A 57671-nucleotide genomic window follows, 5' to 3' on the forward strand; every position below is an offset into this window, starting at 1 on the left:
TAGCTCTGGGATATAACTTTCCAAACTAGGGAACCTATTGCCCAGACCTTTTCTGATCCGCCGTCGTATTGCAATTTCAAGGCCATCAGGAGGACCTAGCGGGATCTTTAGCTCACTAAAAATCGGGGATTCGTGCTGTGTGCGTCGTTGGTAAAAATTTACACAAGCTTTTTGCTGTTGTTCAATCCAACACTGGTCTATGGCTTGAACCCAGGCATAGGCAAATTGGAGGTAAGGATCATCAGAAGCCTGGATGCTTTCGGCATTGGTAGGGGTTCCTGAGATTATCCGCTCTCTGTAGGCGTCCAACCCTTCATTGATTGCTTCGATTATCGTGTAGGGTTCAAATCCTGCTCGTCTTGCACTATCTACGATCGCAGCCCCCTGATTCGTCCGGTCAGTGAAGCAATGCAATCTTGCCGTATCGATAAAGTTAAGGGCTTTGGCTTCTAATACTGCAATAGTGGCAGGGCCAGTCAGAGGTTCAAAGCGGTATCTGCAGGCTTTTATTTCGCGATAGATCTGAACCGAAACACCAGCTTGTTTTGCTAGTGCCGCAGTGTCAGGGATTGGGGGGAGTGGATCGGGTTCTGAGACAAAGATCATCTCTGGATAATCCATGCGCAAGCTAGCCATAGTCCGCTGTCGTTCTACAGGATCGCTCCTGAGCTGGGCTTCCATTTCTTGCATTTCCCACTTATCGGCCAACCGGAGATCTGTAGCACTAGCACAGCCATAGTAAGACAGCGGTAGCCCTGGCAGGTGCCCGGTCGCCTGGTATATCGCCAAAAGTCGCTCAGGTGCAGAGAGATGGTTAATTTTTTTGGGGCTTTGCTCAAACATTTGCTTGGGGTCCTTACTGGGATTTTTGGAGTGGGGATGGCAATGCTATTTTCTCTGGTCAGAGGATTTTACTTGGCTTGGGTTCTTTTGGCCCTGGATCGAGTCCCTTTGGGAAGTTGCCGAGTCCAGGTTAGAAGGTTTAAGGGACTGCAAGCTCTGTGATTGTCCGAGAAAACATGCAGGACTCTGGCATAGTCCGATCGCTCTCGGTCAATCGAAAGTCTTCCGCCACAAACAGCGCAGTAGGCCCCTTGGTCATCCTCTAGGACTTTGGGCTGATACCGGGCTGACTGAGACTTGGAAGCTTTGGCTTGGGGGTTTGACATGGCTAACTGAGTTATTTTCTCTGGTCAGAGGATTTCACTAGGCTGCTTTGGCTAAGTGCCGGGACTTGCTTGCAACAGTTGAATCGGACCAGTCAGGTAAACGCCATTCTGGTACGTCTAGACCATCAGGGAAAGCAGCACAAGGGCCAATACCACGAGGTTGAGGGTTGCAAGTGTCGGGGTTAATTGCGTTGAACTTAAGCCCGTTACATTGATAAGAATGCAAGGTTTGCCATTGAAAAATCTTTTCGAGTAGAACAGGGATTTTCTGTAGCTGCGACTGAAAATAATTAGGCTGATTTTTTTTGAGCCAATACTCAAATTGCCCGCAAAAATCAAAATACAAAATAGTAATCAATCTGCTTTTGAATCTTGGGAATGCAATCGATTTGATTTTGAGTATCCAAAATTGTGCCAAGAACTACAAAATCATTTTCGTCTAAAAAGTGGTTCTGACCAAAGTAATCAAATTTTGGATTTCTGAGTTGGCATAAACGCCATTGTTCAAAAATCTTGTACTGACCGCTTTTGTCAGACCTTGCTATCGGGGAAAGGAAGAAATGACTATTAGAAAATCGCCCTGCATTTGGAACACTAAAGAAAATAGGTAAAGCCCCAAAGGTATAACTGCCCTGCTTTGAGCCGTTTTTTATTGTTATGGGTTGCGGCGTCAAACGCGAGGATAATTTTATTTTAGGTGAGTCAAATCCTGGAGCGAGTAGGGGGTACATTGCTTGAAGAAAAGTGCAATTACCCCCTAGTTTAGCTATGTTTAATTAAGGCCGCAAAGTTTTTTGTAGGGAACGCCCAATTGAATAGACAACCCTTGGAGGTGTAGCTCAAGAAAACCTAGCGATAAGTTGAACGTCTCCATAAAAATGGAAAAGTCCTCCCCTAAATACTCTTGTAAAAGGTCTTCTAGTTGATCCCGGCGTGCCTTTAAGCGGCAACCTAAAAGAACAATGTGGTTAGCTATCTGGTCTTCTGCGGAAAAGCTTGACTGGCTTTTCATGTCTGCTAGTATCTCGTCGTGGCACTCTACGCACTCGCGGCAATCGAGAAAAAAATTTGTCCAATCCTTGGTTAGGTGTTTCTTTTCCGTAGGGTCCATTGTGGTTTCACCTCCCCCCGCTTCTCTTGCTTGATCAGCGGCATACTCCCATTCTGCGGGAAGGATTTTACAAGTAAAGGGCGTTTCAACTAGTACAGCTAAATCTGTGGCTGAGGGAGGCATACCTTGTTTAATGTTCTTTAGTCTATCTAGCACTTGATCGCTCAGCGTGGAATCATCACGAGGTCCCATAGATGCATAGTGCCGTGTGTTTTTTGAGTGCTTTGCGGCTTTAAGCCCCTGACGGCGTTCTGCGAGTCTTTTCTTAGCGACAGATTTTGTTTTAGTTCTTCGTGCAGTTCGCTTTTGTCTTTTTGCTGCCTTGATCTTGGCATTCTTGCCCATGTCTTTAATGCTCCTCAGTTAATTGCTCAATCCAACATGCGTAGGCGCAATAAATACCCAACGAGTGAGGGTATTGCCTTTCCCGTAGTGCTGCCTTCTCCAATGCCCACGACGCCAATGAGGAGACTTACTTCTATCGCTGCCATCCGTGCTGTGACTGGAAGCAGATCGATACCCTTCTCCGATCATCAAAGGATGATAAGTTGTATGTCGCTTTCCTCTGCGGGCTATCCCAGTAGTAGAAGAACTTTTCCGTTTCCCGGTCCTATATTCTGGCGCGTTCTGTTCAGCCCAAAGAATCGTAGAAAGCAGAACAGACAGGGCCGTCTCTACCTCGCCTAGGTCGTTTGACTGGGATCCAGGGTTGAGATCAATCCCTTTGTCAACGCGCAAGAACCCGGATTCTTCCCTGAAGGTTACCAGTCCTCCAACTACGGATTTCCCCGTCTCTATCCCACCCCAAACCAAAGACCACGAATCTTGATCCTTCCGATCTCGGCTAAAAGCATATTCTGCTCTCCCTTCAGAAGACGTGCTTACTATTGAGGGGAGTTCCTTTGTGCCTGGCTCTACCAAAGAATAGACAAGACACACCATCTCTCCTGTTTTGCTAACGATACTGCTCCGAGGCAAGACAACTAGACCATATTTAGGCAATGTGAATCTGTTCGGGATTTCGGTTGGCAAATCCGTTTTCAAAAAATCAGAGAGCAGATCCTCGTCCAAAAAATAGTAAGGAAAATGGGGGCTGGCTGTTAGTGCAGCGGTAGCATGGTAAACATTGGCACGCACAGGGTCTCTAGCTACTGATTCCGCGTTTGAACCAGCGGACACCGACACCAAGGCATCAGCAACCATGCGGTTGGAGTAATGACTGCTCAGTCTAGGTGAGAATTTTCGTTCGTAGCTTTCCCGAAGGTCCTCACGAGATGGTGTCAACACCCCCGCACCTCTCATCATTTTTCTAAAAGTCTTAGGGTGCATCCCCGCTTTTTTCATCGATTTTTCCATGTCTTTGTAAATCTTCTGGGCATCTATCATTTAAGTTCTCCGTTAATCATTGGTTAATTAGGAATACGGTTTTAGATTAGGAGGATTCTCCAGAGCAGCCAAAACAGCCGTTACAGACCAACTCACCCCGGCCAACACTCCGCCTGCGCACCAGAGACCAACCCCGCTTATCGGGGGAGGTATTTCTTTATTTCTGTTGCCTCTTTGCTTGACCTTTGAGCTTGATTACTCAATCAATTTGTCGAGTTCCGCTATCTGATCTTCAATCGATCGTCTAAATTCGAGAAACCATTTGGGATAAGATCCACTGTTTCTATCTAAAGAGTCATTAGAGTTATAAAACAGTGGATCTGCAAGGCTTCGGGCGTCTACACAGTCTTTAGCGCAAGCGTCATCAATCTGCTTTTTGACGTATAGCACGGTGCCCCGAAGCAGTTGCTTGCGGATTTCATGAACGTCTTTGTTCACGATCGCAGCATATCTGCGCTGAGATCCCCCGTTACCCGTTCGAGCGACACAGGGCATCGGATCATAGCTCAGGCGCTTTACAAGCCGATTTATGACGGCTATAGGGCTGTCGTTGGCTGTTTGGAGCTGGAAAAGGTCCCATAACTCTTGCTGATGTTCAACGAGATAAGCCCAAAACTGGGACTCCCTAACCTCAGCTTCACTGATATTGTTGCCCCGGCCATGAGTGCGGTAAAAATCGGCTACCCCCGAATCATTAATAAAAATCTGTTCTCTCAGGGTTCCCCGTAGGACTCCATGCAAATGATCACCGTTGGCGGCATCTCGCTTAAATTTTTGACATTGATCTTTCGTAAAAAGATCGGAGTTCAGCAAATATCGGGCTAGCCGTGTGGCACATGATCTCAACTGTCCGTTCTTGTGGACGAGGGTGTAATAGATAAAGTCAGGATCGGACCATTGAGACTCTGGGTACTCCAATCTCAATAAGGCCAAGTCAGCCGCTCTCTGCTCTGCAACCGTGGAAGTAGGTGAATTTTTTATTCTCCGGGCTTCTGCCTCGCTTTGAATAAAATGACTTTCTTCTACGACTTGCAGATACTGATGAGTTCTCAGATTCTCAAGGATGCAGGCAACATCACCTTGACGTGATCTGATTTCGTCCGGTTCTCTGCCACCATCAAAAACAACTCTTCCTTGGCTGTTGTACTCTTTTAGATTTTCACGCTCAATAAAAGTGATGCCGTTCTCTGTGTAATCGGCATAATGATCAAGAAAGCACTCAGCAAAATGGTAAGTTTCGTATTTTAATTGGGCCATCCGTTGAGCATTTACTAGGGATAGAAATTGCCCCGTATTCTTTGAACTGGATAGGGCGTCAACAAAAGATGTACCTTCCTTGATCTCCCAGCCCTGCAGGTTCTTAGCAGACTGACTCCCTGTAACTTCCACATGTCGGGCAATTTGTTCCTGCTCAATAGCGCAGAACACAAAGAACTCGTAAACTCGATCTTCGCATTCGACAACGTTATCCAAAACGTCGAGATAATCCTCTGCAAACTTAGAACCGAACAACCACTCTAAGAAAACATCGTTGAAGAACTCCCCAAAAAAGGCTCTATCTTTGTGGAACCTTTCAAGCCAATTGTCGGCTAGTACAAGCGTACCACCCCCAGCACAAGCAAAAGCGCAGGCTCTACCCTGAGCAAATAGCTCAAGTGCGCGGTAGGTAAAGCCTTCCATACGTCCGTGGATTGCTTCAAAGCACGCGATCGCATCGTTAAGATTGAAACGATTACCTGTTTTCCCCAGTAACTTCAACTCAGCTCGATTCTTTCGGGACTGATTAGCATGATTGTCTTTCCACTCTTGGGTGATATCCAAAGCAACCCGATTATTTAAAACTCTTGGTGCATAAACAATAGTCTCTGGTCTCGATCTGTTCCGGGACAACGCCTGAGAGATATCCTCTAGGCTTCCCCAGGACGCCAATACCAGCGTTGCACTAATATCAAGTGCATCACCATAGAACGACAATCCTGTACCAATCAGCGGCGATCTCATAAGGTGCTGACCGTCTTTGGTCCCTTCGGCAATCACATTCTGCAATTCCTTCGTTTTCTTGCCAGATCTCATACAGTCACGGGTTGCGGCAAACAGGGGGAAAACCAGCTCCTTAGAATCTAGAAATGCCTCATGCATTAATCGGATCAAAGCCTTGGCTGACTCCCAGCTTAGCCCCATCCCTAACAGCTCTTGCCACGGTGCCCCATAGCGTTGCTGAGTGACAAATAGCTCCTTAGTCCATCCCTTATCTTGAGTCTCTAACCACTGCTCGACCTTCAGCTTTTGGTGATTCTTTTCGCCACCGATCCAGCCGTCATACTTTCCAACTGGCGAAAAGTCCCAATAAACCAGGTGCTGTGTAACCTCATTCCCTGCCGTATCTTTTTTGCTGGTAGACTTCACCAAGACATGCTGATCCGTAACCTCATCCACCCAAAATGGCTGCTGTAGTGCTTCAAGGAAACGCCATAGCTTCAGTGCCTCCGGGCTGAAGTCTATGGCCTTAATTTCAAAAAGAGGGGCCTTAGCGTACTTATCCCAATCTTCAGCCCCCAACTCTTTAAGCGCTTGCTTAGCCTTGGCATCCCTAAAAATATGCTTGAGATATCGTTGAGGTCGAGTAAACTCCTGAAACTTAAGGATGTCATTTGCACTTTGGCAGTGAATATCCAGCCGACGAACGCTTTTAGGCTGAGTGAACTGTAGTCTGCTATCCTTGCCAAACCCAAAAGCTTCATGGTCGCCCGTCAAATGAGCGCTGACTGCTCCTAGATAACTTTCCTGAGTCAACGTCAACCCGTCTTTGAATTGCTCCTTATATTGATTGACAAAGACGTTGGCCTCGACATCCATCCACCACTCGAAGAACCTAACCGCGATTTCACTCAGATTTTGCTGGGCAATGATCACGGGCCAATCATTCTCCTTGGCATGATCAAGAATCCTCTTGAGCTGATTGAGATTGGCCTGTCGTTGGGTGGCGTGGGTGCTGCCTAAAAGATCCAGGATTACCCGATCGGTCTCATCAATAAAGACCACAACCTTATCCGTAGCAAATTTCTCAAAACGACCAAAGTTAAAAAAGCCTTGCAAACATGCCGAGATGTCACCTAATCCTAGACCCTCATATTCCGCCGCTTGTTCGTCGTTCCTATCTGTTGCCAATGCAGCCCCGTTCTCAAGTGCCAAAATTTTCAAGGGTGCAGCATAAAACTTTTTGCACTCCAACAGCTCAAGCAATTGCTCTACTAACGTTGTCTTACCTGTTCCGGTGGGACCACTGAGGGCAAAAAGATTAGATTTAGACTCGTCCTGATGAATCTCAATGATCTTGTCAGCCAGCTTCACCCCGTCAATCAGACCCGCTGCCATATATCGGGCATTGAACACCCCGGACCCTGCTCGATCCTGCAACTTTGGCAATGTATGCTGATAAATCCGCTGATTAATCAACTTACTCAGATGACCTGTCAGCTCATTCAGGCTGGTGTATAGGTGCTTTTGGCTGTCTATCCTCACCAACACCTTGCAACCATTCCCTTCCAATGCAAACCAAGTCCGCATCAGATTGAACTTAAGCCGGGTCAACCCTTGGGCGTCGTTACCAAGTCCCTCAACATCCGCATGGAGCGCGATAGTTCGATCCTTTAGGACCTCTGTGTACTCAGGTCTTAGCTGCGAGTCGATGCATTTGGTTGAGATGCCCTTGAGGGTCAAAGATGTCAAGCGATCGAGTTGAATCGCCTGGAGTTTAACGTTATCAAGCTCAATCTCTGTATCTAGCTGACTGGCATCACTGGTTAACAGAGGTACAACCCCCTCACCTAATGAAGCCAAACCCTCGCTTATATTGGTTGCTTCCAATGCGTTAGCAGCATTCTTTGATTTAGCTACAAGGGTTCTAACTCGTTCTGAAGGCTTCCACGTCCCATCTACTTGGCCGTGAATATTCCTGATGATCGACGATAGACCGATTGAATAACAGGTACTGCCCAGCTCCTTAGCGACATAAGCCTCATCCAGACCAAAATTATCAACACCAAAATTTTCTGCTAATTCGTATCGCTCCTCCGCAGTTCCGCCGTCACTGTGATAAATGCCAAGCAGAATTGACCAGCGCTGGTGGCGATCACTAAGTTCAGTACCCTTTTGGTGATAGGTTAGCCCTTGATTGATTGGGTCGCTGACAACCTCCAAAATTTCTTCTGTAGTAAGACCGTGACCTGTAATCCCGGCTGCAATCCTCGCTTCTTGAGCCAGTCTTAAATTTTTATGCTCCTCCACGTTTTGAGTGGCAACAGCTTCCACAGGCGTCTTAGGAGCTTTGGCCTTCACTTTCTTGGCTTTGATACCTTTAGCCCGCTTCCCACCCAGTAAGGCGTCGTTCTCCTCGTCTGACTGTAGGAAAACATCAGTGACCTTACGGCCCGTTACGTCGATAGTGTTGTTACCTTTGGGGGCTTTAACAATCTGAAGTCCTAAGCTCTGGTAATACTTCCAATCTTTACCGCTTCGGTAGTCTTTCCCGTATTCCTGTCTAAAAAAGGATAAAAGCCCGTCATTCAGCTCACTGAACGATAGGTCCCTCGACCCCAATTGCATGATCGATTGATTAGTGATCACATTCTCATTGCCGACCCGCACCGCACGGAAAGCACCAGCCATGCGCAATGCCCTACCTGCAGAAGCAACCGCATAGTCACCCCCTGTCACAGAAATAGCGGTCTTCAAGACCTCGTAGTACTGATCCCTGCTTTCAGGATGATCGATTGTTGGGATATAAAAATGAATGGATTTTTTGCCAGACCACAACATCAGAAATTTGGTCCCAAGAAATTGTTGCAGCGTCACCAACCTGGCAAGCTGTTCATTCAAGCAACCGTCATCAATCTCTAGCCCTATGAAATCAGGCATTGTCCCAGGTAAACTGGTCGCTTTACGATCTTTGATCTGACCGTGGGGGAACCAAGTAACGGCTTTTCCTTCAGCCCTGGCTAAAAACTTCAGCAGTTTCACTGGGTACACGGCCCTCGACCCATCCTTGAGCCATCTTCGAGTCCCATCATCATTAATTCTTACTAGCTCCTCAACACCAGAGCTTCCTAGGAATCCTCTATATCCTGACCACTTGTCAACAGCGGCCAAAAAGCGCCCATGCTCACCAACCAGCTCATTAAAAAACAAGTTTGCTGCCTTGGCTCCCAGGAAGTCTGGATTGCTAGTGCAAACCAGATCCGAGGTCACTTGATCGTAGGGTTTACCCCAAGCAATCAATCCCAGCTCGTCTAACACCTCTGGACGGTTAGGCTGAGGATTCCTGACATCCACGGTATTCTTGCGGCGCAATGCCAAGTTCTCAGCAGAACTCAGTCCCTCAACAAGCTCAGGAACAATCAAATAAGGATTAACCTTGGCCTCTTTTTTTGCTCCACTCGCTGAAACGTTTGTACTACCTTTGAGGCCGTTAAATTCTAAGGATGCCGTTTTCTCGGCTGGAGAATCTAAGAAAGCTAGCCGTTCAGCATGAGTCATCCCCTCAGGCGCATACTTTGAAGGGTTGGCGCAGATATCCTTGGCTCGAAATGTTACAGAATCGTTACAATTTTCTACTTTTTTCTCGGTCTCTTTTGAAATATTTTTTGAATCGCTAGAAGCGTTGCCCTCTGTGGCTTTGGGGCTGACACCACTGGCGAGTGGTTCACTTGTACTTGCGTTTGTAGTGGTTGATTGATTACAATCGCATGTAACAAATTGTGCGATTTTTAAAGGTGCCGACATGGGAATTCTCTTGATTGCTTGCAATTAATTGGTTTTTGTGTCTTCGGTGGCACCGTTGGAAGTTGTGTCCGCCAAGATCTCGCTTCCTTCGGTGTTTTGACTAAGACCCGGCGGCCCTAGTGATTTAAGGAATCCTCGCTTTTTTGAGCGGGGGTTTTTGCTATCTGGGGTCTGTTGCAGTTGGCTGACCATGCCGTTAGTCTCCTTTTGGTTGGTTGTGGCGATCGGGGTGAAAGCTCGGGCGAAAGACATTTTGATTGGCTCCTTTAAGTGGTTGCTTAGGGTTATGGTTTGCCCGATTGGAATACTAGGCTTGCTCGAAAAAAGAGAGAACGTATCCCTAAAAATCAATTAGGGTGATTTCCAAACTTTTCCAAAAAACGGTTTTGACCGGGGCCAAAATTCCCAGTAATTAGGGGTACGGTTTCTGAAAAATCACCCCTGTTTCAGCAGACTCCAACCACTTGGAAGCCTGTCAAAGAAATTCTTAATAGCCCTTTGGTGTGTAACCTCGTCCTCCCAGTGGTGAAGCCGATCCAAAACCAAAGGCAAACACCAAAGTTTTTTTCGGCCAAGTCGCACGAAATGAACCCCCTGGACCCATTTACCTGCTTGAGTCTGCACGTACAGCGTTGGGGCTGGGATGCCAATCAGTTGCTGCAACTCAACCTGAGAGCAATAGATTTGCCCCCCTAACAACTCTGGAAGTGTGGTGATTTCTGGTTCTGGAAAATTTGTCATTTGTTGCGCTTCTGAGTATCCGAAGCCGATCGCAACCGTGATCCTCAGCCGCCACGCATAAGGAATCAGGCCCGATAGGTTCGGGTTAGTTCGTCTCGTTCAGCCGCTAACCAATTTCAGAAATTGCAAAACTTCCTACACAGTTTCCACGCCTGTGGTTTTTGGAGAGTTTGGTTGTGCCCCCGGCAAGTGGGGTTAGTTGCGATTCCTCTAAATTTGGTTTTGGCCTCGACCTGCTCAGAAATGGAATTGAAAACTTGTTGGATGAGGCTCTTTTAGCCTTTTTGACTGACCGACCGCTGAAACCCAGTGCCTGTCAGTGATTTAACAATAGCTCGACCCCTATAAAAAGCGCATCCGGGGCCTAAACTTTATTTTTCTTAACAATTAACGGTCTATACGCAGCAAGGCTTTCAGCCGTTTTTTTCGTAAACTTGCGTAAAGGTAAAAAATCGTTGGAGAATTTCGCACTTAAGAATAGTTCTTAGATAGGCACGGTGCCCTGAGAACGCCAAAAGCCTTAACTAGCAAGCCTCCCAAGCTTTTTCTTTGTTCTACCGTGTCGAGGATTGCAAGCATTAGCAATCTCGGAGTCTAGTCTTTGTTTAGTCCTGTAGTAGCGTTCTAGTAGGTTATCGAGGGTGTATTGATGTTGTATTGACTTTGGTAGTTTACCGAGCCAATTCAACAGCCACAGCCGCGAACCGTGTCTAAGGTTAGATAGTCGTTCTTCGTCAGATGCCAAGTGTTTAGTAGCCAAGGCGAGAAGTTTATCTGACAGCTCCACACTCCCCCCGGTTAGCTGGTGACTGATTAACTTCTTGAGCTTGCCCCTTTCGTTTGCTCGGTAGGACGCTAAAGATGTTTGACTTTTGCCTTTTAAGGCTTCACCTACGAATTCGGGACTGCACATCCACAGGTCGAAAGCAGCCTCTAAAGTGAGAATTGTCCGAATAAAATCACCTGGGTTGTCAATCTTTCGATCGATAATCCCTTCCAACGTTTTCAAAGGGGAGTCTTTTCTCGTAACAATCAGGGTCCAAGAATACTGTGCAAGGGCGCATAGGTCCTCTAGTTGCGTTACTTCCAACCTAAAAATTCTTTGTTTTTGGACAGATAGTCCCCGAGGAAGGATTACTTCTCCATATGTATTGAGGTCGGAGAGCGCATCAAAGATCTCTTTGTACTTCTTTTTTAGATGGTTGAACTTAATCTGTGATTCTTCGTTGATCCTTCTCTCGGCAATGTCATCCGGGGGCATCCCATCTACAGCATGCTTAGATAAGGCATTAATCCTCTCTTTTCTGGTTGATGTCGATTTCTTGCTTGATCGGGCTAACTGGTTCTTCTTTTTGCGCCCTGCCATTAGAAGTCCTCCAAAGCTGCCACCACCTTAACCTCTAAGTGAAATCCTCTGTTCAGATAAAAATCATCAGCTGATCTGGCTAACAATCTCTTTCCAGCTCATCCAAATAATCGGCCCAAGCCTGCATCATTTCCCGCCGTTCTTCAAGAAACTCGGTCCTATTATATGCACGCCCCAAAGGACCCCGAACTGCATGTGCAAGTTGATGCTCAATAAGCTCCGGTCGGTAGTGCAATTCTTCAGCAATTAGAGTCCTCGCCATAGCTCTGAACCCATGACCTGACATTTCATCTTTAGTAATGCCCATCGCCCGTAGTGCAGCCAGCACGGCGTTATTACTCATGTGCCGGGTCATGCTGTTAGCACTGGGAAAAACATATCGACTTGTGCCATTGCCCGTTATCAACTGCAGAGTCTGCAGTATCTCGATCGCTTGAGTAGCTAAGGGCACTATATGATCGGTCTCTGTTTTGGACACTTGAAACCGCCATTCTTTAGTATTCCAATTGATTTGTGACCATTGCATCGTCCGAAGCTCACCGGGTCTAACAAACGTTAAAGCCCCCATTCGCATAGCTGCCCGGACCACCATCGAACCCCGATAGTCAGCGATCATCCGCATCAGCTCACCAACTCTTTTAGGATCTGTGATAGCAGCTCTATGTTTTGCGTCCACCGGGGCCAGTGCGCCGCCCAAATCATTGACTACATTGCGATCACATCGACCTGTAGCCACGGCATAACCCAGCACCATCCTCACAATAGACAGACATTTATGAGCCAGTGCATTAGCTCCTCTAGCTTCAACAGCCCTAATAACCGCCAACACTTCAGGGGCTGTAATCTCTGTGACTGGCCTCGGCCCTAAGCTTGGATTTAAATCCCTATTCAACCGATTCCTTACTATTCCGCGATAACTCTCAGACCAACCAGCATTCTTTTGACTGAACCATTCATCAGCCACAAATTCAAATGTGTTGCCTTGGGCTAGCTGTAACGATAACTGCAATCTCTTGGCCTCAGTAGTAGGGTTAAGACCCTGAGCCACTAGCCGTCTAGCTTCTAGGTGCTTAGCTCGTGCCTCACCTAGCCCTAATTCTGGATAAGATCCAATGCTGAACGTGGATTCTTTTCCTTGGATTCTGTACCTGTACTTCCAGTGCTTCCCACCAGCCGGGGTGATTTGCAAAAACAAGCCACCACCATCAGACAGTCTATAAGAGCCAGTCTTGGGTTTAGCGTTTCGGACCTGTAGATCCGTTAGTCTATTAGTAGCCATAAAAATGTGGGCTAACTACAAGCCGCTCCTCTAAAACGACCCACAAATTAACCCACAGTTTTTTTAGATGCAGATAGATCACCTTGGCTAATGGTAGATTTTCAAGATACAAAAACAACGACATATCAATTGGTACAATTCTTTAGTTAGATCTCAGTGGACCCTAGCAGATCGAGCAACGATTTCTCAAGGAGGATTCCATGGTATTCCAGCGCTCTATCTCCGTATCTTTGGGAATGGTGCTTGCCCCCCTCATTAGCTTGTCCTGTGCAGATATAGGACAGGCTGCCGAGAGCATCATTGTTCGCTACAAGTCAGAAGAAGCAACGGTGACTCGAAAAGACCTCAACAGGTTTGCGGAGACGGGGGAGATGCCCGCTGATTTGCAAAAGTTGCTAGGGACAGATGCCCAAGTGCCCAATGGTGTTCAAACACTCTTAAGAGAAGAAATCAAAATTCCTAGGTTTGTCGAACGCTTCATCGAAGGATCCAATGGTGATTTTTTATTATTGAAACTGGATGATGCCATTAGTAGTGCTTCGGGCAGCACGGAAAGGGATTTAAATGCAATTCGAACGGCTGTATTAGATTCTATTGCTGACAACCGAGTATCCTTTATTGAACTGATTGCCAAGCATCCCCAAACTCAAATTCAGCTTGATCTGACCAGTTTAGAGGGGACTTACAAGGATGTACGCGGTTTTGTGGAGCGGGTACTGCCTGCCCTTGAAGTGGCTAAAGGGGTGTTGCAAGATTTAGTTTGCGACTGTGATACGGCGAAATCTGCGGTTGAACCGGCAGTAGATACGCCTGAAGGCAAGCAATACCAGTCTGCGAATACAGTGACCGACCGTCATTCCTCGCAGAATTGCAATCACCTTGAGCCGACTGAACAGGCTATCCCAATCGAGACCAAATAGCTTGCTTTCCCAGGACGCAAGTCTTTCCCTCATTAACCAGAAGTCAGCTCTCTCAATTTGGGACCGTACTATGGCATTAACATCGATGATAGGTCGCTCTCGCTTCCAAAGAATGCGACATAGGCTGATCTGGATGGGACTGGGGGCTATTTGTACCTTGTCTTGTCTAGGCCTTCACACCGAAACGGCCCTGGGGGCCACCAAGATTAAATTTACCTATGGGCCATTTGGTCAATCCCTCACGGTACAGGAACTCAAGACCTTTGCTGAAACCGGTAAAGCCTCTTCCAAACTCAAGTTTTTTATGAATGCTGCCGATCAAGATCCAAAGGTCGTCCGTCGATTTTTAACTCAAGATGTAAAAATTAGCCTCAGATTGGCCGATCGGTTGCTCTACTTATTGCCAGGTGAATATGCCTTGTTTCAAGCGGGCCAGATTTTTCAGACTCCAAGTCAAGGGGCCAATATCCAAGCCCTTCGCTCGGGGGTGATTCAGTCCTTGAGCGATGATAGTCAGATTTCCCTATTGGAGTTTCTGGAAAAGTATCCCCTGGCTGAAATGACAATTGATGGCGTCAAGTTGGCCCGAACCGCCGATCAGATTGATCGACTAGTGAGTCGGTTTGCACCTTCCGTGGAATCCGGTGCTGCGATCGCAACTGAACTTCTAGAAAGTTTGGTTTGTGATTGTGAGTCTGGTGCGATTCAACCAAAACCATCTGTTACTGCACCTAATCCCATCCCTGAACCAGCCCCTGACGCGACACCTCCCGGTTGAGAGTTGAAGGAGACTCAAATCTGATGATGGTCTGACTCTATTGGATTAGGGAAATCAAATCAGGAGCAGAATCATAGACCGAGTTTTGCTGTTCTCGTAAAAATGATCCGGTTCGATGTTTAACAACAGCCTGGATCTCTGACACTATCGCTAAGGCAATTTCACTAGGTGTTTCCGCGCCGATATCTAGGCCAATGGGGCCATGGAGCCGATTGAGTTGCTCCGGCGTAAGAGAGCCCCCATCCTGTAGACCTTGAATAAGCTGTTGAGTCCTTGCTTTTGTGCCAGGAACACCTAAGTAGCCTATGGCACTAGACCAAAGAAACTTTACGATTGCCAAATCCTGCTCAAAGTCTCCAGTCATCACAACAGCAGCTGAATATGATGAGAGCTGAATTTGTTGATGCAAGTCCTGAGGCTCGACTTGCAGAATATGATCTGCCTCTGGGAAATGGTTGAGTTTAATCTCTCGCGATGGATGCTCAACGATAACAACAGTCCACCCCAACTGTTTTGCGAGGAGTGTAATGGGGGAAGTGTAAGGTGTAATACCAAAGATATAGAGCTGGATGGGGGGAATAATGACTTCAATCAGGGCTTGGACATAACCGTCAATAAAGGGATAGCTCCTAGTCCGAGTTTGCCCCGCTGCCAATATTTTGACCGTATCTTGAAAAATAAGATTGGTGAGAAAATGGTCCCCAATTTGATTGGCCACTGAACCATCCATCTTGAGAAATAATCGGGAGGCGACTTGGGCAGGAATATCACCTTCTACAGTAAAGACAGTTGCGATTGCCCCGGATTGGTTCTCGTCATAACATTCAGCAATGAAATCAAACTGAGCTCTAGTGGATCGACTATTAAGAGGCTCCAGTAAAATTGTAGTTCCGCCTCGAGAGCTTGTCTTATCCAGTGTGTGAAGTTGATCGACATGATATCGATACACTTGGGGACAGCCATTAATCTGAACAAGCTGTTTAACTTGGTTAATAATTTTCTGATCAATATAATCCTCACAAATCGCCCGAATGGTTTGATCAGCTTTGGTCAATAGAATCCGAGTTCCAGACCTGCAGTAGCTTGATTCCTCCGCTTGCAACACAGTCGCTACAATAATTGACGGATCTTGATGATCGGCTTGAATAACAAAAGGAATGATTTCTTGTAGCTCTTTCATTCGAACGGGTAGCAAAACTGTAAAGTGATTGCTCTAAACGGAAAAAATCTATTTCCAAATTTAGTTAGAGGTATGCTTTTCTGCTCTAAAAGTCATCAATCCCCCCAATCATCTAGTAATTCTTTTTTACTGCGAGAATCCTCGTTAACTTCGAATAAAATCCTTCTAAAATATTTCGAGAAATATTTAATGGGAACGTTGGCTATTTCCCAAATCTTGAGTTTATACTGCTACCATTTCTTAAGTTAGCTATTAATTTATACTTTGCTATTTAATCCAGCTATAACCCTTTAGCAAGGCATTGGCTCATAAATATTAGTAATCTTTACAAAAAGCTGAGAAGTTTACTTGTTGGCACTTTGCTGTAAAAGATTTGTGATGAAATGTGAATTATTTAGATATTGAAGCAATTCAAAGTATGACTAAATAAATGAAAATATAGACAGGCACCAAAAGCGATTAATTTACTCTATTTCTGAAATTAGGACGAAATTCAATCTTTATGAATTCCCTTAGAACTCATCAACTCTTGATAAAGTGAGGCCACGTCTCACTGGTTTCAGATAAGGAGCAACAATAGTTGTGCGTAAGTACATTTTTCTACTGCTGTTGGGATTAATCTCTGTCCTGGGATGTGAATTGTCGACCCAAGCGAATCCTACTTTACAGCTAGGGCTACCCATTGATTGCACCTTAGGTAATGACTGCTTTGTTCTGCTTTATACGGATCGTGATCCTGGCCCAGAAGCGGTAGATTTTGGCTGTGGCCGGATGACATACGATGGCCACAAAGGGACCGACTTTGCTATCCCTGATGAGCAGGTAATGGCGGAGGGAGTCAAAGTAAAAGCCGCCGCCGCAGGGACAGTATTACGCACTCGGAACAACATTCGCGATCGCCGCATTCAGGATCAAACTCAAACCGACGCCGTTGAAGGAATGGAATGTGGTAACGGTGTTGTCATAGAACATGATGAAAACTGGCAGACTCAATATTGTCATCTTCGGAAAGGCAGTGTTCTAGTTCAACCAGGTGACAAAGTGAAAGAGGGGACGCCTCTAGGTTTAGTGGGTACTTCTGGAAAGGCTTCTTTTCCCCATGTTCACTTGAGTGTTCGCTACCAAGATCGGGTTGTGGATCCGTTTGTGGGACCGGAAGCCCCATCAGGGTGTCAGGGTAGCAAGAGTCCTTTATGGAAAACGGCCCTTCCCTATCAATCAACGGGATTGATCCGGGCTGGCTTTGCAACGCAACTTCCAGAGCTAGAACAATTATGGGATGGAGAATTTAAAGATCAAGTGCTTCCAGTGGATAGCCCTGCCCTGGTGTTTTGGGTCCACACCTATGGAATGCTCAAAGGAGATCAAGAACGCCTGCAGCTCCGAGATCCTCAGGGTAAGATTGTCGCTCAGTTTAATCGAACAGTATCGGAATCTCAGAAGGTATGGACCCGTTCATTAGGGAAGAAGGGCACTAAGCAACCCCTTATTCCAGGTCAGTGGTCTGGACGGTACCAGTTGATTAGAGACCAGAAAACGATCATTGATCATGAAGCAGATGTGCTTTTGCAATAGAGAAATAGGACAGATCCAAAGCTTCGGGGGGTATGATGTCTACTTTTTATAAAGTACATGGAAGCTATCTTCTGCATTTGGATCCAAGAGGTCAAGTTTATGATGGGCTAGGTCATGGATTGATACCGACGCTCTAGATCCTTAATCTGCAAAGAGAGGTTAGATAGTTGACTGATTAGGTCAACTGGCACTTCTTCGGCTAATTGGATAATAGGGATATTAATATCAATTAAGTTTTTTGTTAAGACATAACACTCAACCAATTCGCTGAGTCTGTAATATTTACTCTGAAAGTACTGGCGTTTTCTGGGCTTATCTGAAATTGATCTGATGTGAAAGGCTTCATCTTGGCTATATGGAAGTAGCCTTTTATTAGCTTGATGCAATTTTGTTAATTCTATTTCCAGTTGTTGGAGCTGTTCTCCCCAGGCATCACTTTGTTTAATGAGTCGTTGCTCCAACATCAAACGATTTTGTGTTTTGGAGTTGTGTTGCTTGCTTCGCAAGATTCTTGGCAAAATATTACCTACTAAAAGGCTACCGACAACCGCCACAATGATAATTGTAGCTACCCCTCCTCGAATCGATAAACCTAAGCAAAGAATAAATATACTGACCCCAATCACGGTATATCGTTGATATTTGAGAAATTGCCGTTGAGGATGGGGCAAGAAGTGAGACTGGTTGGTCTTGACATCTACTAATAAAATGGGCTGTAAGTGACCAACACCTTTTGCCGGCATCATCAAAATAATTGGAATATTTGCACCGATGAGTTGATCAATTTCTACTGTTTTAATAGACCCAGTTCTCATCTGAATTCTAGCTAGATAAATATTTTGGTGATTACGGGAAAACCCCAACCATGAGCCAATAACGACACCAGGCTCAGCTTGGTAGAGTGAATAGCAATGGGAACAAATGACTTGCCATTTTCTCAGAGACTGATAGTCTTCTGGTAAGTACAATGAACGTTTGCAAGTCGGACAAGTGCTTTTCATCTTCAGTTTAAATTGATAATTCCATGGCCTTATTTATCGTAATTTTCCAGATGAAAGATAATATTAGAGTGACATCTCTACTCGCCCATTAGATATCAAGGGACTATTTTTCTTGCTTGAACACTTTGGGAAAATCGACTATACTTCTTACCTATATTTTTACATATTTGAAATACAGTCTTTATCTTTTGAAATTATTATTATTTTATGTAGCCAGGAGTAAATTATTCTACTTGAATAGCCGTTTCAGATTGCGCAAACCTTAGGTCTGACACCCTAAGATCAATTGACTATTGATAGGTTGTTTAAATTCTATAAGTTCCAGAAAATAATTAGATAGATTAAAGGCCTTTCAGGATAAACACATTAAATTTTGGTCGTATACGGTTTAATGTTGAATGAGCTGAAATAATTGAGTGAAGTTTAAGCTAACAGAGGTGAGTCTAGAGGATTTCAAAAAGGTATCAGCGATCAACATATAAAGATGTAAATCTTCTAAGTTTTGTCCGTGAATTATGTCGTCATAGATGAATAGCATAAGAGGCTGTTTGAGAAGTCAGGGAAGCTCTCAAGAGAGTAATCTGTCACTGTAGAATTTCTGACAGGAACTTGAGAGCAATGTCTACAGCTTACGATAGCGACCTAACAGCAGAGCAATGGGAATTACTCGAACCTCTGATTCCCGCTGCTAAACCAGGAGGCAGACCACGAACCACTGATATGCTCAGTGTGGTTAATGCCATCTTTTATCTCGTTGTGACCGGCTGTCAGTGGCGACAGTTGCCTCATGATTTTCACTGCTGGTCAACGGTGTATAGCTATTTTCGAAAGTGGCGTGATGATGGTACTTGGAGGCAAATCAATGAACATCTACGGATGCAAGTCCGGGTGAGTGAAGACCGTCATCCGAGTCCCAGTGCAGCTATCTGTGATGCTCAATCGGTCAAAGTGGGCAATCCTCGGTGTCAATCCATTGGGTTTGATGGTGGCAAACTCATCAAGGGGCGTAAGCGTCATGTCCTCGTTGATACCTTGGGTCTAATCCTGATGGTGGTCGTCACTGCTGCGAATATCTCTGACCAACGGGGGGCCAAAATTCTGTTTTGGAAAGCTCGACGCCAAGGGGCGAGCCTGGGCCGTTTGGTTCGGATATGGGCAGATGCTGGCTATCAAGGAGAAGCCTTGATGCAGTGGGTCATGGACCGTTTTCGCTATATTTTGGAAGTCATCAAACGCTCTGATAATTTAGCTGGGTTCAAGGTTGTTCCCAAACGATGGATTGTAGAGCGGACGTTTGGATGGTTGTTGTGGTCTCGACGGCTCAACAAAGATTATGAAGTGCTGACCAGAACGGCTGAAGCCCTTGTTTATGTGGCGATGATTCGACTGATGGTTCGAAGGCTGGCGCAGGAATACTAAACTTTTCAAACAGCCTCTAAGATGTGGGACAAACGCATAATTAAATTTTGGCAGTAGCACTACAAACTCAACAGTGGAAGAGAATGAGATTAGTTTGAGATCGGATTTTCACCCTGCAAACATAATCTGGCCATTGGAATACCCCATTGTTGAACAATCATAATAAAATCCGGCAAATATTGGCGCGGGAAATTATGCCTCCCCATTAAGACATTGGATGGAGAGCTGTTGTGGAAACTACGCTCTACTGTCTGCAGTAAATATGGCCAAGGGAGATGTGAGTTATTTATGTTCCTAGGACCAGCTGAAACTAGGATTTATTACTGGCAAGTATGCTCATGTTTATGACGAAAAGGTTAGGATAATTAACCCTAGCCGTCTAATGATCTTTGCTATTTGCCATGACCCAGCTTAAATCGACAGGAAAAAAAGTGGGGTCTTATGGTGTTAAGCCCAATCCCTATGCTTTCATAGCGTTGCTTCTGGGGGCTATTGGTATTGCATTTGCTCCCATTTTTGTGCGCCTGAGTGAATTAGGGCCGAGTGCAACAGCATTCTATCGATTGGGATTTGCTGTCCCTCTATTGGGAGTTTGGTTATGGACCTCCCGACCTGCTACATCCTTCCCCGTGAATGAACAGCGTGTAACGGGGTTGCCTCTGATATCAGCAGGGTGTTTCTTTGCAGCAGATTTGGCGGTTTGGCATTGGTCTATTCAATTTACCTCTGTTGCCAATGCAACCTTGTTGGCTAACTTCGCCCCTATTTTTGTGGTGTTAGGGGGTTGGCTACTGTTTGGGGAAACTGTTTCACGATGGTTTTTGGTTGCCATTGCTCTAGTTCTCTTAGGGGCGACCCTATTAGTCAGTGCGAGTATCGATACTCAACATGTATTTGGGGATGCCTTAGGACTGCTTACGGCCATTTTCTACGCTGGATATATTCTGTCTGTGGCTCGGTTACGTTTGCATTTCCCGACAGCAACTATCGCCTTTGCCTGCAGCATCGTTGGAGCTACGATTTTGTTTTTTATCGCTTGGCTGTCGGGAGAAGGATTCTTACCTATGACGATGACTGGGTGGTTATCGTTAGTGGGATTAGCCTGTATTTCGCAGGTGATCGGCCAAAGTTTGATTATGTTTGCTTTGGCCCATTTGCCTTCCGCATTTGCTTCAGTCAGTTTGCTGCTACAACCGGTTACGGCGGCAATTTTAGCTTGGCGATTGTTTGGGGAGGCGCTGACCCTGCAGCAAGGCTTTGGGGGCGTTATTGTATTGGCAGGGATTGTTCTGGCTCGTTGGAGCGATCGCAAACCCGTATCATAGCTTCTGGCAGGATCCTTCGAAGAATCGTTTATGCAATGCTCTACGCAACAACTAATTGCTCAACCAATTACTCCAGAGACATTTCAACCCTACGGTCAGGTCATATTTGCTTCCGAAGATGGGGCCGTTTATGGTCCTGACAATGCTCAATTACATTTAGATCAGGGGATTCCCCGGTTCTATATTGTGCGACTAGAAAAATTGGGCCGACGGTTTTCTCGCATTACGCGGCATCTAAAATGTACCCAATGTTTAGGGTCTCTAGCTGGTAAACCTTGGCTGATGGCCGTTGCTCCCCCAGGAGATGCTGCTCAACCTGCCCTAGACCAGATCACGGCATTTCAAATTCCTGGAGACTGCTTTATCAAATTAGAAGTGGGGACCTGGCATGCGGGTCCTCACTTCGATACCGACTTTATCGATTTCTATAATTTAGAACTGTCTGACACCAATCAAGTTGATCACGATACATGTAACTTGATCAACCAATATAATGTTGAATTCATCATCACGCCCATGTGATTGCCCTTTCTATTCGTTCGCCAGTGAAGTCCCGTCGTCGTCAATCCCTCCGCCGAAAACTAGCCCAAAGTTTGCCTCAAAAGAGCTACTTGAAATTTCAAGACGGCAAATTTAGTATTTCTGGGCTGGGGGTTTGGTATACCTATTGGCGCGATCCTTATCATTTATTACTGACGATTCCTTGGCTGGGCTTTCTGCTAATTCTGGTCGGCGGCTATTTAGTCATTAATGTATTGTTTGCACTGGCCTATCTGGCTGGGGGAGATTGTATCGCCAATGCGACACCGGGCTCGTTTTGGGATGCCTTCTTCTTCAGTGTGCAAACTTTGGGGGCCATTGGTTATGGAGCCATGCACCCTACCACGGCTTATGCCAATTTTGTGGTTACGATTGAGGCCTTTACTAGCATCCTTAGTGTGGCCTTAATTACAGGTTTGGCGTTTGCGAGATTTTCTCGACCGACAACCCGAGTGTTGTTTAGCCATGTTGCCGTGATTACACCTTACAATGGCGTCCCAACCTTGATGTTCCGCACCGCCAACCAGCGTCGTAACCAGATTCTTGAAGCTGAAATTAATCTCTATTTTCTGCAAGATGAAATCAGCACTGAGGGAGACGCGATGCGGCATTTGTATAATCTCAATTTGCTTCGTCCTCGAACGCCTTCATTCACCCTGACTTGGACGGTTATGCATCCGATTGATGAATCTAGTCCACTCTATGGTGCTACTGCTGAATCCCTTGAACGTACAAAAGCAACCTTAATTGTGACATTGACTGGAATTGATGATACAGTGGCTCAATCTTTGCATGCTCGCCATACTTATGGAGCCCTGGATATTATTTGGGATCATAAGTTTATTGATATTTTCCATCAAACTCCAGATGGGCATCGGTATATTGACTATACCCACTTTCACGATGTCGCTCCCAAGTGATGAACTTACAGTCAATCGAATGTTTACACATCACTATTTATTAACTCAATTTAGGGTTTGAGATTGGGGCAAGTCTGGAATAATCTGAGCTAAAAAAGAACTACAACCTGCAAGCTAGAATCGATGTCCTCCTGCAGAAAGATTTAATGGTGGGTTTGCCCAGAATCTAAATGAGACTGCTGTTGGGTCAGTTTTCTTTGAAAAATTAAAGCCTCTTCAAAAGAGGGATCTGCCTGTAAAGCTTTTTGTAAATAGGTAGTCGTTTCTTCTAGTTGTTGCAAATGAAAGTGACACATACTGATGTTGTACAGTGTGGCAGGGTCAGTTCCAGTTAATTGGATAGATTTCTCAAAATAATCTATTGCATCTGCATATTCAGCTAATTGATACAGCACCATACCTAGATAAAAGGCTAGATCTTGATTCTCGCCAATTGGGTAATAATTAGTCCAAATCTGATGAATACCTTCAATCAAATCCAATCTTATCGCTGGTGTTGCTGTGTCTAACTGATCTAATAGAGAAGAGAAACAGTCCAAGAAAATCTGAGAATCCCAATGGTGAGAATGCAAATACCCTATTAGTTGGGATAAAGAAAGCGTCTCCATTCGCTCAGTCGTTATCTGTACTGAACCCTGCCAAGAGTCTGTCTCAGTTACTGTTGAATAAAACTGGTAACAGAGTTGTGTTTCTTGATATTGAGTGGGGTGCTTGCCAAAGAGGAGGGCTTGGGTATAGAAATCAGGCGTGTGGCGATGAGGTTGCAAAACCAGCCCGCCTTGCTGCACGGTATATGCTGCTAGGACATGGTAGTTGACAGGTAAAGATACACTTCCCTGTAGTTTAAACACGGGCTCACCATAGCCTTGCCAAGCGTTTTGATGGCAATAGCCAAAGTCGCTGGAAATGATCATAAGCCGGTCTTTAGACAGATGGCGGAAGTAATCTAAGCAGGATAGAGCAACGGTAGGGAATAAGAAATGAGTTGGATGGTTCGTTTCCGAATAGGTGTAGAGAATGTTATTTGCGATCGCATCTTCGTAATAGTCAGATTTATCTAATCCCACATCCGAAAATTGCAACGCTATTTGCCCAAGCGCTCGCCAATCTCGTAACTGATGTCCTGCAGGCGCAAACAGTCTTACCCGGCTTTCCGACAACTTTCCTGATTCAGTGCAGAATGCATCCTGGGGGAGTTTGCTGAGGACCTGGTTCGCTATCAGAATGATTGGGTTATTTAAGGTGTCTGGCGTCAAAGAATCACCAGATATTTGTAGAGTTAAATCAGTGGGATATTCAATATCAAAATAAGCAATGTCGAGTGTACCTTCTTTGAAAAAGGGTTGCAGAGAGGGATGCTGCTTCCAAAACTCAATATTTGCTGTTACAAAATCAGTCAACACATAACAAACTGATATTTTCTTCAAAGTGGGCTGTGATAAAAGAGGCAGTAAATGATGAAGAACCTGATATGCAAAGTGTCCTGAACCAGCACCTAACTCAATGAGATAAATCTTCTGGGATGCGTCAATGGCTTGATAATTCGCTTTATGTCTTCTATTAATGGCACAATAATCTCTTAAGCATGAAAAGATAAGCTGTGCATAGTGACTTGCCTTGGACCTTGCTTGTCTCGAAGATTGTTGTTCACATTCTTGGAGAAAAATAGTGTTCCCTTGTTGTAGGTAATACTGTCGTTGTAAATCCCATATCGTAGATTGCGATAACCGTTTCTCCTCTATAGGAAGATGGCCTAAATTAGAGGGATGGCTTGTAGAAAATGATGATCCTGAGTTTAGTCCTTTAGGTAAGTCGAGGCCATTAGATAATTGATCAACACTAGATTGAGAAAATTCTTGTTGATGATATTCAGGACTAATCGTGCCCAGCTCTTCACATAATTTTTTCAACAACACTTGAACATTTTCTTGCTTAACCTCATCCATATTCTGAACAGATGATTTCCATCTTTGATAAGCTTGAGTGGTTATAAATGAGTTTTGCTGCCCAAGCATATTCGTAAGAGAAGACTCAGTTACTCGCTGTAGGAATGGGCTCAAGATTGACCATAAATCTTGCTCTAATGGATCCTGTTCTTCGTGTACGCATAAATAGGCCCATATTGTTTTGGAGTAGACTTCTCTGTTCGCCTGTGTTTGACGAATGGAAGTGAGTAGCCAGCTGTCAGTTTTTAGTAAGGCGTGCTCAGGGCTGAGTTGTTCTAAGCACCTCAGTCCTGAAGAACCAGGGTCAGAGAGTGAGAGGAGTCCCGAAAATTCCTCGACTAAATCAGGACGTAGAAATAGCTCAAGATATACATCAATAGAATAGTCAAGAAACTGAAGATCAGTATCGACTAAAATTTCATCATAGAGATTAAAAAGCTCAGTTGATTTGATCTGTTTGTATTTATCAGGCGAAACTTGAAAACTCATCCGAAGATAGTTGGCTTTATGGTTTCGTTTATTCAGTTCAAACTTAGGATTCAGTAGTTCGATGGACCGCTTATTTAGGTCAAGAAGAGTAACGTTAGCCATAGTTTATTGAGCCTCTGCTGCCGCTTTAGCTTTTCTCCAACTTGCTGCAGCCCGACTTTCCTTAATAGTCGCAACTAGTCCTAGAACAATATTTTTTGCCAATGCAGCTCCTTCCGTAGCAGCTCCGATGACAATTCCTAGTACTCGACCTATAGCAGTTAGAATCGCTTCAACAGAAGTCATTAATGCAACTAAATTGGGGTGCTTTTTATCAAAATCATCAATATGAAGTAAAGCTCCTCTCACTGCTTTAATGAGTCCACCAGATGCTCCAAGAATTGAGGCGGCAGCTCCTCCTGTGGCAATTGCCATAAATGTGTTGAACGCTAAGCTCAGCAATCCTTCCATCGTGATTAAATTATTGAACCATTTTCCATATTTTTGGATTTTGTCCTCATCTTTTTCTTTCCCTTTTTTATGAGCTAGCCATGCTCGGCCAAACTTAGAAAGCCCAATCACAATTTGTATACCACCACCAATAGCTGCTGGAACACCAATAATTGCCCCGGCTCCACTTCCAATAGCTGGTACAGTCAGAGCTAGAATAATTGCCCCTCCAGCTAAATGGCCAATCCCTTCAGCCCCTAATCGCCACTTATTGGTTTTTGCATTAGGCTTTGCTGCTTTGAAAAGCCCCCCAATTTTTCCAAAAATCGTCGAGGTATCTGCATTATCTGCTGACTCAGCGTTCTCCTGGCCCAAATCCTCCCCCACTGCATCAATAAATCCTTCCCAAGGAATTCGGGAATTGAGTAAACCAGTTTCATCTTTATTGGCTTCTTCACGCCAGCTTGCTGCATCTCTCTCTGCCAGGGCGTATCCAACCCAAAATGTATGCAGGCTTTGTAAAGACATCTTATTTTCTGCTGCGGTCTCTGTATCTGCAGCTTGTCCTTCTACAAGATAGTAGAATCTTTGAGTGTCTGGATTGAAGTACCATTGCAATCCATGAATTTGATCTTTGAGTTTGTAGAGTTCTTCATCTTGATTCCAACTATCGGCTAACTCCCGCTGAATAGAAGGGGATGGATTAGAAGAAATAGAGTCTATAACTGTGGATTTGGGCTGCCGTTTCTCAACCAAAGCATATTGAGGCTGAGCAGGGACTTGTTGAAAAAGATGCTCCGTCTTCTGAAGCCTGCCATTGGTGGAAGAAGTTTGATGGATGCGTTTATCAGTTATGTATGGAATAACGTTGTTCTTTGCCTGAGAGACATGGTTTTGTTTCTCCGACTGCCTCCTCAGGAAGACATCATTGGATTTCCAACACAGTTCCATTGACTTGGATGGTGTTGGCTCCTGATTTTGTTGGGGTTCAGCTGCAGTTGATTGGGGGTGTAGTGATGGCTGGATAGATTTGCCATTCTGCTGAACGACATGAGTCAGTTCATGGGCGAGGAGTTCCTGGCCTGCTCGGCTACTCGGTTGGTAGGCTCCTTGGCGAAAGAAAAGATCTTGGCCTGTGGTAAAGGCACGGGCTTGAATAGATTCGTTGAGTTGATGCGCTTTGCGATCGCTATGGACTCGCACGCCACCAAAATTTGCTCCAAAAGCTTGTTCCATTGGACCGCGGATCTTATCGTCCAGGGGACGACCACCCCCTCTAGATTGGTTAATGGCATGTTCTAGGTTGGGGTTCGCATCTTTAGGGCCATTGTGTCGTTGAATAATGGGTTTCATCATCAGCTCATCTTGTTCAGGTAAATCCTGACGTTGAGCAGATGATGGAGGATTTAGGCCCTTGGGAGAATGCATTTGGGTGACGACCTGCTTGGCCACGCGGTCGGCCTCTTGTTCATATTTATCTCCCGGTGCTCCAATGGTCAGTTTGGGTTGAATGGGGTTTCCATTGGTTAAGCGTGGTGGCCCCATCTGCACCATACTGGTATCTAATCTCTGAAATTTCTCCAGTCGTTCTGCATGTTCTGCTAGACCTTCAGCATTCGACTTAGGTTCTACGATGGGGGATGGGGATGTCGGTTGAGTAACGGGTGGGGTAGAAGAAGGGACAGCCTCTGTTTTGGCTTGCTGTGACTGAGTTTGATGCGTCTGCACTGATATTCCCCCAGAATCCGTACGATATCATCGCCGAAGGAATTATCTCACTTCAAAAGGGTCTCAGGACCTCGCCATTGGGCTAATATTTCTGCCGTTTTCAAAGGCTACCCAACCTCTAAAAATAATTTATGATCACTATCGCTGTTGAAGATCTTGGGCTATTTCCTGGCCAACGGTAGGAACATAGTTGCCGACAAAGCCATGTCCTTTTGTACCACCAACACTCTTTAGCTTCGATTTCTTGGAGCCGCCTGTGCCAATAATCGAGTCGATCTTTCGACCTGTTTCGCTGTAAGTGCCCACAAACATGCTGACCAGATCAAGGCCACCCACAAACAGCTTGACATCGATAAAAGCGGAAGGATGTTGAACGGCATTTCCTGCATAGATTAGCTGAATATAAGTATTCAACTGTTTCTTTGCTTCTTCTGCGGCAAAGCCACTGTAGCTGAGTTCAGCAAGCATATCCGCTGACAACCCAATTTGCGGATCGTTGGCTTGCCAATAGGCCATCACTTCTTCTTGTCGAGCTGCCCTGATGGAGGGCAATAATTCCTTTGTCAATATTTCATGAACATTGCGAACAGCATTGTCGGTCTTGATGGTGCCTCGACTATGGGCAGAAACTGTTACCCGCTTTTTGCTGCGGACCGCATCCAGCATAATGTCTTCTTGCTTGCCCGTGGCTTCATCCTCGATTTGGAGCTTGCCTTTGATGCAGTCGATCAAATCAAAAACAACATTGCCACGCTGGGCGCTGTAGGTGTACAGAATATCAACCGCATCCTGACCAAAAGCAACGTCCTCTTTCCCACCTAGGGCCGTATTAACGGTTTCTTGCAAAGCTGCAGCGCTGAGTAAGCCAGATTTTGGAGCCACAGCCATGCCGTTGATATGGGTGACTTTTGGATACCAATCCCCCAAGGGAATGGGATCGGGATAAGGGGCAACCATGGGTGCTTTGCCCTTAAAGTTAGTCACCAGTCCAGTGGCATAGTAAACGACTGTTCCATCTTCCATCTTCAGGCGTTTGACTTCTTCGATGCGGCGTTGAGGTGCTCGCCCTGAGACTCGAAATTGCTTACTGTCGAAATCGCTAAAGTCTGAGCCATATTTTTTGCCTGCGCCAGTGACTTCTGCAGAAAAGGCGTTACGTCGAGATCGAGTTGGCGGTGGATTCTCTGGATCAAAATCCTGACTGAGGGAAGTGGCAATTTTCTCCAATTCTGTCATCACTTCTTCTCGAAGCTGGAGGACAACAGGTTTTCGGGTGCTGTCTTCGCTAGCGACTTTGAGCCAACCATTAATGGCTTCTAGCAATTCGTTGAGCAGAATACTATCCATTCCCGATTGATCAATCTTTTTGAGGGGATCATCAATGGCAGTAATTCGTTTACGGGGATGAAACAATGTCCCTTTAGTCGCTTCCTGAAAGCTTTTAACATCCATCAACCGCTGAATGGGAGGATTGGCACCCATCATGGGAGAAATATGAAGGTTTGCTGATGGTTCAGACGGAGAAGTTGTATTTTTGTCTCGCTGAGGCTGAAGCCAAGGTTGGGGAGAGTTCCCAGGCGGTTGGTCCAACAAAGTATTCCCTATCTTGGCCCATTTCTGTTGCTGGGCAGCCCATTCTGCTAGTCCAGCTTCATTAGACCTCTCTTGCAGCGTTGGCGGTTGTTCCAAGCTCTGAGAGGGCTTGTCTATTTTTGTTGGCTGAGCGAGATGACGAGTTTTTTTCTTCTGCCGATGACAGTAGGTTCGCATTATTCGGGGAAGCGGAACTGAATATCCTTAGCATGCCCAAGAAGGTAGCGAGGATTGTGCATCAACAAAGTGTGGGATAGGAAGCTAAGTCTTGCCATCTCCAAGGACGCTCCGTCAATCCAGCTCGTTGGGCAGCCGTGTTCTTGAATCGAGAGTGGCACCAAATCCAGTTGAAATAGCTCAGCACCAATCTTAAAGTCATCGCACTCTGTTGCCAGACTTTGCCAAATTTATTCTGTCGTCGATGCCAACGCCCGGTCTGCTGACGCACGATGCCATTGGTCCGCTCTAAGCGTTGGGTCAGGGCTTTACTCACTTCATGGACGACCTCATCGGGTAATTGTCGTGCGTACCCTTCCCAACCATCCGTTTGCCAATGATGACAGGCGGTTTTGCCCTCAGTATTTTCAATCAATTCTTGAGCTAGCTCGTCGGTATGTCTGCCAATACGGCCACTGAGCACGAGACCACTCTCTTTCGCAAGACTCAATGCTATCCAGCAGTCGCCTACCCTCAACTCCTTCGGCTCACAGTGCTTTTGCTTTTTTTGACAAAGGACCACAACTCATCTGCATTAATGACGTCGGTCGCAACGGCCTGAACTTCCCCATTGTGAATCATTTGGGATTTATGACTCGCTGAACGAACCACACTCACACAAGTGTTATACGCTACACCCGTGATGCGAGAGAGTCCTCGTAGACTACTCCCTTCAACATGAGCTTGAAGGATGGTCTGGATCGTTTCAGGAGAGATCTGACGGCGATAACACAGGGTGTCAAAGGTCTCACTAAAGGTCTGTTGACAGTGGGGGCAACGGTAACGTTGACTGCCTTTGCTGGTCTTGCCATGTTTGTGGGTTTTAGGATGACCACATAGAGGACATTGCATGAGGAAATAAAACAACTCGACTCCCTATCGGTTTAACAAACCCACACTTCTTTGATGCACGACCAAGGTAGCGAGTCCTATGCTAAAAATCTCTTTTGGCAAACAAGACTCGGTCCTGGAAGTAGTGAAAAAGTGCTAACACTCCACTAAATATGAAGTATCCGAGTTTAGCTTAGCCCTTCACATTTCGATTATTTAGGTCTTAAACCAGGTTTTAATACAAGGAAAACTCTAAGTTAAAAAAACATGTTCAAGTCATTGAGAGGTTGGGCAAGACTACTAGGAATCTCCTCTCTAAATAGTGATTAATTCAGGGTGCTCAAGGTCTTTATTTCAAGTACTTGTATTTAAAGTGAATTCCATATCTCTGCAATAGAATTTGGATACTCATTTTCATATTTAAGCTGAGGCACGTAGTTTTTACACATGTCCATCACAAAATGGAAACGATGAATCCCTGAGACTGCTTTGTCATAACCTTTATTCCAAAACGCAAAAATAGCCAATGCAATAGCAAGTTTTGTTTTTGGTCCAGCTCCAAATGTATCGCTTAATTGCATTAATCTTCCTGTCGTATAACTTGGGCCTATTTCAACTAGCATTTTATTCTTGCGTAGTTGTTTTAATACCTCACTCTTAGATTCATTTAAGTATCCAGGTCGGACATATTTTATATCTTCCTGGTTTTGATAATTAGAATTATTGTTATTACTATTATTATTCAAATTTATGTAGTAATTTGCTTTATCTTTATCAGGAGGAACCGCAACATAATTCGCTACTTCTTTTGATATTCCTCCCTTATCGATTAACTTATAAAAGTTAATTTTTTCTCCATGCTGGACCAAGTATTTATCTCTAGGCTTATATTGCGGGTTATCTATTTGATATATAACCTCACTCATTTCAAATAAAATAGTTGTTGCATCATGCAATGCCGAAATCAATTCTGAAATACTCTTATTTTCAGGATTATCAAGTACATCAGATATTTTTCCTCCAAAGTAATCCTTATACTCTGCGTCAATCATAAATTCTTTTACTTTTAAGTATCTGGCATCTTTAGTAAAATTATTAATAAAGCCAACAATCCAGAATTCTATTTGTTTCTCAATATCACTTGAAAGCACTTCATCAGCTAATTTATCTTCTTTTTTTGTAGATTCTTTCCTATAATCTTCTGCCAAGATAGCTCTAAAAGCATCTTCCAAATAATAAAATCTATAAGTATATCTCTGACCTGCTGTTGATTGCCCTGTAGATTCCTTTAATCTACCAATCACAACTTTACTCAATAAGCTTTCAGATGATTTATCAGCAAGGAATGAAATATATTCTTTAATTTTACCAGGTTTAATCTTATTCCAGCCTTTTACTATTTCATCCCAGGTATTTTTCTCATATTTAAGCCTATCAAAATCATTTTTATCCTCGAGCTTTAGGCTTTGATAGTAATTAGCATCGATTTTATTCTCTATAATTGATTTCACCCAGGGTTCAATGCGATTAATCCATTCATTTAAATATTGATATAAAGAATTAGGATCTTTCACGATACCTAATTTTGGTTCTGGACCTATCTTGAAGAAATAATCTTGAACCTGCCAATCAATAGCTCTTTGAATATTTGAACTGCTGACAGACTGACCTTGTTGCTGAACAACATGGGTTAATTCGTGGGCGATTAACTCTTGTCCATATTTACTATGGGGTTGATACTCTCCCTTACGGAAAAATACATCCTGTCCTGTTGTAAATGCTTTTGCTTGAATCGACTGACTCAAGCGATCTGACTGGACATCCGTATGCACTCTTACCCTACTAAAATCTGCATTCATGACCTGCCCCATAGATTGTTGGAGACTCACATCTAACTGCCTTCCACTCCCACGAGCCTGGTTGATGGCTGACTCTAGATTTACAGGGAGTGTACCTCCAATACTTTTTGGTCCTTGCTGTTTAGCAAATACCTCTGGCTTCGCTTGTAAGTTATCAATTACCCAGCCCTGATGCTGTCCAGATCTACCTTGGGGTACATTGACAAAATCTGGATAATTAGTGTTGGTAACGACCTGCTTAGCAACTCTATCCGCTTCCTTTTCGTACTTATCATTAGGCTGGCCAATGGTTAGCTTCGGCTGAATCCAAGGTTGATTTATTTCACCCGATAGATTTGGAACCTTATCCATCCATGGAGTTCCAAACCGTTCCCATTTTTGCCGCTGTTTTTCCCATGCCGCCAGTCCCTCCTCATCCGAAGCCTGCATCAGAGGAACTTCGACCAATGGGGGCTGAGTAACCTCTTTGGCTTGGGGTAATTTCTGCGAAGTGGGCTTCTTTGAACGTGAGGTTTGAGTACGCATCATCAAAACTTCCTCAGAACTAGATTTGGCCACACTCAATCCACTCAGACTGGCAAGTAAAAGCAACCACACAGGAATCCCTACGGCAACTGCAACTCTTATCTGTGCAGCACTAGATCAAATCCTATGAGGTTTAAACAGGCAAAATGCCTCAGTTTTATCTCACTTTTGTTTCAGTTCTTCTAGCCAAGCTAGACCAAAGGATGGCGCTGTCATTGCAGTTTCCTCCTGCGCCATTTAAACCCAACCCTTCACCTCTGCATCCGTCAGGGGGCGCTCCAGCTTTACATACTCACTGCGGGCTGCCTGTAATAAATGCTGCATTCCTACCGGCTGCTCAACGTCTGCGGCCAAGAACGCCGCATTTAAAGCAATATTACGAATATTTCCCCCCGATACACTCAGCTTCGCTAGCTTCTTTACATCTAGCCCCTGAGTAGGAGTTTGCTGCGGGAAAATATGCTGCCAAATCTCTGCTCGCTGCTTGGCATCTGGAAATGGGAACTGAACAATAAACCGAATGCGGCGCAGAAATGCTTGATCGAGAGAACCTTTAAGGTTTGTGGTTAAGATGGCTAAGCCCCGATACGCCTCCATCCGCTGCAACAGATAGCTCACCTCAATATTGGCATGGCGATCATGACTATCCTTCACCTCCGATCGCTTCCCGAAGAGGGCATCGGCTTCATCAAACAACAGGATCACGCCTCCCCCTTCTGCCGCATCAAACACTCGCCGTAAATTTTTCTCCGTCTCGCCAATATACTTACTCACCACTGAACTGAGATCGATGCGGTACACATCAAGCTGCAAAGTATTAGCCAAAACCTCCGCTGCCAGAGTCTTACCCGTACCACTAGCCCCAGCAAACAAAGCCGCAATGCCAAGCCCCCGCTGACTTTTACTTTGAAAGCCCCACTGCTCATACACCTGTCGCCGCTGCCGGACATGAACAGCGATGTCTTTTAGCACCTGTTGCTCCTTTTCCGGCAGGACCAAATCTTCCCAGGTACTATTCGACTCAATGCGTTGGGCCAGCTCGTCCAGTCGGGGGCGGGCCTGTTGGCGGCAGGACTGCCACAAGAGAACCGTTGGAGACTGGGGTTCCTTGATTTTATCCATGGTTTTATCGGCTAGGGATTGCAGCCGGAATTGGTGACTAATCTCCCGAATTTTGCTGGCACTGAGATTAAAGTGGGACACCAAGGCCTCGACTTGCCCATTCAGTTGGGTTGTTAATGCTCCCAAGGACTGTTCCCAAACTTGTTGCTGCTCCTGGGGGTTGGGCGATCCGATCTCATGGGTGACGATCTGTCTCAGATGCTGGGGACGACGGACTCGGCTCAAGAGAATAAGGGGGAAAGCCAAACGATCGATGAACCCCGCTAATGCCCGATCTCGATCTTTCGAAGAGTCGTCCAAGCCATCACAGTGCAGGACGATCACTCGATGATGCAACAGCCATTCTCGTTCGAGTAATTTTTGAATAAGCTGCAATCCAGGTTGATCAACAGGTAACGTTTCTGCTGCCAGCCCAAACGGCCACATCCCCATTTGCTCGCAAGCAGCCAGGGTTACTCCTTGCTGGCTGACTATATCAGGTCCGCAAAGCTGGATGATGGGAAATGACTGTTGCAGTTGAAAGGCCCGCCACCAAAGCTGCACCATCTGTTCCACAATCGCTTGGTGCGAAGAAACCAACTCCGTGGGGTAGGGAAAGGGCAAGGTCAAAGGCTTTAATCTCGGATCAACTTCACTATCCCCCAACAGGACCTGCAGCAAATGGGGATCAAGGCTTAGGGGCCGAGTAGATAAAGCCGTACCAGCTCCTACCTCAATTAAGTGCCACTCCTGCAAGGTCCGAAAGGACTGTAGCCCTATCCAATCTGATCCAGCAAAACAAGTTAGGGCTAAACCTAGGGTGGGAAAGGGACGATTCGGATTCCCGTGAGCCAGAGCACAAATGGATTCCCAGCCTCGATCGAGTTCCATGCCGGCACAGAGCAGTAGCACATCCAGAGCAAAGGGCGATAGGCCAAAAGCTTTACTGATTTGCTCTAAATAGGAAGGAGGAGATAGTTCCGATGGGGGTAATGGATCAATGGGTTCAGGAGCTGGGTCCTGGGATTCCAGTTGCTTTCCTTGATGGCGTAGGGCCTGCTTCACCCGTTGCAATGCTTGGGTGAAGTAAAGCCAATTTGCCTCTTGCCATTCGGCATCCCCCTGTTGCATGGGCACTTACTCCGACGTTTCAATGGACTGCAATAGCGCCAGCAAAAAGGCTTGGGCTTCCTTGGGGGTCATCAATAGGGCTTGGCCTTTGTGTAAAATCTCATACTTGCCCTGGTGGTGACCATGCCCCAGAATCAATCCTGCGGATTGGGCACGATTGCCTAACTCATGAAGTTTGTTGTATTGCAGGGATTCTGACTCTAAGTTGATTCGAGGCTCAAGGGAATCATCAGTCATATTTAGCACACCTTAGGGGGTTGGGGTATTTTTTGAATGATGGGCACGGATGACCGGGGTGAGTTCGCCATCTACCATCTGCCACAATTCCCAGGCGGTTTTGAGCTTGGGGGTGAGAGATTGGTTGCCAAAGTCTAAAGCTTTATCTAGGGTCTTCCACTGTTTGGCCAGGGTTGACTGGGTGCAAAAACGAGGCTGTTCGTCCTGCCAGGCTTTGTGGACATAGCCTAAATTGGGGACTTGGATATGGTAGGTGCTCATATCGTTGTCTCAAATGATCTGGACTGTGGGGCCCACAAAGCTACCAAACGTGGGGCTGGTTACTTCTGGGTCGATGTTTAATGAGCTCTCTGCCCCGTCAATTTGGATGCGGACAAAATATTCTCCTGGTTTTACATCGTCCACTTCAACTGTGATGGACTGATTATCAGTCGTTCGGTGAGACGCTTCAAATAAATAGGCGGCTGGATGTTCAACCGTTCGTTCATTCAGGATGAGCGTGACCTGTTGCAGGCTAGCGATGGTAACGTCCGTTGTGATTTGAATCGCAGCAGACCGAAGTTCTTCTTCTTGGCCTTGGGTAATGGTGACGGCTAGGTCAATGATGGTGGGTCGCAACAAAAAGGGAGAAGCATTAGAGACCATTCCGACTTGGTGGTTTGGAGCCACTAAGGCAGCTCTGGCAGAACGCCAAGCTCCAGGTCGGTTTGGTGTGGGGGTTTGCGATTGATGGACCACCTGCAAACTTTGGACTCCAGCCCGGAGGCTATGGGTGGGCAAACGAACCAGAGGCAGCAGCAGCTCTCCTTCACTCACCTGGGAAGGAGTAACTTCCACGGCCCCAATCCGGATACCGGTATGATTTCCCTGCAGCCGTTTGCCCCGAATTAATAGGGTAGAATCGGCCACAATTGGCTCAAATTTACCAGTCATTGACGCAATCTCCGTGATCAGGGGCTGGCCGGAGAAGGGGGCAACAGCTAAGCCTCGACTGGCCACAGGCAGGGCTTTTTGGGCTGGAGTCTGGCCTTCGATCATGATCACTGTACTGCGGTAGGCCATCGACAGGGCATAGGGGGTCTGAAAGAAGACCGACCAGACTTTGGAGAGATCTTCTAAGGACATATCCATAGGTTTAAAGTTAATCTCTTCCACCTGCTGCCATAGATCAGATTCAGCTAGGTATTCGTAATTAGAGTCGGAAAGGGTCTCTTGAATCATCTCCTCCCGCACCACCTGGGCATCGCTAAGGGAGCGGACGACGCTACCTAATAAGCGTTGGGGTTCTAGCTCGACTTCGTTACCATAGACGCTAATCATATAGTGTAGGTCTAGGGCAGTGCGTGATCGCTTAGCCGTATCGCTATGACGATGCCGACCTCGATGATCGGTATTGTTCCAGGCTGTATTTAGGGCGGTTTGATAGAGGTAAATATTGACCCCAGAAACAGGTGTGCCCTTACCGATGTCGGCGGGACGCAGGGTGGTGACCCTGGCTCCTTCTACATCCTCTTGAATGGCCGCTTGCAAGGTCCGTTGGAGGACCGCAGTTACGGTTGCGATCGCAAGAAAGTTACTCATTCACCTAACCTTAGGGGGTAACCAAACCCAGCTTCAGGGCTTTGACAATCGCCTGGGAGCGACTTTTAACCTCAAGCTTTTCAAACACGGCGGTTAGGTGGGCTTTCACCGTTGCGATCGTAATGTGTAAGTGATTTGCGATCGCTTGATTTGATGCCCCCTGAACCAGCCAATGGAGCACCTGCTTTTCCCGCGCCGTCAGATGGAGGGTCTGCTCCGATTGAACAGCCCGACCTTCATAGAAATGAAAAGATCGGAAAAATCCAGTTGCCGCATCCGGTGGCAAAAACACCTCATTCTTCAGCACTGTTTGAATGGCTTGATGCAAATTCATAGCTAACTGAGACTTAAACACATAACCATCAGCCCCCGCTCGCATGGCCCGAAACACCCATTCATCTTCCTGATGGGCTGAAATCACGAGAATCTTGCCGGTGTAGTTCTGCTGTCTGAGATGTTGTAGAGCGGCGACCCCGTCATCTTTCGGCAGTTCCAAGTCTAGAAACAGCAAGGTTGGATGTTGTTCCAACGCCAAACTAATCGCCTGATCGGCTGAGGCTGCCTCACCCACAATATGAAACTGGAACGATTCTTGGGCTTGGTAAAACCCCAGTAATGTTCGCAATCCCTGGCGAAAGGTGGGCTGATCATCCGCTAAAACGACGGATAGCGGCTGAGTACTTCTCATGGTCAAATCCCCCGATAATTCTAATTGTTGGACTCTTGTGGCAAACTAATTGAAAATTGAGCACCGCCTTCTGGCAAATTAGATGCCCACAGCCGACCCCGATGACGACAAACGATTTGCTGTGCGATCGCTAATCCTAAACCTCGCCCTCCTTGCCGTCGTGAGTAATAAGGGGAAAACATGCAGCACAAATCTTCCGATGATAATCCCGGTCCTTGATCCCTGACCTCGATCAAGATTTCGGTTTGGAATCGCTGCCAAGTGAGCGTAATCTGACCTCCTTGGGGGCTAAAATGCAGAGCATTACTCAGTAGATTGTCGAAAACTTGCAGCATTTGCCAACGATCTATCCAAACGACCTCAGACGTTTGTGGATAGCAAATCTCCATGCCCTGACTTTGCAGGTGGGGTTGAAGAGCGCGGATATTCTCCGCCACCAAATCATGTAAATTACATGGTTCAACAAGGGGGGAGTCCTCCTCTTCGTCATCCACCAAATCCTGGAGATGATGATGGAGTTGTTTAACGGCCTGTTGCAACGGTACTAGATAGTTCTGACCGTTTTGGGGGGTTGTTTTAACTTGCAACATGTCAGCATAAAGGGTGATGAGTGACAATGGCGTCCCCAATTGATGAGTGGTCTGGTGAAGATGCTGTTGTTTAGCTAAGAGCGCGGCTCGCTGTTGATTAAAGGCCAAATGCAGATCAAAATAGTCACTCATTAACAGAATTTGTCGTTCTATCCATTGCCGTTCCGACGTCGTTAACGGAGACTGGGAGACAAATAAAAGGTACTGCCCCTGATGCTGACAAAGGCAGCTACTGTAGACTTGCCAGTCTTGATAAACCCAGTGTTGTAAACCGGGTTGAGTAGATACAAGAGCAAATTGAGAAAATAGATTCGGGGATGCTAGGAGATCCTTGAGAGAAGTGCGGTTGTGAGCAGCCGTGAGTATATCCTGCGGTACACAACCATCTACCTCCATCCCAATCTTTAGCTGATGCCCCAACCCCCGCCGTAAAATCCAAGCGATGGGGAGGGATAAATAATCAATAATTAAATCTAAAAAATCCTGGCAATGCTGATTTAAATCGATGGTTGAGAAGGATTGGCGACGGTCTGGAAGCTTTTCCAGACCAAAAGACCCATTGCTTAGAGTTATGGGTTGATCAACCTGCATAGCCGCCCCCCATCCCCATCCAGTAATTATAAAAAATAATAAAACGAGTGAGCGCTTGTTTTATGATTGAAAATTTCACAATTGAAGCAAGGCTGGAGTGAGTTTTCTCCCCCATCACATTTCCACACTTAGTAATAAATCTCATAACCAAACCACTCGCACTCATAAATCAGCCTACGGCTTTCTATTCAAATTCCCCTCGGTATTTAGATTCTTTTAAGTCCCTTAAAAATGAGGCTAATCCTCCTGGTAAATATTTAAAAATATGAGGATCTTGCTTTCGCATGAAACCAATACAAAAGCGTTTGGAGAGTAGAATACCCAGTTATAGACTTTTTGGAATCAGTTTATTTTTTATTCTAAAAAGGATAAAATTCGTGGCTTAACGACTCCTTCAGATAATCGTGGGAGATTGTTTATTGACAAAGTCCTCCATAGCAATAAATCATTAGAGGTTATGGCATGGATAGGTCATTTGGGGGCTTAACTTTTTTATTTTGGCATGAGGTAAAACTTAAAATGCTTCAGTTTTACCTCACTTTTTCCCAGAGATTAGTAAAGAAATATTTAGTTTTTTGATTTTTCCCAACTGGCATCGATAAAAGTCTTATTTACTTGAGTCTTTCAATATTTCAGGAAAAAAACTTGTGCTAGGTGGCTATTTATAAATGGTGCAGCCTAAGGAAGACAATAATTCCGACCTAAGTCTAATAACGATATATTTCGTAACTCCTTACTGTAGAGCTGTGCTCCCTCATGGCGCTCATTTATGATTCCTGCTGTCACTCAAACCTTGGCAGAAATCCTGTCTGACGGAACGTCTTCCATCACGAAGGACCAAATATTTTTCAACCACCCCAAAGTGGAACAGGAGATGGCAGTTGGGGTAAACCTTTACTGTTATGACGTTCGTGAAAGCTATCCTTGCCTCCCAACCGGTTTACCTGGGGAAGAAGGGTCTGAAGCAAAACAGACCAAGCCCTTAAAGTGGTTTGATATTTCCTTCTTAGTTAGTGCCTGGGATTTTACTGCTTTAGGAGAGCAACATTTGCTCTCAGAAGTCCTGATGCTTTTATCCCGTTATTCTTTCTTACCCCTCGAATATTTATCTCCAGTTTTGCAAGGCTACGGCCGTTTGCCCATGAGAGTTTCGACTGGACGATTAGGAGACCCGATCGAACTCTGGCATGCCTTGGGTGCTCCCCTGCGTCCGGCGCTACATGTCATCGTTACCATTCCGTTTCTTATCTCTGATCGAGCGTCTACTAATCCCAACCCCAGTAGGAATCATTGGTGTGAAAGCACGCCTATAAAGTAGTTCAAATTCTTACCCCGTATTGAATGGAGGAAGCTAGTCAATGGCCCTGGATTATTTTGCCCCTGGCGTTTACGTCGAAGAAGTTGACCGAGGGAGTCGCCCCATCGAAGGTGTCAGTCTCAGTGTGGCCGGATTTATCGGCTTTACTGAAGACGTACGCGGAGATGCTGAATTGTTCCAGCCGATGATGATCACCAATTGGGATCAATATCGGGAATTCTTTGCCAAACCTGGTTCAGACGGGTTTACGGATTATGATGCCTACTTACCTTTCGCCGTTCAAGGCTGGTTTCTGAATGGGGGTGGGCGCTGTTGGGTAACGAGTATTGGCACCCAATTACCGGGCTCTGCTGCTCCAGATCCAGAAGAAGCCGGAACCTTATTACCCACCTTTAGTGGCCGACCTTCCTTAAAATTTAGCCTTAAACTACCTGAAGATTCAGGGGATGCTCCTGCACTCCCCTCTGGTGATGCCCGCATACAAGTGGCTATCTTTGAGAGCACGCCCAAGCCAGTGGACGACGATGAAGAGCCCCCTCTCAACTCTGGTGAATTCTTTACCGTTGTCGTGCGGCAAGGAGAAGAACAGCTGGAGATGTATGAACATCTGACCATGAATCCTGACGTTGACACGGCTGTTGCAGACTACGTCGTTACAGCTTTGGAAGAGTCTGAATTCGTTGCAGTTGCGAACCTCTCCCAATCTGGCCAAGCCCTATCTCGTCGCCCAGCCAATGGCGCTTTTGAAATAACCCCTCCACCCCAAATCTCCACCCCTGAAAGATTCCCTCGTGATCTGCAAGGCCAGCGGGATGACCGAACTGGGATGCAAGGGATATTCGAGATTGATGAAGTGGCGATGATTGCCTGTCCTGACCTAATGCGTGCCTACCAAAATGGTCTGCTCGATCTGGACCAGGTTCATGGGGTCATGGAAATGATGGTCAGTCTATGTGAGAATTCCTTCCCTGGACCTGCTTACCGGATGGCTGTCCTAGATCCCCCTCCTGTCAAAATTGGTAAAAATGACAACACCGCGGTTCCCCCAGAGCAACAGCGCCCCCAGCATGTCGCTCAGTGGCTCAATGAGTTTAATCGCCGCTCGATGTTTGGGGCCATCTATTATCCCTGGATCAAAGTCGCAAATCCACGCAATGGTGGACGCCCCATCATGGTGCCACCCTGCGGGCATATGATGGGAATTTGGTGCCGGACAGATGAGTCCAGAGGAGTGTTTAAAGCGCCTGCAAATGATACCCCAAGAGGCGTTATTGGCTTAGCCTACGAAACCAATATGCGGGAGCAGGAACTCTTAAACCCCAAAGGGATCAACTGTATTCGCAACTTTGCCAATTACAATCGTGGCTTTAAAGTTTGGGGAGCACGCACTCTGGTGGAACCAGATAACGTCCAATGGCGTTATATCAGTGTCCGTCGTCTGATCAGCTATATCGAAAAATCCATTGAAATTGGCACCCAGTGGGTCGTTTTTGAACCCAATGATCAGGACCTATGGGCACGGATTACTCGAACCGTTAGTAACTTCCTAGAGCGGCTTTGGCGCGAAGGAGCATTGTTCGGAGCCTCTCCCTCCGAAGCATTCTATGTCAAATGCGATGGTGAATTAAATACCAATGAAACCATTATGTTAGGTCGGCTCTATGTCGAAGTGGGCGTCTGTCCAGTACGACCAGCAGAATTCGTGATCTTCCGCATTAGCCAGTGGGCTCCGAATCAATAAATACTTTAGGGCAGAAAGCGGTGCTCCTGCTTTCTGCCCTAAAGCATATCCATTGGGATTGATAGCCCCTTTGAAGCTCCATCGTTAATTTCATCGATCACTGAACAAGGAGAATAGCTGTGCCGAGTGAACTGAATAAACCCATTGCCCCCAGCAGTTTCTATCTAGAGATTTCTGGTGTTGCAGATGGCGAAAAATCTGTATTCAAAAGCGTAAATATTCCCGATTACTCGCCTAAAGTCCAGGGGGGACAACAGGCAGTGGGGACCACGAAAGGGGGAAAAACGGTTTGGCAAGTCAACTCCGCAGGTTTTGAAGGGTTATTCTCCTTCGACTGCATATGCATTGCCAGTGGAGATGGCGATAGTACCAGTATGAATATGTATAAATGGTTTGAGCAATGTCTGCCCTCCTCCAGTGGTGGCAAAGGCAAGTGGGCCGATAACCAGAAAGAAGGCAGTATTACGGCCTACAACACAGATGGTGAAGAAGTGGCCAAATGGCAGTTTAGTGAAGCTTGGCCGTCTAAGTACAAATGTGCAGACTTAGATGTTACTGCCGATAGCTATATAGAAGAAACCTACACCATCACTTGCGAGAAGTTTAACCGGACAAAATAGTGCCGCTTGCTTCTCGTTAGATCTAGCACAATAGTGTAATTATCAGGGATAAATTCGGAGACCCAAAATGGTTCAGTATCTAGCCAATTCCAAGTTTTATTTTGAGATAGATGGAGTCACTTCTTTAACCCTTAAATCAATCAGTGGCCCTGAAATTGAACTGGAAGTGGCAGGGGGGGATTCAGCCATTGGCGTGACCAAAGATGCTAAAACCCAGACTCAAGCGACGATTGGTGGTGTCAAATACAATAGCACCATCGCCCTCACCTATGTTGCAGGTAACGAGGGAGAGCAAAAGAAGCTTTCAGATTGGTACGATGACTGCCACCCAGACACATTTTCAGGAGGAGGTTCAAAAGCCATGGAAGGCCGTAAAACCGGGTCTTTAGTGATTTATAACCCGGATGGCAAAGAAGCCATGCGCTTTAACTTCACGGATCTATTCCCTGGGGCGAAAAAGCAGGTGGGTAGTCTATCAGTGGATAGTGGTGGACAACTAGCGGAAGACAATATTGATCTGTATTTCACTCAGGTCATCCGCAAAGTCTAAGTTCTATTCACAGTTCACTAAGGTGAACCGCTCCAATGCCTGATCTACCAGAAATCCTTACACGGTCAAGATTTTATCTAGAACTGAAACTCGAGGGAAGTCAAGATTCAGTGGATGGAATATTTATGGAATGTAGTGGATTTCAATCCTCTCAGGAAGTGATTGAAGTGGTAGAGGTGACCCCCCAACTCTGGGGAAAACAGGGAAAAACCAAAGGTCGCAACATCCGCACCAAGATCCCTGGCAATGCCACTTACTCTAACCTCACTTTAAAGCGGGGTTTGATGTCTTCCATGACTTTATGGAACTGGTTACAAAAGGTGCAAGAAGGGGACTGGGCCGAGCAGCGCCGGGAAGGTGCGCTGGTGATTTATAACCAAGCGGCGAAAGAACAGTGCCGGTTGGAATTTCAGGGAGCCTGGCCTGTCAGCTACAAAATTTCTGATCTAGATGTCAAAAGTGGGGAACATAACATCGAAGAGGTGGAGATTACGGTTGAATCCGTCAAGCGAGTAGAGGTAACGGCGTAATATGCAACTGAGTAATAATTTAGGGCTAGCACCTCCCCCTGAGGCTCCTCAACCTATAACAGAGCCTCAAACAATTTTAGGTTCGGTGCAAACAGAGTTTGAATTTGAGTTGCCCAAAGGCTACCTCGATACGGCAGGGAATTTACATCGAAAGGGAATTATGCGCTTATCCAGGGCCATGGATGAGATTGTGCCCATGCGCGATCCACGGGTAAAAGCCAATCCAGCCTATGCTACGGTCATTATTCTGTCTCGGGTGATCACTCGTTTGGGGGCCCTAGACTCAATCAGCCCCAATATTATCGAAGGTCTGTTTGCCTGTGACCTCAGCTATCTTCAGAAGTTCTATCGACTCATCAATGAACTTGAAGATGGCGCAGAAGCTGAAGCACCTTCGTCTCCTGAACCCCAAGGATCCTAACCCTTACTAATCTATTCAGAATGAACGACTCTTCAACCTACGTGTTTACTTTGCCCAAAGGGTTACTGGATGATCAAGGAACCCTCCATCGTCAAGGAGGGCTACGTCTGGCCACGGGGCATGATGAGATCAAAAGTCAGCGAGATCCACGAGTTCAAGACAATCCCCACTATGGGGCTTTGGTTCTGCTAACCCAGGCCATTACTTTTTTAGGACACTTTCAGACCGTTACCCCCCTTCATTTAGAGCAATTATTTCTAACGGACTTTCTTTACCTGCAAGAGGTTTACGTCGATCTCACCCATTCTTACGGAGGCCCGATTGAACTGGGGGAGCACTGGGCTACCCCCTAGATAAACTCTATGAGGAGGTAGCCTATATCGCTTATCACTTTCACTGGTCCCGGAATGACATTCTGCTCATGGACCATGGAGAACGGTTGCAGTGGATTCGAGAGATTGAGCGGTTAGTTGGCTAGGTTTCTTCAGCGTATGGTCAATATGAATCATGATCCCTAAGCCCCCCTACCCTCAATATGCCTGCCCACAAGGAAACCCTTTAACCTGCACTGAAGATTCAGGAAAGGGAAGTTGCTCAGTTTGTCATTTTCCAGGAGTTCTCTCGGCCAAAACCAAAATAAACGGCCAAAATCAATATGAAATTGTTGATTTTTTAGGCCAGCGAGGAAACGGCCGCTTATATAAGGCAACCAATCTTTCCGATCAAAGCGCCTGTGTCTTGAAAGAATATGTGCTTCCACAGCAGACTTTTAATTCTAGTCAAATGGCTGAGCGGAGAGAAGCATTCATCCAACGATCAGGCATTAGCTTAGCGGATGGTCGCGCCCAGAACTTTCGGTTGGTGATGCCTGTAGAGGCCATCCCATCTCCGCTGCCTTCATCTGAACGGTATTTCCTGGTATACGGCGGTGAGTATACCCATACCACTTCTCTAAAACAGTTTCTTGATCACCAATCTCCTCTATCAGTTGCAACAATACGAAATATTTTGTCCCAGATTCTGCAAAGTTTGGAATTTATGCACCAACAGCAATTCCGATGGATCTCAGGTCAGGTGCAAGCGGGTCTTCTCCATGGCAATCTCAATCTAGATAGCGTGTTGGTTGCTGAGAAAAATCCAGGACTACTGGTATATCTCTGCGATTTTTATTTTTGGGAGTCTCTGTTTACGTCCCCTTTCGCGCCGCAATCCCGACCTGCGATCGCACAGGATTTACAGGCCGTTGGAACAATAGCTGAGTATTTAACCACAGCATCCCAAGACATACAGCCACCTTTAGACGCAACTCAAATAGAGAGCCAGAGTAGATCTGACCTTCCCCTGGCTGATCAACAGTTTATTCAGCGCTTAACTGGAGAGTCAGCCCCTCCCTTTGAAACTTCTGAACAGGCACGGCAAGCGCTTTTGAGCTTACCTCCTGTTCCTCTGTTGGACAGGCCATTTTCTCCAGTCACGGCGCAAAAATCGATCCCCACTCATCCATTTCGCTGGTGGATGGGATTAGTCTTTGCTTACATTTTCATAGGCAGTGTAGGTATAGGGTGGCTATACCTCAGAAATCAAACTAAACACTCACTTGTTACAGAGCATATCCCTTGCTGTATCGATCAAGTTGCCAATGTGCCGACAGGACCAGTTCAATTCTTAGCTGAGAAACAAGGGACCTGGGATTTCCTTTATACTCAACCCCACCTGCTAAAACGGAATACAACCCTGCAGCGGGAATTAAATCAGGCTCAAGCCCTACTTCAATCTTGGCAATATCAGCCCATGTCCGTATCCCAAGATATGTTGGCTGATAATCCACCTGGAGCCTACGGGCAGAAAGTGATGGACTTGCTCAATGGAGATTCAGCAAACTTTATAATTACCAACCATGCAGATAACATTGATCCATCCTTCGGTGTTAAACCCTTTGCCTATAATGGCATCGCTGTCTTTGTCGCCTTTGGTTATGCCCAGCGAGAGAATAGCCTTCCTCGAAGATTAAAGGGCAAAATTACCTTGCAACAGTTACGAGGTTTATATACTGGCAAAATCAAGAATTGGCGGGAGTTAGGCGGCCCTAATCGTCCAGTTAAAGTATATTTCCCCAATCAGGATGGACTGCTGCGTATCTTTGAGCGAAAAGTTCTGGTGGACGAATCTAGCATTGCAGCTTTCCGAAAACAGATAGCCACTCAGGTTCGAACATCTAGGCGTATACCGGACCAAACCTGTGTGGGTTCCTTTTGCGGTTTTGCCAGCACCACTTTGCAACTCCGAGCCGTGATTAAAGACTTCGAAGATCGAGACTCCTTCAGCATTGGGTTCGATGAGTTAAACAAAGTCATTAATCAATGTTCTGTTTATCCCTTAGCTCTTGCAGACAAAGGGAAGGTTGCTATTTCCCCATTTCGGTTAAATAATCACCGTCCCATTACACCTACAACGGACTTATGCAATTCCAAAGCCAGTTATTCCGTCAATAATCAGGCACTTCAAAACCAAACGTATCCCCTCGCTTTTTCCCTAAATGTGGTTTTTGCTCGCGATAATCGGCGCCAACCGGCTGGACAAACCTTTGCCAATATTCTCAAAACCCAAGAAACCCAATGTTGGCTCCAGCAACTTGGACTAGTTCCCCTCCGCAAGATTTCTGCAAAATCTGCATGTCAGGCAAAACCCAAGACAAAACCCTAGCGTTTTGCGGTGACAAAGCAAATCGCTAGGGTTTAAGAGAGAGGATTTTAAATCCCAGGAATTTCAGAAAGCTCGCACTGAAGCTCTTCGACGTTAAAACCAATCATTTCTTGCCACTCATCTACTGTGAAGTGATAGCCATGCATCTGGGCCATGCTGACAAACTCTTCTTGATTTGAGGCTGTATTCAATTGCTGCCGCAGTATAGGATTCTCCTGTGTTGCTCTAAATAATCTTGCAAATTCTGTTTTTGCCATCGTTCCACCCTAATTAGACAATGGTTCATGCCCCTCACTTATAGAGCACTGGCTCAGGTTTCTCCATTAGCCAAAAGTTGAGGGTGCAGACCATGGAAAGGATTGGAAGATCAGATTTGTAGCCAATAGACAAGTCAACTCGGCTGGATGTGAACCTTAGTTCAAGGGCTATAGGCTTGGATCGATGCTCTAGTGGAGAGACCTAACTCATGGCATATGGGGGACAATATAAAATTTATTTTAAAGAAATATGAGATTTCCCTGAATTTAACCTTAGAATAATGCTACAAGTAATAAGAATTGCGCGGGGACAGAGGAAGTCTATCCTACGGAGTATTACATACTAATGAACACAAAATAAGTTATTCTGGATTCGCGAAAAAGATAAGCGCCTCAGCTAATCAACACTAAGCACTCACTTCTTTTTTGTTGTTAATAGCCTCCTTGTAACCCAGTTTTCTGGACCAACTGTCTTTCAGTAGAAACTTGGGCTGTCGTGCATAACCGGTTACATAAAGCTTAATTGGCCTTGGTTATGTAGCTAAGGGGTCAGAATCAGTTCCCTGCTGAATCAATAGAATATTCAAGCTATTTTTGGCTCTTGAGATTGCTAAAGCTTTTTTGCTTTGGCTCATTTTTCCAGACTTAAATTTGGTTTGAAGAGTTATTAAATCTATAGACCTTCTCTGGGTTTAGACCTAGTGAAGGGAAAGTTCTGTAGGGCAATTTCTTCAATAAAAGCTTGAATAGATTTTTTAATTGTTGGATTTTTCTGAGGTTTAAATCATGAACGATAACGAAATGACACCTAATTTTTTAGAGCCGACCGCCAATCCGCTCTATGGTTCTCGAATATTCGATATAGATCAAGAAGAGGGTAGCGTTCCAGGCAATACGACCTCTTTATTTCAATATCGTTCGATTGATGGAACAGGCAATAACCCTTATTTCAACGATGCGGGTTCAACGGGAACTCAGCTTTTAAGGCTTTTAACCCCAGCTTATGCTGACGGCATCAGTACTCCTCGTGGAAGGGCGATCACTTTCAATTCGCCACGAGGCCCTTACAGTATTCCTGATCCAGCTGGATTGCCTAATCCCAGAACGATCAGTAATACTGTGGCTAGCCAAACTGAGTCGGTACCCAATTTTCTGGGAGCGAGCGATTGGTTGTGGCAGTGGGGACAATTTATTGATCACGACTTGGATTTGAATGAAGGTGGACATGAAGCCTTTTTTATCCCAGTTTCTCCATCTGATCCTCTCTATAATCAGCAATTTCCCTTCCTGCCGTTTACCCGTGTGCCAGCTGCCTACGGGACGGGGACTAGCACTGATAACCCCCGCGAACAAAGTAATGAGATTACCTCATTTATTGACGGTTCTGGCGTGTATGGTTCGGATACGGAACGCGCAAACTTTCTCCGATCCTATGCAAACGGTAAGCTGAAAACCACTGTTGCTGAGAATGGCGAACAACTCTTACCGTATAATCGCGCAATTGACCCATTTGGTAATGCTGACGGTGGAGAAGATATCGCAGCTGCGGATCTTTACTTAGCAGGGGATGTTCGTGCCAATGAACAAATCGGGCTGACTGCCAATCATGTTTTGTTTGTACGTGAACATAACCGTCTAGCTGCCGACATTTTAAATCGGCTAGAGGCAGGTGAATCAGAACTTGTCGCTCAATATCAATCCTTCAAAGGTGAGTATCTCAACAAGAATGGAGCCACCGATGAAGATACGGTGAAGGATGAATACCTTTACCAAGCTGCCCGTAAGGTCATTGGGGCTCAGATTCAAATCATTACCTATAAAGAGTTTCTGCCGATTCTGATTGGAGATACCCTGTTAGATGACTATGAGGGGTACAAGCCCTATATCAATCCAGCTGTTAGCAATGAATTTGCAAATGCGGCTTATCGTTTGGGCCATACTCTCCTCAATAATCAAATCCACCGTTTTGATGACAATGGTTTAGAGTCGATTGCCCTAAAAGACGCCTTCTTTAAACCAGAAGAAGTGTCTGCCAATGGGGTTGATTCCCTTTTGCGAGGGCTGGTATTACAAGAAGCTCAGGAACTAGATAACTTTATTGTGGACGGCGTCCGAAACTTCCTTTTTGGCGCGGGTACTGGAGGATTGGACCTTGCCTCTGTCAATATTCAACGAGGCCGGGAAGTAGGTCTCCCTAGTTATGTTGATGCTCATAAGCAACTTTTTGGCGTCGAAATTACCTCTTTTAAGGAGTTGCCGTTTGCCCCTGCTGTGATTGAGTTATTTGAGACAGCTTACGATCATGTGGGTCAGATCGATTTATGGCTTGGTGGTATTTCGGAGTTATCGGCGAATCATGGTGGCCTGCTGGGACCGACCTTTAGCTTTTTCATCAAAGACCAATTTGCTCGGGCAGCCGCTGGCGATCGCTTTTTCTTCTTGAATGATCTGGATGAATTAAAGGTGCTCGATGATGACATAACTCAAACCAACCTAGCGGATATCATCCGTCTAAACACGACTCAGGATTATCTGGTTCAAGACAATGTGTTCCAGGTCCCCTATGAGAGCAAAATATTGGGAGATGATGGCCAAAATTCATTACGGGGAACTCGGCAGAACGATCTGATTGATGGATTAGAGGGCAATGACTTTATCCGTGGGAATTTTGGAGCTGATATCCTGATCGGTAATCTTGGTGATGACTACTTAGTCGGTGGTGCAGGAGACGATACCGTTATTGGCGGTGATGGGAATGACGTGTTGACTGGATCTGCTGACAACGATGTCTTAGTTGCAGGCAATGGCAACGATATGGTCAGAGGGGGTAACGGCAATGATATTATCAATGGTGTTGGCGATCAGTTTGGTCAACGAGACTTTGACCTCTTAAAAGGCGGTAGAGGTGAAGATGTTTTTATCCTAGGAGATGAGCGTTCTGTCTTTTATAAAGGTCAGGGGCTTGCTATTATTCAACGGTTTGAACTCAATCGAGATACGATTGAGCTTGCAGGTAGTGCTGCAGACTATACGTTGATGACCTTCGGCAGTCGAACGAGTCTTAGTCTAGCTGGGAGTAACGATTTGATTGCGATTCTGGAAGGAAGAGTTGAAAATTTCAACACTGGCTTTAAATTCATTCAGAATCAGTAAATCGCTTTTCTATCTCACTAGCGTTCAATAGCCTCTACGACCTCTAGGGAGTCCAACTCTAGAGGTCTCTCGTTTGGGGAATAGATTGAACGGGATGATGATTGCCGGGGTAGGGAGGACAGATGATCACCATTGGCAATGAGCGGTCAGGAGCGGCCTTTTCCCCTTGCCGGACCTGGCGATATCAATTGTGGCGTCGGTGGAATGGAACCCCTCTGATTATCATCATTGGTCTCAATCCCAGTACGGCTGATGAATCTTATAACGATCCAACGATTACTCGCTGTATGGGCTTTGCTCAGCGTGAAGGTTATGGTGGCTTATTAATGCTCAATTTATTTGCTTTTCGAGCGACTGCTCCTGCTGACTTGAAAGAAGCCCAGGATCCGATTGGCCCGGAAAATGATGGGGTGATCTTGTCAAAGTGCCAGAACCAAGATCGAGTAATTGTCGCCTGGGGCAATCATGGGGGGTTTTGTGGGCGCGATCGCATCATCAGTACCCTATTGAATTCATCTGCAACCAAGGTGGAGTGCTTTGGGGTCACTCAATCGGGATGTCCGCGTCATCCCCTCTACCTTAAAAAAGACACTCCTCTAGTGCAGTGGTCTGGTTAAGGGGATAGATAAGATCGACAAAAGTAATGCTTTCATCTTGCCCAGGAATCGATCCCAAATGCCTGGGTGGATTTTATTTCACAGTGCGCTGTAAGTACTGCTATAAAAACATTTCAGGAAGCCTATGAATTGCTATTCACCTTTTCATCGAGACAGAACTGAAACAATAAATCAGGCTCGGCAATCAATGATGTGGCCATGCCATAGGCAAATTGAATGGGCAATGTAAGAAACACAGACCGTATTGAATTCTAGAAATAGCTCAGTCTGCTCATTTCATCAGAGGCTAGGATATATAGCAGCCATATATTTATTTTTAATTCGATTTAGAGCTAAATTATCTCATTTATACTTATTTTTATACATAAATATCTTTTTTTTATATTTTTAAGCTCAATATCTACCAATAAAGATCTTCTTGTTTATTTCTTTAAGAAAAGATAAAATAGGGTTTCATGGCTTTTTTAAAGATGTTTTTATTTATACAGAAGAGATAAAGATGAAAAAAATACAATCAGAATGTTTTCAATCTTCTTGAAGACAGAGTCGCCTTATCTACTCCTAAACTGGATCAATTTTTGGTAGTTCAATCACGCTTATTTGGGAAATTCTCATCCTGTTTTATTGGTTTTTATCTTGAAGATTACTATTTTCATCTTTTCGTTTATAAGCATTGAATAGGTAAAGAAATTACCTGAGAACAACCTTCTATAGGATTGTCTGACATCTGAAAGGCCTTTGTACGGTTAGAGGCCTTCCCATTAACTTCCATCTATTGGAGATGTAATGAGTGGCAATGGATCAACGCTTTTATGTGCGCTCGATCACTGCACCCAAGGGTATCAGGGCCGATTATAAGGTCATCGGGAAGAGAATCAAATCTGTTTGGTACGGCTTATTGGTTCTTGTCTCCCTCCTAAATTAGATGGCAGACAATCTGCAACCACATCTTCTTTTATTCATACAAGTCCAGCCTGCCCTGAGCTAACTGCGTGACCGCCATGAAAACGACTCTGCCAAAGCCAACCAAAGTAAGCCCAAACTTCATTGCAGACAAAGTCCTCATGTCTCTGCCTCAACCTAAGGTCTTATTAAAACCAACCAGCGCGGCCCAAATGAACAAGTCATTGCCAGAGCAGCAAGTTCTGAACTCTTCTATCACTGCTCTTCGATTGAACAAATCAATGCGCACCATTATGCAGTGGGCACATGGCGGAGAAAGCAAATCAGTCTGTGTTGCCAATGTCCATATGTTGATGGAAGCCTATTGGCATGATAAGTTTTCTCAGGTTCTGCAAAACGCTGACATGGTCACCCCTGATGGCATGCCTTTAGTTTGGATGATGAAATTGCTCGGGCGTAAAGGGCAAGACCGCGTAGCAGGTATGGACATCCTGCAAAGCCTTTGCCAAAAAGCTTCAGAGGAGAAGGTTAGAGTATTTTTCCTAGGGTCTCAGAAATCTATTTTGGACCGGATGCGTGCTCGTTTAGAAAAGGAATATCCCAATCTCGAAATTGCGGCGATGAAGCCTTTACCCTTCCGTCCGCTGACCGCGGCTGAGGATCAAGAGCTGATTGAAGAAATCCATGAATCCGGTGCTGGAATCGTCTTTTTGTCTCTAGGTTGTCCCAAGCAAGAGAAATGGATGGCCGAACATCAAGGTCGCGTCCAAGCGGTGATGATTGGACTCGGCGGTGCCTTTCCAGTCTATGCAGGCTTGAAAAAGTGGGCTCCTCGCTGGGTCAGACAAGCCGGGCTTGAGTGGCTATATCGCTTAGTTCAAGAGCCTAAGCGCCTTATTGGTCGCTATACCCAAACGATTCCACCTTTTATCTTTCTCGCCTCTGTGCAGTTAGTGGCCCATCACTTGGCACCGAAAAGATTGCTTAACGCTTTCAATCTCTAAACACTGTCTCACATCAGTATTAGAGGCTTATCTCAACCGAAAAGCGCATCTTCAAGGGTGCGCTTTTCGGTTGAGGCTGCATTCTTATAGGAGTTTGAGTGGATCAACATCCACTTGGAGACGAATATTCTGTGGACATCGTCGTTGGCATCCCTGCATAGGGAAGGGCCAAAGTTCGGTTTGCCCCATTTCCGTTTGGGGCCGTTTGATTAATACATGCCAATAATAACGACGAGCTACCCTCAAAATATTGGCAGGTGCAGGACCTAGTATGGTGCCCTGATAGCAGTGAGTATGGATATAAGCGTGCAAATAATTGGCAATCTCTAGAGCAGTCTTCTCCACCATCATTTCATTTAGACCACTAATCCGTAAGAGAATGAGCTGATGAAACGGCGGATAATTAGCTTCCTGACGCTGTTTGAGTTCAGCGAACAGAAAGCTATCCATTTCATATTTTTGAACAGCTTGGATAACAGGATGTTCTGGAGCATAGGTTTGGAGCAGCACTTGCCCCGGATGCTCCCCTCGGCCAGCCCGTCCTGCAACTTGCAACAGGGTCTGAAAGGTGCGTTCACTGGCTCGAAAATCGGGGATGTTGAGCAAACTATCCGCAGCCAAAACACCAATGAGCTGAACTTGAGGGAGATCAATCCCTTTCGTCAGCATTTGGGTGCCAACCATTAGATCAGCCTCCCCGCGGGCAAACTGATTGAGGAGCTGACGATGAGCACCTTTGCGGCGGGTGGTGTCACTATCAAAGCGAATCACCCGTAGTTCAGGAAAGGTTTTGGCAAGTTCCTCCATGACCCGTTGCGTACCGCTACCAAAAAAGCGGAAATAAGAGGATTTGCAGACAGGACATACTTCTGGTTGAGGCTGAGCATAATTGCAGTAATGGCACCGCAACAGGGTTTGACGGGAATCGGGGCTATGGTGATAGGTCAGAGAAACGCTGCAGTGGGGACATTCGGAGACATAACCACAGCTCCGACAGGAGACAAAAGTACTATGCCCCCGACGAGGCATAAATAATAGCCCCTGCTGTCGATTTTGCTGCAGACTATGTAAGCGTTTTTGTAGGAGTCGACTAAAGATGGAATGGTTCCGATCCGCTAGCTCCAGACGCATATCCACGATTTCGATGGGAGGCATGGGACGAGCATGTACTCGCCGAGGAAGCCGGAGGTAATGAATGCTGGCCTGAGATGGCTTGGGATTGGCGGGGGGAGTTTGGGACCAACTCTCTAAGCAAGGGGTTGCAGAACCTAGAATTAGGGGACAATCTGCTTGTTGGGCACGCCACCGAGCGACGGTGCGGGCATGGTAGCAAGGGGCGGGTTGATCTTGTTTGTAGCCCGTATCATGCTCTTCATCTAAGATGACTAAGCCAATATTGGCGATAGGAGCGAAAATAGCTGACCGGGTCCCTATCACTACTTGGGGAGTACTAGTCAGAAACTGCCGCCAGGTGTCATAGCGTTCCCCATCGGAGAGGGCGCTGTGATAGACCCGAATGCGATCGCCAAATCGAGACCGAAATCGATCTGTTAGTTGGGGGGTAAGCCCAATTTCTGGTACTAGGACAATCACCGACTGTTTTCGCGCTAAGACAGGGGTGATGGCCTGTAAATAGACTTCTGTTTTTCCAGACCCCGTAACGCCATGGAGTAAGACTTCAGCGTAATCCTGGAGCCGGTGAATCTGGGCGAGAACCCCAGCCTGGTCTGGGGTCAGGGTTCTAGGTTGATCGGGCTGTATGGGGGAAGTTTCTAAGCGGAGTCGCTCCTGTTGGTGCAGGGTGATACAGCCTTTACTGGCTAATTTCTTGAGGGTGGTGCTGCTTGTGTGGGCCAGCCTCAAGAGATCTTGGGCCCATAATTCCCCGCCCTCATGTTTGAGAAGGGTCAAAATTTCCTGTTGACGCACGGTGAGGTCCGGCGCACTAGGGTCAGTCAGAGTAACGGCCTGCTGTTGCCTCGGTTTGGTGGGGGCTTGGGTTTGCAGATAGCTTTCGACAAGGCCTTGCTGCTGAAGTTCCCTTAAGCCCACCTGGGCTTTTTTGATCTGGCGACGCAGATATTGCCAGGTGTAGTCTTGACTGGGACTTTGCTGCAATAACGCTAGAATACCTTGGGCCGCAGCTCCTAAACCGTTGATGTCATGGGGATGAAGGGTCGTGTTTAAGCGGATACGGCGTTGCGATCGCTGCAACAAACCCGGCGGCAATGCCACTCGAATCACCGCCATCAAAGAGGTGTGATAATAGGCCGCTACTTTTTCTAAGAGTTGCCAATAGCCAGGGGGAAATAACGTGCGGCAAGCCACATCCACCACCTTCAGAATGCGAGTGGTAGCTAACTCCGGGGGCAAATCGGCCAGAAACCGAATGGCAATGGCTCCAACTTGCTGAGCACCAAAGGGCACGCTGAGAATATCTCCAGGTTGAATACTCAGATCGGAGGGGACGCGATAGGTAAAGAGCTTGTCAGTGCCAGGACAGTCAACCAGGACTTCCACAAAAGGGGCAGCTGTAGTGCGGTCTAGAGAAGGAGAGGCTTTGGGTGTCGACATATAGGCGCACCCTGGAGTTTATTGTTTGTAAGCCAGGGTCCAATAAAATGTAGCACCTTGATTTACCACTGCATCAAACCAAATTTGCCCACCATGGCAGTGGATGATGCGTTGCACCGTTGAGAGGCCAATCCCACTACCCGAAAAGTCTTCAGAATTGGTAAGTCGTTGGAAGGGCAAAAAGATCCGTTCCGCATGGCTCATATCAAATCCGGCCCCATTGTCCTTAACAAAATAGATAGGCTGATTGGGAGCAATGGTTTCAGCCGCGTTCAAGGGCTGTCGGCTGACATGGGTTAAGGTGGTTTTGCCAAATTCAATTTGGGCATGTTCCAGTGCCCCAGTATACTTCCAGGCGTTCCCCAATAAGTTTTCTAGGGCCACCCAGAGCAGATGGGTATCCCCCTCTACATTCACTTGGGGTTCGATAACAAATTTGACGTTCCGCTTGGGCTCTTGCTGCAAGAGCTGTCTGGCAATGGTTTGTACTGTAGAGCTTAAATTCACCACCTGGGCCTGGATCGGGTTGCGACCAATATTCGATAGCTGCAAGAGCCCTTCCAGTAAGGTGGCCATGTGCCGGGTGTAGTCTTGGATTGTGCCCAGATATTTTTGTAATCGGGGATCTTCATCCCCCATATAGGCCGTCAGTAAGGCACAGCCTGTTTTAATCCCAGTTAAAGGATTGCGCAGATCATGGGAGACGGTGTAGTTAAAGGCTTCCAGTTCAGTATTGGCTGCTTCTAACTCCAAGGACCGTTTACGGAGTTCTTTATTGAGGCGCTCCAATTCAATGGTTTTTTGCTTGAGGGCCAGCTCATTTTGTTGACGCTCAATGGAATATCGAATGGCATGGATTAAGGAGCCTGGTGTCACTTGGCCTTTCACTAAGAAATCTTGGGCCCCTTGTTGAACGGCCTGCATGGCCACCGTCTCGTCATCTAAGCCTGTGAACACCACAATCGGGAGAACGGGACTTTGAGCAACCACCTTCTCTAAGGTGGTTAACCCATGACTATCTGGTAACGACAAATCCAGCAAAACGACATTAAAGTCTTTTTTGGCCAGGGTTTGCAAAGCATCCTCAAGTTTATCGACGTGGGTGATTTCGTATTGAACGGCGTCTTCGCTCCGCTTGACTCCCAGCATGCCCTGAATCAAGAAGGCATCCCCAGGATTATCCTCAACCAGCAACACGCGGATAATCTCACCTTCCTGCGGTAAGGCGGTGGAGGAACGTTCTCCCTCTTGTTCGGGTTTTGTTTGCTTTGATTTGAGTGACTTGGCCATTATTTCCTAAGAGGGGGTAGACATTCCTTTATGCAGTTTGAATAGGTTCATTAATTACGCCCTTGCCATTGCAACCAAAAATCTTGAATATCCTGTGCTTTTCCAGCAAATTCGTGAAAACTACTGGGCTTAGTGACATAATAATCTGCTTTGAGCCGATAGCTTTCTTCAATATCTTCAGGGGCATTGGAAGTAGAAAGCACAATAACAGGGATATGTTTTAGTTTCTGGTCAGTTTTTATGTCTGCCAAGACCTCTTTCCCGTTCATAATCGGTAGGTTTAAATCGAGCAAAATCAATTGAGGGAAGGGAGCCTGCTCATAGGAACGTAGATTCCGCAGAAAGTCTGTAGCAGACTTACCGTTGTCAACGCGGTGCAGCGTATAGCTGAGGGAACTTTCCTCCAACATCCGTGTGATTAAAAACACATCGCCGGGGTTATCTTCAACAAGGAGAATGTCAATGGGATCCGTTTCCATCGAAACAACGGTTCTAGAATTGATAGACGATTGCCTTTTTGGTTGTATATAGGTTGCACAATTCCCACCGAAATTTGCACAGTTGGTAAACAAAATCCTACTTTTGTCAGTCGCTTTCTCTGTAAAAAAGAATTTTCTGCCTCAACAGTAACAACCGTTAGACAGGGCATTAATCTTCACACAAGCGCAAGGCCAATATTCGTCTACCTTCTAGAATACTGCGCTTCAACTGGCAGATTCCATAGGCAATGTGAAGAAAAATGTTGAGCCTTGATCGACTTCTGATTCCACCCAGATTTTGCCCCCTTGCTGATCAATTATTTTCTTGCAAATGGCTAAACCAATGCCGGTACCGGAATACTCTTGGCGAGTATGTAAGCGCTGAAACACCATAAATACCCGATCTGCATGTTTTGGATCGATGCCAATGCCATTGTCTTTCACCCAAAAGAGATAGTCTTTTCTCTGTTGCTTGTAGTTGATTTCAATATGGGGGACTTGTTCTCCACGATATTTAAGGGCATTGCCGATCAAATTTTGAAAGAGTTGAGTGAGTTGACGAGGATTGGCTTGTAGGGTGGGTAACGGCGATCGTTCTAAGGTTGCCCCACTTTCTTGGATGGAGAGTTGGAGGTTGGAGATAGCGCTCTCTACAATTTCATTACAGTCAACGGTTTCCAGAACTTTGGCCTGGGTCCCTACTCGGGAATAGCTGAGTAGATCTTGGATCAGCTGCTGCATGCGGGTCGCTCCGTCCACTGCAAAGCCAATAATTTGGTCGGCCTGCCCATCGAGTTGCCCCGCATAGTTTTGCCCCAACAACTGGGTAAAACTAATCACCATGCGAAGGGGCTCCTGTAAATCGTGGGAGGCAACGTAGGCAAACTGTTCTAACTCTCTATTGGATCGTTCCAGCTCTTCATTCAGCTGTTGCAGTTCATGTTCGAAATGCTTTCGCTCGGTGATGTTGCGAGCCACCCAGACCACGGAGTCTTTTTGTTCAGTGACGTTACGGGCCACCCAGACCACGGAGCTATCTAAGAGAGGAGAAACATTAGCCGTAAACCAGACCGGTTCTTCGTCAATCATCAATTGGTAATCAAAGTTGACGGTCTGTTGGGTTTCAATAGCTTCTTGAATAATGTGGGACCATTGCTGATCGGGATCTTGCCACAGCTCATTAATCGTGTAACTGATCAACTCTGCATCGGGTTCGCTACCTTCACTAGAATTCGTGGGAGCCACTTCGATATTGCTAATTTCACCTTTATCCACATCACAAACAAAGACCAAGTCCTTCATCGCTTCAAATACTGCTCGGATTTTGCCTTCAGAACTTCTTAGCTTGGCTTCTAATAATTGGCGATCACTGACCTGATTCTCTAATTCCTTGATTCGCTTTTGAAGTGAAACGACATTATCGGAAGGCGTGGAGGCTGAGGATTGCTGGATTAAGGTATCTGATGTGATCAGTCCTTGGAGATG

At 45.9% G+C, this 57671-nt stretch carries 47 protein-coding genes (2 of these 47 cut by a window edge); 19 read left to right on the forward strand and 28 right to left on the reverse strand.

Features of this window, described 5'->3' with window-relative positions; all coding sequences use genetic code 11:
- The 10 genes from AM1_RS01015 to AM1_RS01060 form a co-directional block, all read right to left on the reverse strand.
- Nucleotides 1-843: the 5' portion of a hypothetical protein gene (locus AM1_RS01015; protein WP_012160929.1), read on the reverse strand. The gene continues 126 nt to the left of window position 1, outside the view; only the first 843 of its 969 coding nucleotides appear in the window; its start codon is at nucleotides 841-843; the stop codon falls past the left edge of the window.
- A gap of 68 nt (nucleotides 844-911) precedes the next feature.
- A complete protein-coding gene (locus AM1_RS01020; protein ID WP_041658582.1) occupies nucleotides 912-1169 on the reverse strand; it encodes a hypothetical protein in 258 nt (85 codons plus the stop codon).
- A gap of 335 nt (nucleotides 1170-1504) precedes the next feature.
- Nucleotides 1505-1900 (reverse strand): hypothetical protein, encoded by a 396-nt coding sequence (locus AM1_RS01030; protein WP_041658584.1) that lies wholly within the window; start codon nucleotides 1898-1900, stop codon nucleotides 1505-1507.
- Nucleotides 1901-1941: 41 nt separating this feature from the next.
- Nucleotides 1942-2625 (reverse strand): hypothetical protein, encoded by a 684-nt coding sequence (locus AM1_RS01035; RefSeq protein WP_012160933.1) that lies wholly within the window; start codon nucleotides 2623-2625, stop codon nucleotides 1942-1944.
- Nucleotides 2626-2643: 18 nt separating this feature from the next.
- A complete protein-coding gene (locus AM1_RS01040) occupies nucleotides 2644-3666 on the reverse strand; it encodes a hypothetical protein (protein ID WP_012160934.1) in 1023 nt (340 codons plus the stop codon).
- 195 nt (nucleotides 3667-3861) lie between these two features.
- The gene (locus AM1_RS44655; RefSeq protein ID WP_041658586.1) at nucleotides 3862-9447 is read right to left on the reverse strand and encodes an AAA family ATPase; all 5586 of its coding nucleotides are present in this window, start codon (nucleotides 9445-9447) and stop codon (nucleotides 3862-3864) included.
- 24 nt (nucleotides 9448-9471) lie between these two features.
- The gene (locus tag AM1_RS40755) at nucleotides 9472-9699 is read right to left on the reverse strand and encodes a hypothetical protein (RefSeq protein ID WP_148215644.1); all 228 of its coding nucleotides are present in this window, start codon (nucleotides 9697-9699) and stop codon (nucleotides 9472-9474) included.
- A gap of 183 nt (nucleotides 9700-9882) precedes the next feature.
- Nucleotides 9883-10188 (reverse strand): hypothetical protein, encoded by a 306-nt coding sequence (locus AM1_RS01050; RefSeq protein ID WP_041658587.1) that lies wholly within the window; start codon nucleotides 10186-10188, stop codon nucleotides 9883-9885.
- 520 nt (nucleotides 10189-10708) lie between these two features.
- A complete protein-coding gene (locus AM1_RS01055) occupies nucleotides 10709-11554 on the reverse strand; it encodes a hypothetical protein (protein ID WP_012160940.1) in 846 nt (281 codons plus the stop codon).
- A 79-nt stretch (nucleotides 11555-11633) separates the two neighbouring features.
- Entirely contained in the window at nucleotides 11634-12833 is a 1200-nt protein-coding gene (locus tag AM1_RS01060) for a tyrosine-type recombinase/integrase (protein WP_012160941.1), read from the reverse strand.
- Nucleotides 12834-13033: 200 nt separating this feature from the next.
- Here AM1_RS01060 and AM1_RS37425 point away from each other — a divergent pair, with 200 nt between their 5' ends.
- The gene (locus AM1_RS37425; protein ID WP_012160943.1) at nucleotides 13034-13753 is read left to right on the forward strand and encodes an alpha/beta hydrolase; all 720 of its coding nucleotides are present in this window, start codon (nucleotides 13034-13036) and stop codon (nucleotides 13751-13753) included.
- Between the two features lie 70 nt (nucleotides 13754-13823).
- Nucleotides 13824-14531, forward strand: a complete 708-nt coding sequence (locus tag AM1_RS01070; RefSeq protein ID WP_238549135.1) for an alpha/beta hydrolase — start codon at nucleotides 13824-13826, stop codon at nucleotides 14529-14531.
- A 37-nt stretch (nucleotides 14532-14568) separates the two neighbouring features.
- Here the strand turns inward: AM1_RS01070 and AM1_RS01075 are convergent, their stop codons facing one another.
- Nucleotides 14569-15711, reverse strand: a complete 1143-nt coding sequence (locus AM1_RS01075; protein ID WP_012160945.1) for an XdhC family protein — start codon at nucleotides 15709-15711, stop codon at nucleotides 14569-14571.
- A gap of 582 nt (nucleotides 15712-16293) precedes the next feature.
- Between AM1_RS01075 and AM1_RS01080 the strand changes: the two genes are divergently transcribed.
- Nucleotides 16294-17286 carry a M23 family metallopeptidase gene (locus AM1_RS01080; RefSeq protein ID WP_012160946.1) on the forward strand — a complete coding sequence of 331 codons (993 nt, stop codon included), beginning with the start codon at nucleotides 16294-16296 and terminating at the stop codon, nucleotides 17284-17286.
- A 107-nt stretch (nucleotides 17287-17393) separates the two neighbouring features.
- Here the strand turns inward: AM1_RS01080 and AM1_RS01085 are convergent, their stop codons facing one another.
- Nucleotides 17394-18287, reverse strand: coding sequence for a hypothetical protein (locus tag AM1_RS01085; protein WP_238549136.1), 894 nt, complete (start codon nucleotides 18285-18287; stop codon nucleotides 17394-17396).
- Nucleotides 18288-18905: 618 nt separating this feature from the next.
- On the opposite strand from AM1_RS01085, the gene AM1_RS01090 reads away from it, so the two are divergent.
- From AM1_RS01090 to AM1_RS01105, 4 genes are all read left to right on the forward strand, one after another.
- Entirely contained in the window at nucleotides 18906-19706 is an 801-nt protein-coding gene (locus tag AM1_RS01090) for an IS5-like element ISAcma9 family transposase (RefSeq protein ID WP_012160949.1), read from the forward strand.
- Nucleotides 19707-20107: 401 nt separating this feature from the next.
- On the forward strand, nucleotides 20108-21031 hold the full coding sequence (locus tag AM1_RS01095) for a DMT family transporter (RefSeq protein ID WP_012160950.1): 924 nt from the start codon (nucleotides 20108-20110) through the stop codon (nucleotides 21029-21031).
- Between the two features lie 30 nt (nucleotides 21032-21061).
- Nucleotides 21062-21553: an ureidoglycolate lyase gene (locus AM1_RS01100; RefSeq protein WP_012160951.1), complete on the forward strand. Its 492-nt coding sequence runs from the start codon at nucleotides 21062-21064 to the stop codon at nucleotides 21551-21553.
- Nucleotides 21550-22491 (forward strand): ion channel, encoded by a 942-nt coding sequence (locus AM1_RS01105; protein WP_148215645.1) that lies wholly within the window; start codon nucleotides 21550-21552, stop codon nucleotides 22489-22491. Before AM1_RS01100 ends, AM1_RS01105 begins: the two co-directional genes overlap by 4 nt.
- 143 nt (nucleotides 22492-22634) lie before the next feature.
- Here the strand turns inward: AM1_RS01105 and AM1_RS01110 are convergent, their stop codons facing one another.
- From AM1_RS01110 to AM1_RS01165, 11 genes are all read right to left on the reverse strand, one after another.
- Nucleotides 22635-25028 carry a tetratricopeptide repeat protein gene (locus AM1_RS01110; protein WP_012160953.1) on the reverse strand — a complete coding sequence of 798 codons (2394 nt, stop codon included), beginning with the start codon at nucleotides 25026-25028 and terminating at the stop codon, nucleotides 22635-22637.
- Between the two features lie 3 nt (nucleotides 25029-25031).
- Nucleotides 25032-27083, reverse strand: a complete 2052-nt coding sequence (locus AM1_RS37430) for an eCIS core domain-containing protein (RefSeq protein ID WP_012160954.1) — start codon at nucleotides 27081-27083, stop codon at nucleotides 25032-25034.
- Nucleotides 27084-27221: 138 nt separating this feature from the next.
- Nucleotides 27222-28853, reverse strand: a complete 1632-nt coding sequence (locus AM1_RS01120) for a hypothetical protein (RefSeq protein ID WP_012160955.1) — start codon at nucleotides 28851-28853, stop codon at nucleotides 27222-27224.
- 61 nt (nucleotides 28854-28914) lie between these two features.
- A protein-coding gene (locus tag AM1_RS39545; RefSeq protein WP_148215646.1) for an IS1-like element ISAcma3 family transposase occupies nucleotides 28915-29759 on the reverse strand; the annotation gives its coding sequence in 2 pieces (ribosomal slippage) (nucleotides 28915-29400 and nucleotides 29403-29759; 843 coding nt in all).
- Nucleotides 29760-30091: 332 nt separating this feature from the next.
- Complete coding sequence (locus AM1_RS37435; protein WP_049783672.1) at nucleotides 30092-32110, reverse strand: eCIS core domain-containing protein; 2019 nt, start codon at nucleotides 32108-32110, stop codon at nucleotides 30092-30094.
- A gap of 234 nt (nucleotides 32111-32344) precedes the next feature.
- The gene (locus tag AM1_RS01140; protein WP_012160959.1) at nucleotides 32345-34339 is read right to left on the reverse strand and encodes an ATP-binding protein; all 1995 of its coding nucleotides are present in this window, start codon (nucleotides 34337-34339) and stop codon (nucleotides 32345-32347) included.
- Nucleotides 34340-34345: 6 nt separating this feature from the next.
- Nucleotides 34346-34576, reverse strand: coding sequence for a hypothetical protein (locus AM1_RS01145; RefSeq protein ID WP_012160960.1), 231 nt, complete (start codon nucleotides 34574-34576; stop codon nucleotides 34346-34348).
- 12 nt (nucleotides 34577-34588) lie between these two features.
- Nucleotides 34589-34837, reverse strand: a complete 249-nt coding sequence (locus AM1_RS01150; RefSeq protein WP_012160961.1) for a hypothetical protein — start codon at nucleotides 34835-34837, stop codon at nucleotides 34589-34591.
- Between the two features lie 9 nt (nucleotides 34838-34846).
- On the reverse strand, nucleotides 34847-36157 hold the full coding sequence (locus AM1_RS01155) for a DUF4255 domain-containing protein (RefSeq protein WP_012160962.1): 1311 nt from the start codon (nucleotides 36155-36157) through the stop codon (nucleotides 34847-34849).
- Nucleotides 36158-36167: 10 nt separating this feature from the next.
- A complete protein-coding gene (locus tag AM1_RS01160; RefSeq protein ID WP_012160963.1) occupies nucleotides 36168-36845 on the reverse strand; it encodes a response regulator in 678 nt (225 codons plus the stop codon).
- A 20-nt stretch (nucleotides 36846-36865) separates the two neighbouring features.
- A complete protein-coding gene (locus AM1_RS01165) occupies nucleotides 36866-38026 on the reverse strand; it encodes a sensor histidine kinase (protein WP_012160964.1) in 1161 nt (386 codons plus the stop codon).
- 769 nt (nucleotides 38027-38795) lie between these two features.
- On the opposite strand from AM1_RS01165, the gene AM1_RS01170 reads away from it, so the two are divergent.
- The 9 genes from AM1_RS01170 to AM1_RS01205 all read left to right on the forward strand — a co-directional run bounded on the left by AM1_RS01170 (nucleotide 38796) and on the right by AM1_RS01205 (nucleotide 45909).
- Entirely contained in the window at nucleotides 38796-39344 is a 549-nt protein-coding gene (locus AM1_RS01170; RefSeq protein ID WP_012160966.1) for a DUF4255 domain-containing protein, read from the forward strand.
- A 40-nt stretch (nucleotides 39345-39384) separates the two neighbouring features.
- Nucleotides 39385-41085 (forward strand): phage tail sheath family protein, encoded by a 1701-nt coding sequence (locus AM1_RS01175; protein ID WP_012160967.1) that lies wholly within the window; start codon nucleotides 39385-39387, stop codon nucleotides 41083-41085.
- 119 nt (nucleotides 41086-41204) lie between these two features.
- A complete protein-coding gene (locus AM1_RS01180) occupies nucleotides 41205-41705 on the forward strand; it encodes a phage tail protein (protein WP_012160968.1) in 501 nt (166 codons plus the stop codon).
- A 67-nt stretch (nucleotides 41706-41772) separates the two neighbouring features.
- Nucleotides 41773-42255 (forward strand): phage tail protein, encoded by a 483-nt coding sequence (locus AM1_RS01185; protein ID WP_012160969.1) that lies wholly within the window; start codon nucleotides 41773-41775, stop codon nucleotides 42253-42255.
- A 35-nt stretch (nucleotides 42256-42290) separates the two neighbouring features.
- Nucleotides 42291-42785 (forward strand): phage tail protein, encoded by a 495-nt coding sequence (locus tag AM1_RS01190; RefSeq protein WP_041658593.1) that lies wholly within the window; start codon nucleotides 42291-42293, stop codon nucleotides 42783-42785.
- 1 nt (nucleotide 42786) lies between these two features.
- Nucleotides 42787-43206: a hypothetical protein gene (locus AM1_RS01195; RefSeq protein WP_012160971.1), complete on the forward strand. Its 420-nt coding sequence runs from the start codon at nucleotides 42787-42789 to the stop codon at nucleotides 43204-43206.
- A 20-nt stretch (nucleotides 43207-43226) separates the two neighbouring features.
- The gene (locus tag AM1_RS01200) at nucleotides 43227-43559 is read left to right on the forward strand and encodes a hypothetical protein (RefSeq protein ID WP_041658594.1); all 333 of its coding nucleotides are present in this window, start codon (nucleotides 43227-43229) and stop codon (nucleotides 43557-43559) included.
- Nucleotides 43544-43684, forward strand: coding sequence for a DUF6760 family protein (locus AM1_RS44185; RefSeq protein ID WP_315875439.1), 141 nt, complete (start codon nucleotides 43544-43546; stop codon nucleotides 43682-43684). The genes AM1_RS01200 and AM1_RS44185 overlap by 16 nt, the downstream gene beginning before the upstream one ends.
- A 29-nt stretch (nucleotides 43685-43713) precedes the next feature.
- A complete protein-coding gene (locus tag AM1_RS01205; RefSeq protein ID WP_012160973.1) occupies nucleotides 43714-45909 on the forward strand; it encodes a substrate-binding domain-containing protein in 2196 nt (731 codons plus the stop codon).
- 47 nt (nucleotides 45910-45956) lie between these two features.
- Here AM1_RS01205 and AM1_RS01210 read toward each other — a convergent pair whose 3' ends face one another.
- Nucleotides 45957-46166 (reverse strand): Nif11-like leader peptide family natural product precursor, encoded by a 210-nt coding sequence (locus tag AM1_RS01210; protein WP_012160974.1) that lies wholly within the window; start codon nucleotides 46164-46166, stop codon nucleotides 45957-45959.
- A gap of 786 nt (nucleotides 46167-46952) precedes the next feature.
- Here AM1_RS01210 and AM1_RS01215 point away from each other — a divergent pair.
- The 3 genes from AM1_RS01215 to AM1_RS01225 all read left to right on the forward strand — a co-directional run bounded on the left by AM1_RS01215 (nucleotide 46953) and on the right by AM1_RS01225 (nucleotide 51843).
- Complete coding sequence (locus tag AM1_RS01215) at nucleotides 46953-49319, forward strand: peroxidase family protein (protein ID WP_012160975.1); 2367 nt, start codon at nucleotides 46953-46955, stop codon at nucleotides 49317-49319.
- A gap of 122 nt (nucleotides 49320-49441) precedes the next feature.
- Nucleotides 49442-49936: a DUF1643 domain-containing protein gene (locus AM1_RS01220; RefSeq protein WP_012160976.1), complete on the forward strand. Its 495-nt coding sequence runs from the start codon at nucleotides 49442-49444 to the stop codon at nucleotides 49934-49936.
- A gap of 1115 nt (nucleotides 49937-51051) precedes the next feature.
- The gene (locus AM1_RS01225; RefSeq protein ID WP_041660700.1) at nucleotides 51052-51843 is read left to right on the forward strand and encodes a WecB/TagA/CpsF family glycosyltransferase; all 792 of its coding nucleotides are present in this window, start codon (nucleotides 51052-51054) and stop codon (nucleotides 51841-51843) included.
- Between the two features lie 84 nt (nucleotides 51844-51927).
- Here the strand turns inward: AM1_RS01225 and priA are convergent, their stop codons facing one another.
- The 4 genes from priA to AM1_RS37445 form a co-directional block, all read right to left on the reverse strand.
- Nucleotides 51928-54417: a primosomal protein N' gene (gene priA / locus AM1_RS01230; protein ID WP_012160980.1), complete on the reverse strand. Its 2490-nt coding sequence runs from the start codon at nucleotides 54415-54417 to the stop codon at nucleotides 51928-51930.
- An 18-nt stretch (nucleotides 54418-54435) separates the two neighbouring features.
- Nucleotides 54436-55707 carry a sensor histidine kinase gene (locus AM1_RS37440; RefSeq protein ID WP_012160981.1) on the reverse strand — a complete coding sequence of 424 codons (1272 nt, stop codon included), beginning with the start codon at nucleotides 55705-55707 and terminating at the stop codon, nucleotides 54436-54438.
- 50 nt (nucleotides 55708-55757) lie between these two features.
- Nucleotides 55758-56186 carry a response regulator gene (locus tag AM1_RS01240; RefSeq protein ID WP_012160982.1) on the reverse strand — a complete coding sequence of 143 codons (429 nt, stop codon included), beginning with the start codon at nucleotides 56184-56186 and terminating at the stop codon, nucleotides 55758-55760.
- Nucleotides 56187-56411: 225 nt separating this feature from the next.
- A protein-coding gene (locus AM1_RS37445; protein WP_012160983.1) for a sensor histidine kinase crosses the window boundary here: on the reverse strand, nucleotides 56412-57671 show its 3' portion. Its footprint extends 315 nt past the window's final position; the window shows 1260 of its 1575 coding nt (coding positions 316-1575); its start codon lies beyond the right edge, outside the window; its stop codon occupies nucleotides 56412-56414.

It is taken from the genome of Acaryochloris marina MBIC11017 (assembly GCF_000018105.1).
GTDB lineage: Bacteria > Cyanobacteriota > Cyanobacteriia > Thermosynechococcales > Thermosynechococcaceae > Acaryochloris > Acaryochloris marina.

Excerpts from the sequence above, each read along its gene's own strand:
- AM1_RS01020 (WP_041658582.1), bottom strand. The coding sequence starts at position 1,169 with ATGTCAAACCCCCAAGCCAAAGCTTCCAAGTCTCAGTCAGCCCGGTAT.
- AM1_RS01030 (WP_041658584.1), bottom strand. The coding sequence starts at position 1,900 with ATGTACCCCCTACTCGCTCCAGGATTTGACTCACCTAAAATAAAATTA.
- AM1_RS01035 (WP_012160933.1), bottom strand. The coding sequence starts at position 2,625 with ATGGGCAAGAATGCCAAGATCAAGGCAGCAAAAAGACAAAAGCGAACT.
- AM1_RS01040 (WP_012160934.1), bottom strand. The coding sequence starts at position 3,666 with ATGATAGATGCCCAGAAGATTTACAAAGACATGGAAAAATCGATGAAA.
- AM1_RS44655 (WP_041658586.1), bottom strand. The coding sequence starts at position 9,447 with ATGTCGGCACCTTTAAAAATCGCACAATTTGTTACATGCGATTGTAAT.
- AM1_RS40755 (WP_148215644.1), bottom strand. The coding sequence starts at position 9,699 with ATGTCTTTCGCCCGAGCTTTCACCCCGATCGCCACAACCAACCAAAAG.
- AM1_RS01050 (WP_041658587.1), bottom strand. The coding sequence starts at position 10,188 with ATGACAAATTTTCCAGAACCAGAAATCACCACACTTCCAGAGTTGTTA.
- AM1_RS01055 (WP_012160940.1), bottom strand. The coding sequence starts at position 11,554 with ATGGCAGGGCGCAAAAAGAAGAACCAGTTAGCCCGATCAAGCAAGAAA.
- AM1_RS01060 (WP_012160941.1), bottom strand. The coding sequence starts at position 12,833 with ATGGCTACTAATAGACTAACGGATCTACAGGTCCGAAACGCTAAACCC.
- AM1_RS37425 (WP_012160943.1), top strand. The coding sequence starts at position 13,034 with ATGGTATTCCAGCGCTCTATCTCCGTATCTTTGGGAATGGTGCTTGCC.
- AM1_RS01070 (WP_238549135.1), top strand. The coding sequence starts at position 13,824 with ATGGCATTAACATCGATGATAGGTCGCTCTCGCTTCCAAAGAATGCGA.
- AM1_RS01075 (WP_012160945.1), bottom strand. The coding sequence starts at position 15,711 with ATGAAAGAGCTACAAGAAATCATTCCTTTTGTTATTCAAGCCGATCAT.
- AM1_RS01085 (WP_238549136.1), bottom strand. The coding sequence starts at position 18,287 with ATGAAAAGCACTTGTCCGACTTGCAAACGTTCATTGTACTTACCAGAA.
- AM1_RS01090 (WP_012160949.1), top strand. The coding sequence starts at position 18,906 with ATGTCTACAGCTTACGATAGCGACCTAACAGCAGAGCAATGGGAATTA.
- AM1_RS01095 (WP_012160950.1), top strand. The coding sequence starts at position 20,108 with ATGACCCAGCTTAAATCGACAGGAAAAAAAGTGGGGTCTTATGGTGTT.
- AM1_RS01100 (WP_012160951.1), top strand. The coding sequence starts at position 21,062 with ATGCAATGCTCTACGCAACAACTAATTGCTCAACCAATTACTCCAGAG.
- AM1_RS01110 (WP_012160953.1), bottom strand. The coding sequence starts at position 25,028 with ATGGCTAACGTTACTCTTCTTGACCTAAATAAGCGGTCCATCGAACTA.
- AM1_RS01120 (WP_012160955.1), bottom strand. The coding sequence starts at position 28,853 with ATGCGAACCTACTGTCATCGGCAGAAGAAAAAAACTCGTCATCTCGCT.
- AM1_RS37435 (WP_049783672.1), bottom strand. The coding sequence starts at position 32,110 with ATGATGCGTACTCAAACCTCACGTTCAAAGAAGCCCACTTCGCAGAAA.
- AM1_RS01140 (WP_012160959.1), bottom strand. The coding sequence starts at position 34,339 with ATGCAACAGGGGGATGCCGAATGGCAAGAGGCAAATTGGCTTTACTTC.
- AM1_RS01145 (WP_012160960.1), bottom strand. The coding sequence starts at position 34,576 with ATGACTGATGATTCCCTTGAGCCTCGAATCAACTTAGAGTCAGAATCC.
- AM1_RS01150 (WP_012160961.1), bottom strand. The coding sequence starts at position 34,837 with ATGAGCACCTACCATATCCAAGTCCCCAATTTAGGCTATGTCCACAAA.
- AM1_RS01155 (WP_012160962.1), bottom strand. The coding sequence starts at position 36,157 with ATGAGTAACTTTCTTGCGATCGCAACCGTAACTGCGGTCCTCCAACGG.
- AM1_RS01160 (WP_012160963.1), bottom strand. The coding sequence starts at position 36,845 with ATGAGAAGTACTCAGCCGCTATCCGTCGTTTTAGCGGATGATCAGCCC.
- AM1_RS01165 (WP_012160964.1), bottom strand. The coding sequence starts at position 38,026 with ATGCAGGTTGATCAACCCATAACTCTAAGCAATGGGTCTTTTGGTCTG.
- AM1_RS01170 (WP_012160966.1), top strand. The coding sequence starts at position 38,796 with ATGATTCCTGCTGTCACTCAAACCTTGGCAGAAATCCTGTCTGACGGA.
- AM1_RS01175 (WP_012160967.1), top strand. The coding sequence starts at position 39,385 with ATGGCCCTGGATTATTTTGCCCCTGGCGTTTACGTCGAAGAAGTTGAC.
- AM1_RS01185 (WP_012160969.1), top strand. The coding sequence starts at position 41,773 with ATGGTTCAGTATCTAGCCAATTCCAAGTTTTATTTTGAGATAGATGGA.
- AM1_RS01190 (WP_041658593.1), top strand. The coding sequence starts at position 42,291 with ATGCCTGATCTACCAGAAATCCTTACACGGTCAAGATTTTATCTAGAA.
- AM1_RS01195 (WP_012160971.1), top strand. The coding sequence starts at position 42,787 with ATGCAACTGAGTAATAATTTAGGGCTAGCACCTCCCCCTGAGGCTCCT.
- AM1_RS01200 (WP_041658594.1), top strand. The coding sequence starts at position 43,227 with ATGAACGACTCTTCAACCTACGTGTTTACTTTGCCCAAAGGGTTACTG.
- AM1_RS01205 (WP_012160973.1), top strand. The coding sequence starts at position 43,714 with ATGATCCCTAAGCCCCCCTACCCTCAATATGCCTGCCCACAAGGAAAC.
- AM1_RS01210 (WP_012160974.1), bottom strand. The coding sequence starts at position 46,166 with ATGGCAAAAACAGAATTTGCAAGATTATTTAGAGCAACACAGGAGAAT.
- AM1_RS01215 (WP_012160975.1), top strand. The coding sequence starts at position 46,953 with ATGAACGATAACGAAATGACACCTAATTTTTTAGAGCCGACCGCCAAT.
- AM1_RS01220 (WP_012160976.1), top strand. The coding sequence starts at position 49,442 with ATGATCACCATTGGCAATGAGCGGTCAGGAGCGGCCTTTTCCCCTTGC.
- AM1_RS01225 (WP_041660700.1), top strand. The coding sequence starts at position 51,052 with ATGAACAAGTCATTGCCAGAGCAGCAAGTTCTGAACTCTTCTATCACT.
- priA (WP_012160980.1), bottom strand. The coding sequence starts at position 54,417 with ATGTCGACACCCAAAGCCTCTCCTTCTCTAGACCGCACTACAGCTGCC.
- AM1_RS37440 (WP_012160981.1), bottom strand. The coding sequence starts at position 55,707 with ATGGCCAAGTCACTCAAATCAAAGCAAACAAAACCCGAACAAGAGGGA.
- AM1_RS01240 (WP_012160982.1), bottom strand. The coding sequence starts at position 56,186 with ATGGAAACGGATCCCATTGACATTCTCCTTGTTGAAGATAACCCCGGC.